Annotated in this window: 61 protein-coding genes, 2 rRNA genes and 1 pseudogene (1 of these 64 running past the window's edge); 15 read left to right on the top strand and 49 right to left on the bottom strand. The window is 34.8% G+C overall.

Features of this window, described 5'->3' with window-relative positions:
- A protein-coding gene (locus CL818_RS03755; RefSeq protein ID WP_286971663.1) for a S8 family serine peptidase crosses the window boundary here: on the top strand, window positions 1–1,747 show its 3' portion. The gene continues 1,049 nt to the left of window position 1, outside the view; only the last 1,747 of its 2,796 coding nucleotides appear in the window; the start codon falls outside the window, past its left edge; it ends in the stop codon at window positions 1,745–1,747.
- 3 nt (window positions 1,748–1,750) lie between these two features.
- Window positions 1,751–2,482 carry a T9SS type A sorting domain-containing protein gene (locus CL818_RS03750; RefSeq protein ID WP_013186934.1) on the top strand — a complete coding sequence of 244 codons (732 nt, stop codon included), beginning with the start codon at window positions 1,751–1,753 and terminating at the stop codon, window positions 2,480–2,482.
- Window positions 2,483–2,576: 94 nt separating this feature from the next.
- Here CL818_RS03750 and eno read toward each other — a convergent pair whose 3' ends face one another.
- The 34 genes and pseudogenes from eno to rpsL form a co-directional block, all read right to left on the bottom strand.
- Window positions 2,577–3,863, bottom strand: a complete 1,287-nt coding sequence (eno, locus tag CL818_RS03745) for a phosphopyruvate hydratase (RefSeq protein WP_013186933.1) — start codon at window positions 3,861–3,863, stop codon at window positions 2,577–2,579.
- A gap of 89 nt (window positions 3,864–3,952) precedes the next feature.
- Window positions 3,953–5,074, bottom strand: coding sequence for a glutamine-hydrolyzing carbamoyl-phosphate synthase small subunit (gene carA / locus CL818_RS03740; protein ID WP_272973401.1), 1,122 nt, complete (start codon window positions 5,072–5,074; stop codon window positions 3,953–3,955).
- A gap of 137 nt (window positions 5,075–5,211) precedes the next feature.
- Window positions 5,212–5,682, bottom strand: a complete 471-nt coding sequence (gene rplQ / locus CL818_RS03735) for a 50S ribosomal protein L17 (RefSeq protein WP_013186931.1) — start codon at window positions 5,680–5,682, stop codon at window positions 5,212–5,214.
- Between the two features lie 65 nt (window positions 5,683–5,747).
- Window positions 5,748–6,740 (bottom strand): DNA-directed RNA polymerase subunit alpha, encoded by a 993-nt coding sequence (locus tag CL818_RS03730; RefSeq protein WP_041240931.1) that lies wholly within the window; start codon window positions 6,738–6,740, stop codon window positions 5,748–5,750.
- A gap of 95 nt (window positions 6,741–6,835) precedes the next feature.
- Window positions 6,836–7,441 carry a 30S ribosomal protein S4 gene (gene rpsD / locus CL818_RS03725; protein ID WP_013186929.1) on the bottom strand — a complete coding sequence of 202 codons (606 nt, stop codon included), beginning with the start codon at window positions 7,439–7,441 and terminating at the stop codon, window positions 6,836–6,838.
- 85 nt (window positions 7,442–7,526) lie between these two features.
- Window positions 7,527–7,940 (bottom strand): 30S ribosomal protein S11, encoded by a 414-nt coding sequence (rpsK, locus tag CL818_RS03720; protein ID WP_013186928.1) that lies wholly within the window; start codon window positions 7,938–7,940, stop codon window positions 7,527–7,529.
- A gap of 9 nt (window positions 7,941–7,949) precedes the next feature.
- Window positions 7,950–8,324 (bottom strand): 30S ribosomal protein S13, encoded by a 375-nt coding sequence (rpsM, locus tag CL818_RS03715; RefSeq protein WP_013186927.1) that lies wholly within the window; start codon window positions 8,322–8,324, stop codon window positions 7,950–7,952.
- Window positions 8,325–8,326: 2 nt separating this feature from the next.
- Complete coding sequence (gene ykgO / locus CL818_RS03710) at window positions 8,327–8,443, bottom strand: type B 50S ribosomal protein L36 (RefSeq protein WP_010519235.1); 117 nt, start codon at window positions 8,441–8,443, stop codon at window positions 8,327–8,329.
- A 9-nt stretch (window positions 8,444–8,452) separates the two neighbouring features.
- The gene (infA, locus tag CL818_RS03705; RefSeq protein ID WP_013186926.1) at window positions 8,453–8,668 is read right to left on the bottom strand and encodes a translation initiation factor IF-1; all 216 of its coding nucleotides are present in this window, start codon (window positions 8,666–8,668) and stop codon (window positions 8,453–8,455) included.
- Window positions 8,669–8,671: 3 nt separating this feature from the next.
- Window positions 8,672–10,015: a preprotein translocase subunit SecY gene (secY, locus tag CL818_RS03700; protein WP_272973399.1), complete on the bottom strand. Its 1,344-nt coding sequence runs from the start codon at window positions 10,013–10,015 to the stop codon at window positions 8,672–8,674.
- A gap of 12 nt (window positions 10,016–10,027) precedes the next feature.
- Window positions 10,028–10,480 carry a 50S ribosomal protein L15 gene (rplO, locus tag CL818_RS03695; RefSeq protein ID WP_272973398.1) on the bottom strand — a complete coding sequence of 151 codons (453 nt, stop codon included), beginning with the start codon at window positions 10,478–10,480 and terminating at the stop codon, window positions 10,028–10,030.
- A gap of 10 nt (window positions 10,481–10,490) precedes the next feature.
- Window positions 10,491–10,670, bottom strand: coding sequence for a 50S ribosomal protein L30 (gene rpmD / locus CL818_RS03690; RefSeq protein ID WP_013186923.1), 180 nt, complete (start codon window positions 10,668–10,670; stop codon window positions 10,491–10,493).
- A gap of 12 nt (window positions 10,671–10,682) precedes the next feature.
- On the bottom strand, window positions 10,683–11,207 hold the full coding sequence (gene rpsE, locus CL818_RS03685) for a 30S ribosomal protein S5 (protein ID WP_013186922.1): 525 nt from the start codon (window positions 11,205–11,207) through the stop codon (window positions 10,683–10,685).
- A 3-nt stretch (window positions 11,208–11,210) separates the two neighbouring features.
- Entirely contained in the window at window positions 11,211–11,564 is a 354-nt protein-coding gene (gene rplR / locus CL818_RS03680; protein WP_013186921.1) for a 50S ribosomal protein L18, read from the bottom strand.
- A gap of 12 nt (window positions 11,565–11,576) precedes the next feature.
- A complete protein-coding gene (gene rplF / locus CL818_RS03675; RefSeq protein WP_286971620.1) occupies window positions 11,577–12,119 on the bottom strand; it encodes a 50S ribosomal protein L6 in 543 nt (180 codons plus the stop codon).
- Window positions 12,120–12,148: 29 nt separating this feature from the next.
- Window positions 12,149–12,547 (bottom strand): 30S ribosomal protein S8, encoded by a 399-nt coding sequence (gene rpsH / locus CL818_RS03670; protein ID WP_286971617.1) that lies wholly within the window; start codon window positions 12,545–12,547, stop codon window positions 12,149–12,151.
- Window positions 12,548–12,624: 77 nt separating this feature from the next.
- Entirely contained in the window at window positions 12,625–12,894 is a 270-nt protein-coding gene (gene rpsN / locus CL818_RS03665; RefSeq protein WP_013186918.1) for a 30S ribosomal protein S14, read from the bottom strand.
- A gap of 2 nt (window positions 12,895–12,896) precedes the next feature.
- The gene (gene rplE / locus CL818_RS03660) at window positions 12,897–13,448 is read right to left on the bottom strand and encodes a 50S ribosomal protein L5 (protein ID WP_286971612.1); all 552 of its coding nucleotides are present in this window, start codon (window positions 13,446–13,448) and stop codon (window positions 12,897–12,899) included.
- A 2-nt stretch (window positions 13,449–13,450) separates the two neighbouring features.
- Window positions 13,451–13,765 carry a 50S ribosomal protein L24 gene (gene rplX, locus CL818_RS03655; RefSeq protein WP_013186916.1) on the bottom strand — a complete coding sequence of 105 codons (315 nt, stop codon included), beginning with the start codon at window positions 13,763–13,765 and terminating at the stop codon, window positions 13,451–13,453.
- A gap of 12 nt (window positions 13,766–13,777) precedes the next feature.
- The gene (gene rplN / locus CL818_RS03650) at window positions 13,778–14,146 is read right to left on the bottom strand and encodes a 50S ribosomal protein L14 (protein ID WP_013186915.1); all 369 of its coding nucleotides are present in this window, start codon (window positions 14,144–14,146) and stop codon (window positions 13,778–13,780) included.
- Window positions 14,146–14,403, bottom strand: coding sequence for a 30S ribosomal protein S17 (rpsQ, locus tag CL818_RS03645; RefSeq protein ID WP_041241134.1), 258 nt, complete (start codon window positions 14,401–14,403; stop codon window positions 14,146–14,148). Before rpsQ ends, rplN begins: the two co-directional genes overlap by 1 nt.
- A gap of 11 nt (window positions 14,404–14,414) precedes the next feature.
- Window positions 14,415–14,609 (bottom strand): 50S ribosomal protein L29, encoded by a 195-nt coding sequence (gene rpmC, locus CL818_RS03640; protein WP_041241133.1) that lies wholly within the window; start codon window positions 14,607–14,609, stop codon window positions 14,415–14,417.
- A 12-nt stretch (window positions 14,610–14,621) separates the two neighbouring features.
- Window positions 14,622–15,047 carry a 50S ribosomal protein L16 gene (rplP, locus tag CL818_RS03635; protein ID WP_286971601.1) on the bottom strand — a complete coding sequence of 142 codons (426 nt, stop codon included), beginning with the start codon at window positions 15,045–15,047 and terminating at the stop codon, window positions 14,622–14,624.
- 20 nt (window positions 15,048–15,067) lie between these two features.
- Complete coding sequence (gene rpsC / locus CL818_RS03630; protein WP_286971598.1) at window positions 15,068–15,778, bottom strand: 30S ribosomal protein S3; 711 nt, start codon at window positions 15,776–15,778, stop codon at window positions 15,068–15,070.
- A gap of 8 nt (window positions 15,779–15,786) precedes the next feature.
- Window positions 15,787–16,195 (bottom strand): annotated as a pseudogene (gene rplV, locus CL818_RS03625) (50S ribosomal protein L22).
- Between the two features lie 6 nt (window positions 16,196–16,201).
- Window positions 16,202–16,480: a 30S ribosomal protein S19 gene (rpsS, locus tag CL818_RS03620; RefSeq protein WP_013186909.1), complete on the bottom strand. Its 279-nt coding sequence runs from the start codon at window positions 16,478–16,480 to the stop codon at window positions 16,202–16,204.
- Window positions 16,481–16,483: 3 nt separating this feature from the next.
- Complete coding sequence (gene rplB / locus CL818_RS03615; RefSeq protein ID WP_013186908.1) at window positions 16,484–17,323, bottom strand: 50S ribosomal protein L2; 840 nt, start codon at window positions 17,321–17,323, stop codon at window positions 16,484–16,486.
- Between the two features lie 9 nt (window positions 17,324–17,332).
- Window positions 17,333–17,623 (bottom strand): 50S ribosomal protein L23, encoded by a 291-nt coding sequence (gene rplW, locus CL818_RS03610; RefSeq protein WP_013186907.1) that lies wholly within the window; start codon window positions 17,621–17,623, stop codon window positions 17,333–17,335.
- Between the two features lie 9 nt (window positions 17,624–17,632).
- On the bottom strand, window positions 17,633–18,259 hold the full coding sequence (gene rplD, locus CL818_RS03605) for a 50S ribosomal protein L4 (protein WP_013186906.1): 627 nt from the start codon (window positions 18,257–18,259) through the stop codon (window positions 17,633–17,635).
- Window positions 18,259–18,876 (bottom strand): 50S ribosomal protein L3, encoded by a 618-nt coding sequence (rplC, locus tag CL818_RS03600; protein ID WP_013186905.1) that lies wholly within the window; start codon window positions 18,874–18,876, stop codon window positions 18,259–18,261. Before rplC ends, rplD begins: the two co-directional genes overlap by 1 nt.
- 169 nt (window positions 18,877–19,045) lie before the next feature.
- Entirely contained in the window at window positions 19,046–19,351 is a 306-nt protein-coding gene (rpsJ, locus tag CL818_RS03595; RefSeq protein WP_010181931.1) for a 30S ribosomal protein S10, read from the bottom strand.
- An 11-nt stretch (window positions 19,352–19,362) separates the two neighbouring features.
- The gene (gene fusA / locus CL818_RS03590; RefSeq protein WP_013186904.1) at window positions 19,363–21,501 is read right to left on the bottom strand and encodes an elongation factor G; all 2,139 of its coding nucleotides are present in this window, start codon (window positions 21,499–21,501) and stop codon (window positions 19,363–19,365) included.
- Window positions 21,502–21,510: 9 nt separating this feature from the next.
- Window positions 21,511–21,987 (bottom strand): 30S ribosomal protein S7, encoded by a 477-nt coding sequence (rpsG, locus tag CL818_RS03585; RefSeq protein WP_013186903.1) that lies wholly within the window; start codon window positions 21,985–21,987, stop codon window positions 21,511–21,513.
- A 28-nt stretch (window positions 21,988–22,015) separates the two neighbouring features.
- Window positions 22,016–22,390 carry a 30S ribosomal protein S12 gene (rpsL, locus tag CL818_RS03580; RefSeq protein WP_006795815.1) on the bottom strand — a complete coding sequence of 125 codons (375 nt, stop codon included), beginning with the start codon at window positions 22,388–22,390 and terminating at the stop codon, window positions 22,016–22,018.
- A 289-nt stretch (window positions 22,391–22,679) separates the two neighbouring features.
- Between rpsL and CL818_RS03575 the strand changes: the two genes are divergently transcribed.
- The 8 genes from CL818_RS03575 to rlmB all read left to right on the top strand — a co-directional run bounded on the left by CL818_RS03575 (window position 22,680) and on the right by rlmB (window position 36,217).
- The gene (locus CL818_RS03575; RefSeq protein WP_272973397.1) at window positions 22,680–24,263 is read left to right on the top strand and encodes a BamA/TamA family outer membrane protein; all 1,584 of its coding nucleotides are present in this window, start codon (window positions 22,680–22,682) and stop codon (window positions 24,261–24,263) included.
- A gap of 107 nt (window positions 24,264–24,370) precedes the next feature.
- On the top strand, window positions 24,371–27,361 hold the full coding sequence (locus tag CL818_RS03570; protein WP_272973396.1) for a SusC/RagA family TonB-linked outer membrane protein: 2,991 nt from the start codon (window positions 24,371–24,373) through the stop codon (window positions 27,359–27,361).
- A 17-nt stretch (window positions 27,362–27,378) separates the two neighbouring features.
- Window positions 27,379–28,764 carry a RagB/SusD family nutrient uptake outer membrane protein gene (locus tag CL818_RS03565; protein ID WP_272973395.1) on the top strand — a complete coding sequence of 462 codons (1,386 nt, stop codon included), beginning with the start codon at window positions 27,379–27,381 and terminating at the stop codon, window positions 28,762–28,764.
- Window positions 28,765–28,966: 202 nt separating this feature from the next.
- The gene (locus tag CL818_RS03560; RefSeq protein WP_219359717.1) at window positions 28,967–32,044 is read left to right on the top strand and encodes a SusC/RagA family TonB-linked outer membrane protein; all 3,078 of its coding nucleotides are present in this window, start codon (window positions 28,967–28,969) and stop codon (window positions 32,042–32,044) included.
- Window positions 32,045–32,061: 17 nt separating this feature from the next.
- A complete protein-coding gene (locus tag CL818_RS03555) occupies window positions 32,062–33,564 on the top strand; it encodes a SusD/RagB family nutrient-binding outer membrane lipoprotein (RefSeq protein WP_272973394.1) in 1,503 nt (500 codons plus the stop codon).
- A gap of 16 nt (window positions 33,565–33,580) precedes the next feature.
- Window positions 33,581–34,450 carry a hypothetical protein gene (locus CL818_RS03550; protein WP_148232782.1) on the top strand — a complete coding sequence of 290 codons (870 nt, stop codon included), beginning with the start codon at window positions 33,581–33,583 and terminating at the stop codon, window positions 34,448–34,450.
- 18 nt (window positions 34,451–34,468) lie between these two features.
- Window positions 34,469–35,413 (top strand): hypothetical protein, encoded by a 945-nt coding sequence (locus CL818_RS03545; RefSeq protein ID WP_013186895.1) that lies wholly within the window; start codon window positions 34,469–34,471, stop codon window positions 35,411–35,413.
- A 66-nt stretch (window positions 35,414–35,479) separates the two neighbouring features.
- On the top strand, window positions 35,480–36,217 hold the full coding sequence (gene rlmB, locus CL818_RS03540) for a 23S rRNA (guanosine(2251)-2'-O)-methyltransferase RlmB (protein WP_286971549.1): 738 nt from the start codon (window positions 35,480–35,482) through the stop codon (window positions 36,215–36,217).
- Here the strand turns inward: rlmB and CL818_RS03535 are convergent, their stop codons facing one another.
- Window positions 36,218–36,949: a rhomboid family intramembrane serine protease gene (locus CL818_RS03535; RefSeq protein ID WP_272973393.1), complete on the bottom strand. Its 732-nt coding sequence runs from the start codon at window positions 36,947–36,949 to the stop codon at window positions 36,218–36,220.
- 73 nt (window positions 36,950–37,022) lie between these two features.
- On the opposite strand from CL818_RS03535, the gene CL818_RS03530 reads away from it, so the two are divergent.
- Complete coding sequence (locus CL818_RS03530; protein ID WP_013186892.1) at window positions 37,023–38,300, top strand: replication-associated recombination protein A; 1,278 nt, start codon at window positions 37,023–37,025, stop codon at window positions 38,298–38,300.
- Here the strand turns inward: CL818_RS03530 and CL818_RS03525 are convergent.
- From CL818_RS03525 to radC, 6 genes are read right to left on the bottom strand one after another with little or no spacing between them, the layout of a single operon-like run.
- Entirely contained in the window at window positions 38,294–39,127 is an 834-nt protein-coding gene (locus CL818_RS03525) for a hypothetical protein (protein WP_272973392.1), read from the bottom strand. The two genes, CL818_RS03530 and CL818_RS03525, sit on opposite strands and share 7 nt — an antisense overlap.
- Window positions 39,127–40,545: a DUF5723 family protein gene (locus tag CL818_RS03520; protein WP_286971546.1), complete on the bottom strand. Its 1,419-nt coding sequence runs from the start codon at window positions 40,543–40,545 to the stop codon at window positions 39,127–39,129. Before CL818_RS03520 ends, CL818_RS03525 begins: the two co-directional genes overlap by 1 nt.
- On the bottom strand, window positions 40,542–41,102 hold the full coding sequence (locus CL818_RS03515; RefSeq protein WP_272973390.1) for a hypothetical protein: 561 nt from the start codon (window positions 41,100–41,102) through the stop codon (window positions 40,542–40,544). The genes CL818_RS03520 and CL818_RS03515 overlap by 4 nt, the downstream gene beginning before the upstream one ends.
- A gap of 37 nt (window positions 41,103–41,139) precedes the next feature.
- Window positions 41,140–41,829, bottom strand: a complete 690-nt coding sequence (locus CL818_RS03510; protein WP_013186888.1) for a YjjG family noncanonical pyrimidine nucleotidase — start codon at window positions 41,827–41,829, stop codon at window positions 41,140–41,142.
- On the bottom strand, window positions 41,819–43,105 hold the full coding sequence (locus tag CL818_RS03505) for a polysaccharide deacetylase family protein (RefSeq protein WP_286971544.1): 1,287 nt from the start codon (window positions 43,103–43,105) through the stop codon (window positions 41,819–41,821). The genes CL818_RS03510 and CL818_RS03505 overlap by 11 nt, the downstream gene beginning before the upstream one ends.
- Before the next feature lie 6 nt (window positions 43,106–43,111).
- Window positions 43,112–43,807 (bottom strand): RadC family protein, encoded by a 696-nt coding sequence (radC, locus tag CL818_RS03500; RefSeq protein WP_272973388.1) that lies wholly within the window; start codon window positions 43,805–43,807, stop codon window positions 43,112–43,114.
- An 89-nt stretch (window positions 43,808–43,896) separates the two neighbouring features.
- Here radC and CL818_RS03495 point away from each other — a divergent pair, with 89 nt between their 5' ends.
- Window positions 43,897–44,508 carry an FMN-binding negative transcriptional regulator gene (locus tag CL818_RS03495; RefSeq protein ID WP_272973387.1) on the top strand — a complete coding sequence of 204 codons (612 nt, stop codon included), beginning with the start codon at window positions 43,897–43,899 and terminating at the stop codon, window positions 44,506–44,508.
- Between the two features lie 7 nt (window positions 44,509–44,515).
- On the opposite strand, the gene CL818_RS03490 is transcribed toward CL818_RS03495, so the two are convergent.
- From CL818_RS03490 to CL818_RS03465, 6 genes are all read right to left on the bottom strand, one after another.
- Window positions 44,516–45,868, bottom strand: coding sequence for a UDP-N-acetylmuramate--L-alanine ligase (locus tag CL818_RS03490; protein WP_013186883.1), 1,353 nt, complete (start codon window positions 45,866–45,868; stop codon window positions 44,516–44,518).
- A 140-nt stretch (window positions 45,869–46,008) separates the two neighbouring features.
- On the bottom strand, window positions 46,009–46,968 hold the full coding sequence (locus tag CL818_RS03485) for a tetratricopeptide repeat protein (protein WP_013186882.1): 960 nt from the start codon (window positions 46,966–46,968) through the stop codon (window positions 46,009–46,011).
- 50 nt (window positions 46,969–47,018) lie between these two features.
- A complete protein-coding gene (locus CL818_RS03480) occupies window positions 47,019–47,540 on the bottom strand; it encodes a DUF4136 domain-containing protein (RefSeq protein ID WP_272973386.1) in 522 nt (173 codons plus the stop codon).
- 47 nt (window positions 47,541–47,587) lie between these two features.
- The gene (locus CL818_RS13565) at window positions 47,588–48,445 is read right to left on the bottom strand and encodes a T9SS type A sorting domain-containing protein (protein WP_502692205.1); all 858 of its coding nucleotides are present in this window, start codon (window positions 48,443–48,445) and stop codon (window positions 47,588–47,590) included.
- 2,567 nt (window positions 48,446–51,012) lie between these two features.
- A complete protein-coding gene (obgE, locus tag CL818_RS03470) occupies window positions 51,013–52,014 on the bottom strand; it encodes a GTPase ObgE (protein ID WP_286971539.1) in 1,002 nt (333 codons plus the stop codon).
- 84 nt (window positions 52,015–52,098) lie between these two features.
- Window positions 52,099–53,202 carry an adenylate kinase gene (locus CL818_RS03465; protein WP_286971538.1) on the bottom strand — a complete coding sequence of 368 codons (1,104 nt, stop codon included), beginning with the start codon at window positions 53,200–53,202 and terminating at the stop codon, window positions 52,099–52,101.
- Window positions 53,203–53,294: 92 nt separating this feature from the next.
- Here CL818_RS03465 and CL818_RS03460 point away from each other — a divergent pair, with 92 nt between their 5' ends.
- The 3 genes from CL818_RS03460 to CL818_RS03450 all read left to right on the top strand — a co-directional run bounded on the left by CL818_RS03460 (window position 53,295) and on the right by CL818_RS03450 (window position 56,983).
- Window positions 53,295–54,452, top strand: a complete 1,158-nt coding sequence (locus CL818_RS03460) for a 5-(carboxyamino)imidazole ribonucleotide synthase (protein ID WP_286971536.1) — start codon at window positions 53,295–53,297, stop codon at window positions 54,450–54,452.
- A gap of 6 nt (window positions 54,453–54,458) precedes the next feature.
- Window positions 54,459–54,950 (top strand): 5-(carboxyamino)imidazole ribonucleotide mutase, encoded by a 492-nt coding sequence (gene purE, locus CL818_RS03455; RefSeq protein WP_286971534.1) that lies wholly within the window; start codon window positions 54,459–54,461, stop codon window positions 54,948–54,950.
- 8 nt (window positions 54,951–54,958) lie between these two features.
- Window positions 54,959–56,983: a M3 family metallopeptidase gene (locus CL818_RS03450; RefSeq protein WP_286971532.1), complete on the top strand. Its 2,025-nt coding sequence runs from the start codon at window positions 54,959–54,961 to the stop codon at window positions 56,981–56,983.
- A 99-nt stretch (window positions 56,984–57,082) separates the two neighbouring features.
- Here the strand turns inward: CL818_RS03450 and rrf are convergent.
- Window positions 57,083–57,192 (bottom strand): 5S ribosomal RNA (gene rrf, locus CL818_RS03445).
- A 116-nt stretch (window positions 57,193–57,308) separates the two neighbouring features.
- A 23S ribosomal RNA gene (locus CL818_RS03440) occupies window positions 57,309–57,671 on the bottom strand; the annotation flags it as partial.

The raw sequence follows: 57,671 nt of genomic DNA, 5'->3' as shown, positions 1-57,671 counted from the left end.
ATCCAACAATCAAACTGGATATACTGCAGGTATCGGTACGTCGTCATCAACGCCACTTGCTTCAGCACTGGCTGGATTAATTTTCTCCATTAATCCAAATTTCACAGCAACACAAGTTAAAGATATTATTGAATCTACGACAGATAACATATATGACATAGATTTAAATCAACCCTATATTGGCGAATTAGGAACAGGTCGCATCAATGCCTATGCTGCTGTTTTAAAAGCGCAATGTTTAACCAACCCTGAAAGCGGACTCGATCTTGCAATGCAAAATTCTCAACTCGACAATTTTGAAGAACCCGACACCTTAACAACACAACCATACCGAAGCAAGGATATATGGGTACGCAATCAAGATGATGGATTATTAGTAAAGGAGCATCAGAATCCTGAATATGACTCTAACAACCCCAATTACGTTTACGTAAGAGTAACCAATAGCAGTTGCGATAGCTCTACAGGATCAGATCCCTTAAAGCTCTATTGGGCTAAAGCCAACACAGCTTTATCTTGGCCAGACCATTGGGATGGCAGTTTAACAATGACAGATCCTATTACAGGAGAAGATATTCTTATGGGTGACCAGATTGGAACAGTTAACATTCCACCTTTAGATATTGGGCAGGAAGCCATATTGACTTTTGAATGGCTAGTGCCTAATCCCGAAGATTATGAAAATATCAACCCCAATCCCTGGCATTTTTGCCTTTTGGCTCGCATAGATACGCCTAACGACCCTATGACTACCCCTGAAAACGACAATATTGTCTTGAATGTGTGGAACAACAATAATATTGTATGGAAAAACACTACTGTTGTAGATGTCGTTGAAAATAGTTCTAATTATGGTGGTGTAGTCGCTGTGGGTAATTACAGTAATCAACAACAATCATTTGATCTCGTTTTTGTTAAAGATGCCAACGAAAAAGGGAAAGCTATTTATGAAGAAGCAGAAGTAGGTTTAGAAATGGACACCACCTTATATAATGCTTGGCAAGATGGTGGAAAAAGCCAATCGCAACTAAAATCTACCAAAGATGATTATAAGAAAATTCTCACCACCAACAATTCTAAACTAGGCAACATTATATTAGACGCTGGAGAAATTGGGACGTTATACGTTTCCTTCAACTTTTTTACTAACCAATCTACATCAAAGGATAAATTTGCATTAAGTGTTTTGCAACAGGATGCAACTACAGGTTCTCTTATTGGTGGTGAAGAATACATTATAAACAAAAAAACCAGCAGTAGTTTTAGGGCGAATGCCGGTGAAGATCAAGATATAAAAAAGGATGAGTTTATAGTACTTAGTGCTACACCCATAAATGAGGATGTCACTTTCAATTGGTATGACCAAAATAATACACTCCTCTATTCTGGTGAAAATGTATTGGTTAATCCCGAATTCACTTCAACCTATAAATTAGAAGTGATTTCAAACCTCAACGGATTTAAAGATTATGACCATGTAGACATTACTGTTAATCCTTTTTATCTCGAAAGTCTAATACCCAATCCTGCAAACAACCTAGTTACAGTGCAATATAAAGTCGATGAGGCAAGTTCTGCTTACCTATCAGTAGTTAATACTGCAACAGGACAACATCACAACTATATACTCGATACCACTCAAACCAGTAGACTTTTAGATATTTCTAATTTGAGTTCGGGGATTTACAGTATAATACTAGTGTGTGATGGCGAAATTCAAGACTCATTAAATCTTTCAAAACTATAAGTTATGAAAACCTTAATCATATTATTTTTTTTACTAACTACTTTATATTATGCTCAAGCCCAAGACTCGCAGCTTCTTGACAAAGAATGGACTTTAGATCATATAACACTCGATAATTTAAATTATTATCCTCCTTTTGAGAATGGTGAGGGTTCAGATTCTCAAATTGAATTTTATGATTCAGAAGTCAGTGAGTTAGTTGTTGTGTTTTGTTCATTTATAAGTGTCGTATATGAATTTTCTTCAACAAGCTCGGAATTCACAACGATAGGAAGCTGGGGAGGCTCTACTAATCAATGTTTTAATGAAGATAATCAAAATTATGAAGGTATGTACTACAATGATTTTTGGCTTACACATAACGATACCTCCAATAATACATTTTCTTATAACATTGTTACTGGAGATGATGGCACAATGATGCTCACTATCACCAACGAGAACGGCGATCAGGCCTTTTATAACAGTGCAGCACTTGGAGTTGAGGATAATGCAGGACAACAAATTACCATATTTCCTAATCCTGCGGAAGATGTGTTTCACATTATAAATGAGATGCCGTCTTCAATTTCTAGTTTGACTATATATAATATTAAAGGAAAACGGATCTTGCAAAAGGACAATATTTCCAAGAATGAAATAATAGATGTATCCTCATTACCATCAGGACTATATCTTGTAGATGTAAATAACACGGAAGGTCATCGTGAAGTTATAAAATTAGTAAAACGCTAAAGCCTTTCTTTAGCTAAAAAAAAGGCTTTCCTCATACTTACGGAAAGCCTTTTTCTATTGTGTCATTATAACACGCTCAATCGTCGTATTTGCACTAAATTTTAAACGCCAAGCGGCCTGGAAAATAAGCCGTATCACCCAATTCTTCTTCAATACGAAGTAATTGATTGTACTTAGCCATACGGTCACTACGAGATGCAGATCCTGTTTTAATTTGACCACAGTTTAGCGCTACAGCTAAGTCTGCAATAGTATTATCTTCTGTTTCTCCAGATCTATGAGACATTACACAAGTATAACCTGCATTCTGCGCCATATTGATTGCCGCAATAGTTTCAGACAATGTTCCTATTTGGTTTACTTTAATAAGAATTGAGTTGGCGATACCTTCTTTTATACCTCTAGAAAGTCTTTCAACATTAGTCACAAATAAATCGTCTCCTACTAATTGTACATTATCGCCTACTTTCTCAGTTAAAGATTTCCAACCATTCCAATCGTTTTCATCCATACCATCTTCAATAGAAATAATTGGATATTTTTTGGTAAGGTCTGCTAAATATTGAGCTTGTTCTTCTGAGGTTCTTGTAACTCCAGATTCGCCTTCAAATTTTTTATAATCGTATTTACCATCTACATAAAACTCTGCTGCCGCACAGTCTAATGCAATCATAATCTCATCACCAAAAGTGTACCCTGCATTTTCAACAGCTAGCTTAATACTGTCTAAAGCATCTTCTGTACCATCTAAAGTTGGCGCAAAACCTCCTTCATCTCCTACTGCCGTGCTTAAATTTCTTTCGTGAAGTACTTTTTTAAGGTTATGAAATATTTCAGAACCCATTTGCATTGCATGCGTAAAGTTTTTTGCTTTAACAGGCATTACCATAAATTCTTGAAAAGCAATTGGTGCATCACTATGTGAGCCGCCATTTATGATATTCATCATTGGTACTGGCAGTGTTTTAGCAGCTACGCCACCAACATATCTATACAATGGTAAGTTTAATTCATTTGCGGCAGCTTTTGCAACAGCCAATGATACTCCTAAAATAGCATTAGCTCCTAGCTTAGATTTGTTAGCTGTACCATCTATCTCACACATTTGTTTATCGATATATTCCTGCTCAAAAACAGAAACACCCATTAACTCTTGAGCAATGATTGAGTTTACGTTATCAACAGCTTTTTGCACGCCTTTACCCATATATGCTTTACCACCATCACGTAACTCTACCGCTTCGTGCTCTCCAGTTGAAGCTCCTGAAGGAACTGCTGCACGGCCAAGCACACCGTTTTCTGTAATAACATCTACCTCTACCGTTGGGTTTCCTCTTGAATCAAATATTTGTCTTGCTCTAATATCAATTATTATACTCATAATTTATAGGTTCTATTTTTCTGAAAATTACAGAAAAGGATCTTTAAAATAACTATTTTTTATAGGCTTTAACCTATAACGTTTTCGCCTTAAGCAGTTACTGGTTTTGAATTTTCTATTAATGTAATAAAATCATCAAACAAATATGTCGCGTCATTTGGACCTGGACTTGCTTCTGGATGGTATTGTACAGAAAAGCAGTTTTTAGATTTATGTTTTAAGCCTGCAATAGTATTATCATTGAGATGGCGATGAGTAACTTCGATATCTGGATGATTTTCTGCTTCCTCAATATTAATCGCGAACCCGTGGTTTTGAGATGTAATTTCTCCTTTACCAGTAGTAAGGTTTTTTATAGGGTGATTTATACCGCGGTGACCATTGTGCATCTTATATGTAGATACGCCTATTGCTAATCCTATAACTTGATGCCCTAAACAAATACCAAACAAAGGTTTGTTCTTTTCAATAATAGTCTTAGCTAATGTAATAGCATCTTTCAAAGGTTCTGGATCTCCAGGTCCATTAGATAAGAAATATCCGTCTGGATTAAATTTACCCATCTCCTCGTATGTAGAATTGTATGGAAAAACCTTAACGTAACAATCTCTTTTAGCTAAGTTTCTAAGTATGTTTTTCTTTACTCCAATGTCTAAAGCAGCGATTTTATATTTTGCATCTTTCTCTCCAATAAAATACGGCTCTTTAGTAGACACCTTAGATGCAAGCTCTAAACCAGCCATTGAAGGCACTTCTGCTAATTCTTTTTTAAGAGCGTCTATTTCATTTACACGTGTTGAAATTACAGCATTCATAGCGCCATTATCTCTTATGTATGCAACAAGTGCACGAGTGTCTACGTTCGAGATAGATAATAAGTTGTTTTCTTTTAAAAACTGCTCAAGAGACATATCACTACGTTGTCTTGAAAAATTATAACTAAAATTACGGCAAACTAAGCCAGCAATTTTAATATCGTCACTTTCTACATCATCAGAAAAAGTACCGTAGTTACCAATATGAGCGTTGGTAGTTACCATAATCTGACCAAAATAAGATGGGTCTGTAAAGATTTCTTGGTAACCAGTCATACCAGTATTAAAGCATACTTCACCAAAAGTGGTGCCTTCTACGTTTCCTACAGATTTACCATGAAAAATGGTGCCATCTGCCAATAAAATTAATGCGGGTTTATGATCTTGATATCTCATAGTATGTTATCATTAAAGTTTTGCAAAAATATAAAAACCAAATATTGTTTTGGGTTTGTTTTAAATATGAGTCAAAAAAAAAGGACAAGTTTTTCAACTTATCCTTTTTTCCTATATAACTAAGTGTCGAGTCATTATTACTCTTCTTCTTTGTTTGCTTTAGTTTCTGTTGCAGCTGCAGCAGTTTTGCTACCTCCACCACGACGACTTCTACGAGTTTTCTTTTCTGGTTTACCAGCAGTATAAAGCTCATTAAAGTCAACCAACTCAATCATTGCCATATCAGCGTTATCACCAAGTCTGTTTCCAAGCTTAATAATACGTGTATAACCACCTGGACGATCTCCTACTTTTGGTGCTACGTCTCTAAATAATTCAGTTACTGCATATTTATTACGCAATTTGCTAAATACTAGACGACGGCTGTGGGTAGTATCTTCCTTAGATTTTGTTACTAAAGGCTCTACAAACATTTTTAAAGCTTTAGCTTTAGCAACAGTTGTATTTATTCTTTTGTGCTCAATTAGGGAACAAGCCATATTAGCTAACATAGCTTTTCTATGCGCTGTTTTACGTCCTAAGTGATTTCCTTTTTTTCTGTGTCTCATGACAGGTTGTTTAAATCATCATCTTGCTGCAACTTATTTTTAAAGGAGCAAAATATGATGTATTACTAATCTTTATCTAATTTATATTTTGAAAGATCCATTCCAAAATTAAGTCCCTTGTTGTTTACAAGTTCTTCTAATTCTGTTAAAGACTTTTTACCGAAGTTTCTAAATTTCATTAAATCGTTCTTATTATAAGAAACTAAGTCTCCTAATGAATCTACTTCTGCAGCTTTAAGGCAATTAAGTGCACGTACAGAAAGATCCATATCTACTAACTTAGTCTTTAATAACTGACGCATATGTAAAGACTCTTCATCATAAGTTTCAGTTTGAGCAATCTCATCTGCCTCTAGGGTGATGCGCTCATCACTAAATAACATAAAGTGATGTATTAAAGTCTTAGCAGCTTCAGTTAAAGCATCTTTAGGATGTATTGAACCATCTGTTTGGATTTCAAAAACTAACTTTTCGTAATCTGTCTTTTGCTCAACACGGTAGTTTTCAATACTATATTTTACATTTTTTATAGGGGTAAAAATAGAATCTGTGAAAATTGTACCTATTGGTGCGTTACTTTTCTTGTTTTCTTCTGCTGGAACATATCCGCGACCTTTTTCTATAGTAATTTCTATATTAAGGTTCACTTTTTTGTCCATATTACAAATTACCATATCTGGATTCAATACTTGGAATCCTGAAATGAATTTCTGGAAATCACCAGCAGTTAACTGCTCTTGACCAGAAATATTCATAGTTACAGTTTCATTGTCTACTTCGTCAATTTGTCTTTTAAAACGTACTTGTTTTAAATTTAATATGATTTCAGTTACATCTTCAACAACACCTGAAATTGTAGAAAATTCATGATCTACACCTTCAACACGTACAGAAGAAATTGCGAAACCTTCTAAAGAAGATAATAATACACGTCTTAGTGCATTACCTACTGTTAAACCATAACCAGGCTCCAACGGACGAAATTCGAATTTACCTTCGAAATCGGTTGAATCAATCATGATTACTTTATCGGGCTTCTGAAAATTTAATATTGCCATTTTTGTGTCTTCGTTTTAATTGTTATTAGGTTGCGCGGTTTAAAAGTTTGAAGAATACTTAAAAACCCTTTGGCCCAATACCAATGGATTAAATATTATTTAGAGTATAATTCGACGATGAATTGCTCATTAATGTTCTCTGGAATCTGAACTCTTCCTGGTACACTTACGTAAGTACCTTCTTTCTTTTCGTTATTCCAAGTTATCCATTCGTAAACAGTAGAGTTGTTTGATAAAGATGATTGGATAGCATCTAAAGATTTAGATTTCTCTCTTACACCTACAACATCACCAGCTTTAAGTTGGTAAGAAGGAATATTTACTAACTCACCATTTACAGTTATATGTCTGTGTGATACTAATTGTCTAGCACCTGGACGAGAAGGAGAAATTCCCATACGGTAAACAACGTTATCTAGACGAGATTCACAAAGTTGTAACAACACCTCACCAGTAATACCTGTTGCAGCTGTTGCTTTCTTAAATAATCCTCTAAATTGACGCTCTAATATACCGTAAGTATATTTTGCTTTTTGCTTTTCTGCTAATTGTATAGCGTACTCAGATTTTTTGCCACGACGACGGTTATTACCGTGTTGACCTGGAGGATAATTTCTTTTTTCAAAAGATTTATCTTCTCCGAAAATAGCTTCGCCAAATTTACGAGCTATCTTAGTTTTTGGACCAGTATATCTTGCCATTTCTAAAGTTTGTGTAAAAGAGACTATGAATTAAGGTCTAAAGTTAATCCTTCGACAGTCTTAGGTCTTTTACTATTGATATTTATTAAACTCGACGTCTTTTTGGTGGACGACAACCATTGTGAGGCATTGGAGTAACATCAATAATTTCTGTTACTTCAATTCCTGCATTGTGAATAGAACGGATAGCAGATTCTCTACCATTTCCAGGACCTTTCACATATACTTTTACTTTACGTAAACCAGCTTCATGAGCAACACCACTTGCATCTTCTGCTGCTAATTGAGCAGCGTAAGGAGTGTTTTTCTTAGATCCTCTAAAGCCCATCTTACCTGCAGAAGACCAAGAGATTACATCACCTTTCTTATTGGTTAAAGAAACGATAATGTTGTTGAAAGATGCAGAGATATGTGCTTCTCCAAATGCTTCAACAGCAACTTTACGTTTTCTAGCTTTGGCTTTAGCTGCACCAGCTTTACCTTTTACTTGTTTTGCCATTACTACTTATTATTTAGTTGCCTTCTTCTTGTTAGCAACAGTTTTACGTTTTCCTTTACGAGTACGAGAGTTGTTCTTAGTACGCTGACCACGTAATGGTAAACCACTTCTGTGGCGAATACCACGATAACAACCAATATCCATTAAACGCTTAATGCTTAAAGACACTTCTGTACGTAATTCACCTTCAATAGTGAACTGACCTACCTGCTGACGAATTCTACTGATTTCCTCATCATTCCAGTCTGATACTTTTTTGTCTTCACTTACATTAGCATTCTTAAGAACTTCTTGGGCTCTACTTCTGCCAATTCCGAAGATATAGGTTAATGCTATAACTCCTCGCTTTTGTTTTGGTATATCAACACCTGCAATTCTTGCCATAATTATCCTTGTCTTTGTTTGAATCTAGGATTCTTTTTGTTAATCACGTACAATCTGCCTTTTCTGCGTACAATCTTGCAGTCGGCACTTCTCTTTTTAATGGATGCTCTAACTTTCATAATGAATGTTTAGTATCTATAAGTTATACGAGCCTTTGTTAAATCGTAAGGGCTCATTTCTAATTTTACTTTATCTCCTGGTAATAATTTTATGTAGTGCATACGCATCTTTCCAGATATATGAGCCGTTACCACATGCTCATTTTCTAACTCTACACGAAACATCGCGTTTGAAAGTGCTTCTATTATTGTTCCGTCTTGTTCTATCGGCGGTTGTTTTGCCATAATTTATGCTACTGCTTTTCTATTCTTACCTGTTTTCATTAACCCGTCATAATGCTTGTTCAACAAGTACGAGTTTATTTGCTGCATTGTATCTATTGCAACACCAACCATAATTAATAGTGATGTTCCTCCAAAGAACAATGCCCAACCTTGTTGAATACCTAATAATCCTCCTACAATTGCTGGAAAAATAGCAATTAGTGCAAGGAAAATAGATCCTGGAAGTGTAATTTGAGACATAATCTTGTCTAAATATTCAGAAGTTTCTGTTCCAGGTCTTATTCCTGGTATGAAACCTCCACTTCTCTTTAAATCATCTGCAATCTTATTAGTAGGTACTGTAATTGCGGTGTAAAAGTACGTAAATACAATGATTAATAACGCAAATACTAAATTATACCAAAATCCGAAGATATCACTAAATGCTGCTGCAACACCTTGAGACGTTTCAGACTCTGATAATCCTGCTACTGCTGCTGGTATAAACATAATTGCTTGAGCAAAAATGATAGGCATTACACCAGATGCATTTAATTTTAGTGGTATAAATTGGCGTGAACCAAAAACATCTTTTTCATATCCTCCAGATTGTGTTCTTCTAGCATATTGTACTTGAATTTGTCGTACAGCCATTACTAACATTACTGAAGCAAATATGATAAAGAACCAAATTACTAGCTCTATAAGGATCATTATTAGACCACCGTTAGATTGATTTACTCTAGACACCCATTCTTGTGCAAATGCTTGTGGTAGAGTAGCAATAATACCAACCATAATTAATAATGATATACCATTTCCTATACCCTTATCTGTAATTTTTTCACCTAGCCACATTGCAAATATTGTTCCTGTAACTAAGATAATAACAGATGTAAAGTAAAATTGGAATGTTAATCCTAATACAAAGGCTTCTGTTGGTACACCTAATGCTGGTAAACTTGCTAAATAACCTGGTGCTTGCACCAAACAAATTGCAATTGTTAACCATCTTGTAATTTGATTAATTTTACGTCTTCCGCTTTCTCCATCCTTTTGAAGCTTTTGTAAGTAAGGTATAGCAATACCCATTAACTGTACAACAATAGATGCTGAAATGTAAGGCATAATACCTAATGCAAAAATTGAAGCATTAGAAAATGCACCTCCAGTAAAAGCATCTAAAAGACCTCCAATACCGCCACCTGCAAAATTTCCAGAAAACTGACCAAGTTGATCAGCATCAATACCTGGTAAAACAACTTGAGCACCAAAACGGTAAACTAATAACAAACCAAGCGTTACAAGGATTCTGTTTTTAAGTTCCTCAATCTTCCAGATATTTTTTAAAGTTTGGATAAATTTCATAAGGTGTATATATTATAAGGTTGTAGCTTCTCCGCCAGCTTTTTCGATAGCATCTTTAGCTGTCTTCGTGAATTTGTGAACAGATATTTTTAATGCTGTTTTTAATTCACCACGACCCATAATTTTTACTAGATCTTTTCTATTTGCCAAACGGTTCTCAACAAGAACATCTAAAGTTACTTCATCTGTAATGCGACCTGCATCAACATACTCTTGAAGTGTATCTAGATTAATTCCTTTGTATTCCACTCGGTTTCTGTTTGTAAAACCAAACTTAGGAACACGACGCTGTAATGGCATTTGTCCACCTTCAAAACCAACTTTTTTAGAGTATCCTGAACGTGACTTTGCACCTTTATGACCACGAGTTGCAGTACCACCTTTACCGGTACCTTGACCACGACCTTTGCGCTTAGCTTTATTTTTAACTGACCCTTCTGCAGGTCTTAGTTTGTGTAATTCCATTTGTAATGTGTTATGCTTCTTCTACAGAAACTAAGTGAGACACTTTATTTACCATTCCAAGGATGTTTGGTGTATCCTCGTGCTCGACTACTTGACCTATTCTTCTAAGACCCAATGCTCTTAATGTAAGCTTTTGGTCTTTTGGTCTTTTAATGTCGCTTCTTACTTTGGTTACTTTAATCTTTCCCATTGTTCCTAAGAATTATCCGTTAAATACTTTGTCTAAAGAGACACCACGTTGTTTTGCAATTGTATCTGCACTACGTAATTGTAATAATGCATCAAAAGTTGCTTTTACCACGTTATGTGGGTTTGATGAACCTTGGTTCTTTGATAATACATCATGTACACCAACTGCTTCTAATACTGCACGTATTGCACCACCAGCAATTACTCCTGTACCGGTTGCTGCAGGCATAAGCAAGACTCTAGCTCCACCATATTTACCCTTTTGCTCGTGTGGTAGTGTTCCTTTATTAAGAGGAATACGTACTAAGTTTTTCTTTGCATCTTCTACTGCTTTAGAAATAGCTTCAGAAACCTCTTTAGATTTTCCTAAACCTTGTCCTACAACACCAGATTCATCTCCTACAACTACAATTGCAGAAAAACCGAATGCTCTACCACCTTTAGTAACTTTAGTTACACGTTGTACGCCTACTAAACGATCTTTTAACTCTAATCCGCTTGGTTTAACAAGCTCTACATTTTTATACTTCTGATACATAATTTAGAATTTAAGTCCGGCTTCGCGTGCACCGTCTGCTAATGATTTAACTCTACCGTGGTATAAGTAACCACCTCTATCAAATGCAACTGCTTCGATACCAGCTTTTGTAGCTTTCTCTGCAATTGCTTTTCCTACTGCAGCAGCAACCTCCATACCGGTGCCTTCTGCGTTAACTTCTTTATCTCTAGAAGAAGCTGAAGCTAAAGTAGTTTCATTTACATCATCGATAATTTGAGCGTAAATTTCTTTATTGCTTCTAAATACTGCTAATCTTGGACGGCTAGGTGTACCGCTTAAATTTTTGCGTATTCTTCTTCTAATTCTAAGTCTTCTTGTTTCTCTTGAAAATGCCATAATACTGAATAATTATGCAGACTTACCTGCTTTTCTTCTTATTTGTTCTCCTACAAACTTAATACCTTTTCCTTTATAAGGTTCTGGCTTACGGAACGCACGGATCTTAGCCGCAACTTGTCCTACTAATTGTTTGTCGAAAGATGTTAAAATCACTATTGGGTTTTTACCTTTCTCAGATACTGTCTCAACTTTAATTTCTGGAGCAAGGTCTAACACAATATTGTGAGAGAAACCAATTGCTAAATCAAGCTTTTGACCTTGGTTTGAGGCTCTATAACCTACACCAACCAATTCTAATTTTTTAGTGAACCCTTGTGATACACCTTCAACCATATTCTGAATTAAAGCACGATATAAACCGTGTTTAGATTTATGGTCTTTTAATTCTGAAGGACGCTCCAAGATAACTTCGTTATCCTCAACTTTTACATTGATATCCTTAATCTCTTGATGGAGCTCGCCTAACTTTCCTTTAANTGTAATTACGTTATCATTTAAGCTAACGGTTACGCCATCTGGNATCGTCACTGGACTGTTACCTATTCTTGACATTGTTTTACCTTTTAATTGGTATTATTAACTTAGTATACGTAGCAAAGTACTTCACCACCAACATTCTCCTTACGAGCTTGTTTGTCTGTCATTACACCATGAGATGTAGAGACAATAGCAACTCCTAATCCGTTAAGGATTCTAGGAACTTCTTGTGAACCTGCGTACTTACGTAAACCTGGTTTACTAATTCTTTGAATCTTTTTAATAACTGGTTCTTTAGTAACCTTNTCATATTTTAAAGCTATCTTAATACTACCTTGAGCAGTTGTATCTTCAAACTTATAACTAAGGATAAAACCTTGATCAAAAAGAATTTTTGTAATTTCTTTCTTAAGATTAGATGCAGGAATTTCTACAACACGATGGTTTGCAGCATTTGCATTTCTAATTCTTGTAAGGTAATCTGCGATTACGTCTGTATTCATCTGTATGAAATTGCGGTGATGGTTTTCTTAAATAGAACCTTCCACCAATTTATATAATTTTTCTGCTTTTGCAGGAATTACCAAGATGCTTTTTTAACACCTGGAATTAAACCTTTATTTGCCATTTCACGAAACATTACACGTGAAAGACCAAATTGTCTCATATAACCCTTAGGTCTTCCTGTAATTTTACAACGATTGTGTAAACGAACAGGTGAGGCATCTTTAGGTAATTTTTGTAATGCATCATAATCTCCAGCTTCTTTAAGAGCCTTGCGCTTTTCTGCATACTTTTCTACCATCTTTTCACGCTTTCTTTCGCGTGCTTTCATTGATTCTTTAGCCATAATTAATTCTTTTTAAAAGGTAAACCTAATTCTACTAACAATGATTTTGCTTCTTTGTCTGTATTTGCAGTTGTAACGAATGTAATATCCATACCTGCAATTTTATTTACCTTATCAATATCTATTTCTGGAAAAATAATCTGCTCNGTAACTCCTAAATTGTAGTTACCTCTACCATCAAAACCTGTAGCTTTAATTCCGTTAAAATCTCTAACACGTGGAAGTGCAGAAGTTATAAAACGGTCTAAAAATTCATACATACGCTCACCTCTCAACGTAACTTTAACACCAATAGGCATCCCCTTACGTAGTTTAAAGTTAGCGACATCCTTTTTAGATATAGTAGATACTGCTTTTTGACCAGTTATTGCAGTTAATTCATCAATNGCATGATCAATNAACTTNTTGTCAGCTACTGCTCCACCAACACCTCTACTTACAACTATCTTAGTAAGTTTTGGCACTTCCATGATATTGCCATAGCTAAACTCTTCCTTAAGAGCAGCGATAACGCGCTCATTATATTCTGTTTTTAGTCTCGGTACGTAACTCATAACTAAATAGTGTCGTTTGTGGTTTTTGCAAACCTTACTTTTTTACCATCTTCCATTCTATATCCTACACGTGTAGTTTTTCCATTACCGTCTATTAATGACAGATTAGAGATATGAATAGCTGCTTCTTTTTCTTTGATACCACCTTGAGGACTAGATGCACTAGGCTTCTCGTGTTTCTTTACAAGGTTAACACCTTCAACAATTGCTTTGTTTTTTTCAACAAGAACTTTCTGGATTTTTCCTTCCTGTCCTTTGCTTGCACCAGCAATTACTCTTACAGTGTCTCCTACTTTTATTTTCAACTTTGTTGCCATCTTTTGTTTCAATTACAGCACCTCTGGCGCTAGTGATACAATTTTCATGAACTGCTTATCACGAAGTTCTCTAGCAACAGGTCCAAAGACACGTGTTCCTCTCATCTCACCAGTAGGATTCAACAATACACATGCATTGTCATCAAAACGGATATATGAACCGTCTGGTCTACGAACTTCTTTCTTAGTACGTACAACTACTGCTGTAGAAACGGCACCTTTTTTAATTCCACCGTTTGGTGTTGCCTCTTTTACACTGACAACAATTTTATCTCCTACAGACGCATATCTGCGTTTGGTACCTCCCAATACACGGATAGTCAAAACTTCTTTTGCTCCTGTATTGTCTGCTACTCTTAATCTAGATTCTTGTTGTAACATTATTTAGCTCTTTCAATGATTTCTACTAATCTCCAACATTTCGATTTGCTCATTGGGCGAGTTTCCATAATTCTTACAGTATCACCTTCGTTGCAATCGTTTGTTTCGTCGTGCGCTACATACTTTTTCGTTTTTAAAACGAATTTTCCGTACATAGGGTGTTTTACTTTCTTAATTTCAGAAACCACTATAGATTTCTGCATCTTATTACTTGTAACAACACCAACACGCTCTTTTCTTAAATTTCTTTTTTCCATTTCCATCAGAATTAAGCGTTTAGTTCTCTTTTTGTTAACTCTGTTGCAATTCTTGCAATAGACTTTCTCATACTTCTTAACTGCATAGGGTTTTCCAGAGGAGAAAGGCTATGCGCCATTCTTAATTCTGAATATGCTTTCTTAGACTTTACAAGTTCTTCTTGTAGCTCTTCTGTTGAAGCTTCTCTTACTTGTGGTTGTTTCATAACGCTCATAACTTAGTCTTTATAATCGTAATCTCTAGAGACAATAAACTTTGTTCTTACTGGAAGTTTCTGTGCNGCAAGNCGTAATGCCTCTTTTGCTGTTTCCATATTAACACCACCAAGTTCAAACATGATTCTACCAGGTTTTACTACTGCTGCCCAATATTCAACTGCACCTTTACCTTTACCCATACGTACTTCAAGAGGTTTTTTAGTNATTGGCTTATCTGGGAATATCATAATCCAGATAGAACCTTCTCTTTTCATATAACGAGTAGCTGCAATACGTGCCGCCTCAATCTGTCTAGCTGTGATGAAGCTTGAGTCTAAAGACTTTAATCCAAATGTACCACTTGACAATCTGTGTCCTCTTTGGGCTAAGCCCTTCATACGACCCTTTTGCTGCTTGCGGTATTTTGTTCTTTTAGGCTGTAACATTGCTCTTTACTTTAAAATAATTATTTTCTACGACGAGATTTTCCTCTTTGACCACCAGATTTACCACCTTGCTTTTCAAGGCCTACTAATGGAGAAAGCTCTCTCTTTCCGTAAACTTCACCTTTCATGATCCATACTTTAATACCCAACTTACCATAAGTAGTTTGAGCTTCAACTAAAGCATAGTCAATATCGGCTCTAAAAGTAGATAAAGGAATACGTCCTTCTTTATAAGACTCTACACGTGCCATTTCAGCTCCGTTAAGACGTCCTGCAATCTGGATCTTAATACCTTCTGCATTCATTCGCATTGCAGCCGCAATAGCCATCTTGATTGCACGACGGTAAGAGATTCTGTTTTCAACTTGTCTAGCTACACTAGCTCCAACAAGATGAGCATCTAACTCAGGTCTTTTAATCTCAAAGATATTAATCTGTACTTCTTTACCAGTTAATTTCTTAAGCTCTTCTTTTAACTTGTCTACCTCTTGACCACCTTTACCGATAATAATACCAGGTCTAGCAGTAGTGATAGTAACGGTTACAAGTTTAAGCGTACGCTCAATAATTACTCTTGACACACTAGCTTTAGAAAGACGTGCATGGATGTACTTTCTAATCTTATCGTCTTCGGCAAGTTTATCACCGTAGTCATTTCCTCCGTACCAGTTGGATTCCCANCCTCTNANGATACCAAGNCNATTNCCGATTGGATTTGTTTTNTGTCCCATACTCTAACTTAGCTTTGTGTATTATTNTTNNCTCCNANNACCANNGTNACGTGGTTNGANCNNTTTCTNATTCTATGTGCNCGACCNTGTGGTGCNGGACGNAGNCTNTTNANCATTACTACCACCATCCACTCTAATCTCTTGTACAAATAACTCAGCCTCTTCTACACTAGCATCCTCATTCTTTGCTTGCCAATTTGAAATGGCAGAAAGTAATAATTTCTCTAATCTTCTTGAAGCTTCCTTACTGTTAAACTTCAAAATATATAGTGCTTGTTCTACATCTTTACCTCTAACTAAATCTGCAACGATTCTCATTTTACGAGGTGATGTAGGGCAGTTATTCAACTTTGCAATAGCTAAGCTTTTCTTAGCCTCTTTCATTTGCTCTGCTCTTTCTCTTTTACGAACTCCCATAGCCTATTATTTTTTTCCTTTATTTTTCGCACCTACGTGTCCTCTAAAAGAACGTGTTGGTGAAAATTCTCCAAGCTTATGACCTACCATATTCTCAGTAACATAAACAGGTATAAATTGCTTCCCATTATGTACTCCTATAGTTTGTCCTACAAAATCTGGAGTTATCATAGAGGCTCTAGACCAAGTCTTAATAACTGTCTTTTTACCGCTATCCACATTTTGAGCTACCTTTCTCTCTAATTTATAGTGAACGTAAGGTCCTTTTTTTAATGAACGTGCCATATCTTATTTTTTCTTTCTAGTTTTTCTGCGTTCAACGATAAATCTGTTACTCGCTTTCTTCTTGTAACGTGTCTTATAGCCTTTTGCAGGTATACCATTACGTGATCTTGGGTGTCCTCCAGAAGATTTACCTTCACCACCACCCATTGGGTGATCAACTGGGTTCATCACTACTGGACGAGTTCTTGGTCTTCTACCTAACCATCTTGAACGACCTGCTTTACCAGATACGATTAACTGATGATCAGAGTTAGATACCGCTCCTATTGTAGCTTTACAAACAGACAAAATCATTCTAACCTCTCCAGATGGCAACTTAACAGTTGCATACTTACCATCTCTTGCCATTAACTGAGCAAAAGTACCAGCACTACGAGCCATAACAGCTCCTTGACCAGGATGTAATTCTATACAAGAAATTACAGTACCTAAAGGAATTGAAGATAACGGCATAGAGTTTCCAATTTCTGGAGCCAAGAAATCTTGACTTGAAATCACCTCTTGCCCAACTTCTAGTCCGTTTTGTGCAATGATATATCTTTTCTCACCATCTGCATAACTCAACAAAGCAATAAATGCTGTTCTGTTAGGGTCATACTGAATAGATTCTACTGTACCAGCTTGATCAAACTTATTACGTTTAAAATCAATGATACGGTAACGTCTTTTTGCACCACCACCACGGTAACGCATGGTCATACGACCAGAATTGTTTCTACCACCAGATCTTTTTCTCGGAGCCAAAAGGCTTTTTTCCGGCTTATCAGTTGTCACGGCATCATTTCCGTTAACAACTCTAAAACGCTGTCCTGGTGTTATTGGTTTTAATTTTCTTACTGACATTTTTTAGTCTTAAAGATTGCTATATAAATCTATTGTATCTCCGTCTGCAACCTTAACTACTGCTTTTTTATAAGCTGAAGTTTTACCAGTCACGATACCAGTTTTGGTATATCGCGTTCTGCGGTCTGGACGTACATTTAAAGTTCTTACTTGGTCTACATTAACGCCATAAGTACTTTCAACAGCTTCCTTAATCTGGATTCTGTTTGCCGTCTTAGCAACCTCAAAAGTAAAGCTATTTTCTAGCTCACTTAAACGGGTCGCCTTTTCTGTAATAATTGGTTTTATCAAGATGCTCATGACGATTGTTTAACTTAAGTTTGACTCAATTTCTTCTAATGAACCTTCTAAAAGCACTAAACTTTGAGAATTCATTATTTTGTAAGTGTTTAATTCTGAAACAGTTACGACATTAGAGCCTTTAAAATTTCGCGAAGACAAATATACGTTTTTATTTGTATCTCCCAAGACTATCAGCGATTTATTGTTTTCTATCCCTAAATTAGTTAAGAAATCAATATAGTTTTTAGTCTTTGGAGCGTCAAATGAAAAGTTCTCAACAATTACAATTGCATTGTCTTGAGCTTTTTGTGATAACGCAGATCTACGCGCTAATTGCTTCTGTTTCTTATTTAATTTGAAACTGTAATTTCTTGGTCTTGGACCAAATATACGTCCACCACCTCTGAATACAGGAGATTTAATACTACCTGCACGTGCTGTACCAGTTCCTTTTTGTTTCTTGATTTTGCGTGTACTACCAGCGATTTCAGCACGTTCTTTAGCTTTATGCGTACCTTGACGCTTGTTAGCTAAGTGTTGCTTTACATCTAGGTAAACAGCATGTTCATTTGGCTCAATACCGAAAACAGCGTCAGAAAGAGTAACCTTTCTACCTATTTCTTTTCCTTTGATATCTAAAACTGCTATCTCCATTACTTCTGAATCGTTACATAAGAGTTCTTGTGTCCAGGAACAGCACCTTTAACTACTATAAGGTTTTTGTCTGCAACAACTTTAAGTACTCTTAAATTTTGAACTTTAACTTTCTCGTTACCCATTTGGCCAGCCATTTTCATACCCTTGAAAACTCTTGCAGGGTAAGAAGCCGCACCAATAGAACCAGGAGCTCTTAAACGGTTATGTTGACCGTGAGTTGCTTGACCAACACCACCAAAACCGTGACGCTTTACAACACCTTGAAATCCTTTACCTTTAGAGGTACCGGAAACATCAACGAACTCGCCTTCTTTAAACATTTCGACAGTTACACTGTCACCTAAATTGAAATCATCTTCAAATTTCTTGAATTCCGCGACTTTGTACTTAGGCGATGTTCCTGCTTTCTTAAAGTGGCCTACAGCCGCATTAGATGCACGTTTATCTGCCTTGTCATCGAAACCAAGTTGAAGAGCTTTGTACCCGTCAACCTCAGAGGTTCTGACTTGGGTAACGACACAAGGTCCAGCTTGAATGACAGTACAAGGAATATTCTTCCCGTTTTCGTCAAAAATGCTGGTCATGCCGATTTTCTTTCCTATTAACCCAGACATATTTATTAATTATAAATTACTATTACTTATTAATCTGAAGGACTTTCCTTCTAATAAAACAACAGGGTCAAAAAACTTCAACCCTGTTGATTTTTTTTGATTCCGTTTTTCCCTTGCTAACAAGCTTGGGACATGTTAAAGAGTTACTCAAACTCTTTTGACATAAAAGTTAAACTTTTATCTCTACTTCAACTCCACTAGGAAGCTCTAATTTCATAAGAGCATCAATAGTTTTAGATGAAGAGCTATAAATATCTAACAGTCTTTTATAAGAGCTTAACTGAAATTGCTCTCTAGACTTTTTATTTACGTGCGGTGAACGCAATACTGTAAATATTTTTTTATGTGTAGGTAAAGGAATTGGCCCTGTTACTACAGCTCCAGTACTTTTTACCGTTTTTACAATCTTCTCAGCTGATTTATCTACCAAGTTGTGATCGTAAGACTTTAATTTTATTCTGATTTTCTGACTCATTTTCCTTGATATTAGTCGTTTGCTGTTCCTTTAGTTGCTGCGATAACTTCTTCAGATATGTTTGAAGGTGTTTGATCGTAGTGAGAGAATTCCATAGTTGATGTAGCACGACCAGATGATAATGTTCTTAATGTAGTTACATAACCAAACATTTCAGATAATGGTACTGTTGCTTTTACAACTTTAGCTCCTGCTCTATCAGACATATCACTTACTTGACCACGACGACGGTTAAGGTCACCTACGATATCACCCATATTTTCTTCTGGAGTAATAACTTCAAGCTTCATAATTGGCTCAAGGATAACAGAACCTGCACCTTTAGACGCAGCTTTATAACCCATTTTTGCAGCCAACTCAAAAGAAAGTTGATCAGAATCCACAGGGTGGAAAGATCCATCTTTAAGTGTTACTTTTAAAGTATCCATTTGGAAACCAGCTAGTGGTCCAGACTTCATTGCTTCAGTAAATCCTTTTTGTACAGATGGTATGAATTCCTTAGGAATACGACCACCTTTAATTTGATCTACAAACTGTAAGCCTTCGCCTTCAAAATCTGAATCTACAGGACCCATTTCAAAAACAATGTCAGCAAATTTACCACGACCACCAGATTGCTTCTTATAAACCTCTCTGTGCTCGTTAGCTCTTGTAACAGCTTCTTTGTACTCTACCTGAGGCTGACCTTGACTTACTTCTACTTTAAATTCTCTTTTAAGACGATCTACAATAATATCTAGGTGTAACTCTCCCATTCCAGAAATAACAGTTTGACCTGAAGCCTCATCTGTTCTTACTTGGAATGTTGGATCCTCTTCAGCTAATTTAGCTAAAGCCATACCTAATTTATCAACATCTGCCTTAGTTTTAGGCTCAACCGCGATACCAATTACAGGATCTGGAAAGTCCATAGATTCTAAAACGATAGGCGCATCTTCTGCAGATAACGTATCACCTGTTTTAATATCTTTAAATCCTACAGCCGCTCCAATATCTCCAGCTTCGATAAAATCGATTGCGTTTTGCTTATTAGAGTGCATCTGATATATTCTAGAAATACGTTCTTTTTTACCAGAACGGTTATTCAATACATAAGAACCAGCATCTAAACGTCCTGAATAAGAACGGAAGAATGCTAAACGTCCTACGAAAGGATCTGTAGCAATCTTAAATGCTAAAGCAGCAAATGGCGCCTTAACATCTGGCTTACGAAGTTCTTCTTTTTCTGTATCTGGATTTACTCCTACAATACCTTCCTTATCTACTGGAGAAGGCAAGTAACGACATACACCATCTAACAAGAACTGTACACCTTTATTCTTAAATGCAGAACCACATATCATTGGTATGATAGCCATATCCATTACCGCTTCACGCAATGCTGCGTGAACCTCATCTTCTGTAATAGAGTCTTCATCTTCGAAGAATTTCTCCATTAACTCCTCATCATACTCAGCAACAGCTTCAATTAGCTCAGCTCTGTATTTTTTTACCTCTTCTTTCATATCCTCAGGAATCTCAATCTCATCGAAAGTAGCTCCTTGAGTTTCATCGTGCCATACAATTGCTTTGTTAGACACTAAATCTACAATACCTTTAAAGTCCATCTCTTCACCAATTGGCAATACAATTGGCACAGCGTTAGACTTTAACATATCACGAACTTGTTGACAAACTGCCAAGAAGTTAGATCCTTGACGGTCCATTTTATTAACAAACCCAATACGTGGTACTTTGTAGTTATCTGCTAATCTCCAGTTAGTTTCAGATTGTGGCTCTACACCATCAACTGCTGAAAAAAGGAACACCAAACCATCAAGAACTCTTAATGAACGGTTTACCTCTACTGTAAAGTCTACGTGACCTGGAGTATCAATAATATTAAAGTGATAAGGCTTTGTATCTGGAAGATCTTGCCCTTGATGTCTTGGAAAATTCCAAGTACATGTTGTAGCAGCAGATGTAATGGTAATACCACGCTCCTGCTCTTGCTCCATCCAGTCCATTGTAGCAGCACCATCATGTACTTCTCCAATTTTATGACTTACACCTGTATAAAAAAGAACACGCTCTGTTGTTGTTGTTTTACCAGCATCAATATGAGCAGCAATTCCTATATTTCTTGTATATTTTAAATCTCTTTGTGCCATTTTGGTTTTTTAGAATCTAAAGTGAGAGAATGCTTTGTTTGCTTCCGCCATTTTGTGAGTGTCTGTTCGCTTTTTAACGGCAGCACCTTCTTCTTTTGCAGCTGCAAGAATTTCTGCAGCAAGCTTATTGGCCATAGATTTTTCATTACGCTTACGAGCGAAAGATATTAACCACTTCATTGCAGTTGACACCTTACGGTCTGGACGTATTTGCATTGGTATCTGAAATGTAGCACCACCAACACGACGACTTCTCACTTCTACGTGAGGCATCACATTTGATAACGCTTCTTTCCATACTTCTAAAGCAGATTTTTCGTCATCCTGCTTTTTTTCCTCTACTACCTCCATTGCGTCGTAGAAAATCTTAAACGCTACAGATTTTTTACCATCCCACATCATCATGTTAACGAAACGAGTCACTAACTGATCATTAAATTTTGGATCTGGTAAAAGAGGTCTCTTTTTTGCCTGTCTTTTTCTCATGTCTTCTCTTTAAAAAAAGTTTTTTGTTTTACTTCTTTGGGCGTTTTGCACCATACTTAGATCGACGTTGCGTTCTTCCTGCGACACCTGCGGTATCTAAGGCTCCACGAACAATGTGGTATCTAACTCCTGGCAAATCTTTTACCCTTCCACCTCTTACCAATACTATCGAGTGCTCTTGAAGATTGTGACCCTCACCTGGAATGTATGCGTTTACTTCCTTACCATTAGTCAAACGTACACGCGCTACTTTACGCATTGCAGAGTTTGGTTTCTTTGGTGTAGTTGTGTAAACACGCGTACATACTCCACGTCTCTGAGGACACGAATCTAAAGCAGCCGATTTACTCTTCTTGGTAATTTTGGCTCTTCCTTTTCGTACTAATTGTGAAATTGTTGGCATATTATTCTATACACTAATTATTAAAAATAAAATATCCCTATTTTTAGGGTTGGCAAATGTAGTACTATTTTTCAGTAAATCAAACGATAAGACATTAATTTTCTTCAGCAGTTTTAAAAAGCTTTCACAACTCGCATAAATTACCTTATAATAACGTTATTTATATTCAGAAAATAAATCAGCATTGAAGAGAATAGTTTTTATTGTCCTTAATTTATACCTACTAAATTTTAGTAATGTTTTTTCACAAGATCTAAAACTTCAAATTAAAGTTGAGGATACTTTAAATTTGAAACATTTAGACAACTCATTAGCACTAAAAAGATTCAAAAACTTTTCAAGGCTTTCTTCATCATTTGACTCTATTTTCAACAATCTTCAAAATAAAGGATTTATAAATCTGAAGGCAACCCCTATACAAAAGGTTAACGACAGTATTTTTGAAAGCACTTTAAACTTAGGAAAACAGGTAGATTCAATATTTATTGATATTCCACAATCCACATTCACCCTGAAACAACTAAAATCTGTAGACCCAAATGCCAAAGAGTCAAGAATAAAAATACCTATAAGCAAAACGCAAAGCATACTAAACTATCTAAATAATTTACAAGCAAACTCTGAATCTCCATTTAGCTCACTAAGCTTAAAAAACATAAAAATTAACAAAACATCACTTTATGCAGATTTAAGTTTAGAAAGTACTAAACAAAGAACTATTGATAAGATAATTATAAATGGTTATGAAAAATTTCCTAATTCATTTATAAGGTATGGCGCAAGACTAAAAATTAAACAACCTTTTAATAGAGAAACATTAAAGCGAAAATCTAAACAGTTAGACAATTTAAGTTTTGCGACCACTAAAAAAGATCCTGAAATTCTATTCACTAAAGATTCCACAAGTGTCTATTTATACATAGAGAAGAAAAAATCTAATTCATTTGATGGCTTTTTAGGCTTTTCAAATAATGCAGAAACCGGCAATCTTGAATTTAATGGGTACCTAGATTTAAATCTTACTAATAATTTAGATTTTGGAGAATCTCTTAATCTAACCTATAAGTCTGACGGAAGAGAACAAGTTCAATTTAAATCTGGCATTAACCTTCCATATTTATTCAAGACACCAGTGGGTTTATTGCTAGACCTTGAAATATTTAAGAGAGATTCTACGTTTGTTACTGTTGACCAAAATGCGCGACTAAATTATCAAATCACCAACAACTCTAATATTTATTTAGGCTACAAAGGAACAACATCCAGCAACCTTGAAGAGGAACCAATTGCAGGCACCACCATTGTAGACTACACTTCTAACTACGTAGATTTTGGAGGTAAAACAGAACAACTTTCGTCCAACAAGCTATTCCCGACTACATTTCACGTTAGCCTAAACAGTTTAGTGGGGAAAAGATCTACCGAATTGCTAGAGGACACCCAAGTTAGAGGCTCTATTAATTCTCAATACAATTATCAACTTAGTGACAGAAGTTATTTGTTTGCAAAAAACTACGCTTCAATACTATTAACAGAAAACTACATAACAAATGAACTGTTTAGGTTTGGAGGCATTCAATCAATTAGAGGATTTGAAGAAAATAGTATAGATGCATCTCTTTTAAATTCATTTCAGTCTGAATTTCGCTATATCTTATCTCCAAATCTTTATACGCACTCTGTGTTAGATTATGCATATTATGAAAATGATGTGTTAGGCATAAAGCAGCAACTCGTGAGTATTGGTTTTGGTTTAGGGCTTTATACCAATTCGGGTTTATTAAAAGTTGTTTTTGCCAATGGAAAAACAAGCGATCAGTCATTTAAATTCGACAACACGAAAGTACACCTAAGCTTTTTTACAAAATTTTAACCAACAAATGTTAAAATATGTTAAAAGCGAATAATAGTGTTCATAAACATTGCAATTATTAGGTTTATTGCTGAGTTTCGTGCCGGCTAATTCAAATAAATTATAAGATGAAAACAAAGTTTAGTGGAATTTTAACGCTAATCCTAGCGTTTGTCGTGCAATTTTCTTTTGCACAGGACAAAACCGTAACAGGTGTGGTTACAGATAATTCTGGCTTACCACTACCAGGTGTTACAATTATTGTAAAAGGGACCTCTAATGGAACCCAAACCGATTTTGATGGAAATTATTCTATCAACGCAAGCGAAACAAGTACTTTAGTGTACTCTTTTATTGGTTTTAAAACACAAGAACAGCTTGTAGGAAGCAAAACCAACATTAACGTTACCCTTGCAGAAAGCACAGCAGAGCTAGACGAAGTAGTAGTTGTAGCATTTGGACAACAAAATAAGCGTAAGCTTATACAAAGTGTTTCTGTGGTAGACGAAGAGGCTTTAAGAGACATTCCCGCAAATTCTCCTCAAGAATTGATTCAAGGTCAGGCAGCTGGTGTACAAGTAGTACAATCTTCTGGTGTTCTTGGAGCTGCTCCAACAATTAAAATTCGTGGTGTTGCATCAGTTTCATCTGGAGCTAGACCTTTATTTGTTGTAGATGGTGTACCATTAAATGACACAGACCTTACATCAAACCAAGGTGCGAACCAAGGACTTAACCCTTTAGCAAACATAAACCCTAATGATATTGCATCTATCTCAGTACTAAAAGATGCTTCGGCAACTGCTGTATACGGATCAAGAGGATCTAATGGTGTTGTATTAATTACAACTAAGACTGGTAAGAAAGGGCAAGATACTAGAGTAACATTAAATATGAATACTGCTTTCAGCGAATCTACAGACACATTTGATATGATGACTGCAGACGAGTTTAGACAATATGCAGTTGATGCAGGTTACTTCTCAGGAGTGACTTCTCCAGACGACTTACCTCAAGGTGATTTTGATTGGGTAGATGGTGTTACAAGAACTGGAATCTCTAAAAATATAGATGCCTCTGTAAGTGGTGGTAGTGAAAAAACTTCATTCTTTATTAGTACAAACTTTAAAAATGAAGAAGGATTTATTATTGGAAACGGACTTAAAAGAACTGCTGGTCGTATAAACATTAACCACGAAGCTAATGATTGGTTGGATGTAGGTGCAAACATTGGTGTAAGTTTAAACGAATTTGACAGAGTAGGTGCAGAGAACAGCACGTTTGCTCCACTTACATCTGCTTATTTAATAAGACCTTGGGTTGAACCAAGAGATGAAAATGGACAGTTTGTAAACACTGGTTTTATTGCAAACACAATAGCAATTGAATCTTTAGACATCAACAAATCTGATCAATCAAGATTAACAGGTAACTTTTTCGCAACTGCCGGAATTACAGATTACTTAAGTTTTACTTCAAAATTTGGTGTAGATAGAGTTTTAATTGAGGAGCAGCAACGTTCTTTTGAGATTAACACTCCTGGTGGATTCGCTTCAAATAGTTACGCTCAAGACAATAGAGTACTATTAACTAACTCTTTAAACTTTGACAAAACGTTTAATGACGTACACTCTGTAGGAGCTGTAGTAGGTATATCTTATGAAGAAAACAAAATTAGAACATCTACAGTAGCTGGTACAGGCTTTGTTAGTGATGCAAGTATAAACGTAGTTTCTGCTGCAGAAAAAACAACTACTACATCTGGTGCAACAGAAAACAGATTAGTAGGTTATTTTGGTAGAGTAAACTATGCTTACGACAACAAATATGTATTAGAAGGGTCTTTAAGAAGAGATGGATCTTCTCGATTTGGAGCTAATGAGCAGTTTGGTACATTCTACTCAGTAGCCGGTGGATGGAACATCTCTGAAGAAGCATTTTTAGAAGATGTTGATTGGTTAAACAACCTAAAGCTTAGAGCAAGTTATGGTACAACAGGTAATGACAGAATTGGTAACTTTAGCTCTTTAGCATTATACCAAGGTGGTGTAATTGGTCAATATAATGGTTCTGCTGGTTTAGCACCAGATTCACCTGGAAACCCAGATTTAAGATGGGAAGAGTCTAAATCTTACGACTTAGGTTTTGCAACATCTTTGTTTAACAATAGAATATCTTTAACTGTTGATTACTACAACAAAGTAACATCAGACCTTATATTAAACGTACCATTATCAGTTGCTGCTTTCCCAGGACAAAATTCAAGACCAGAAAACATTGGTGAGATTGAAAACACTGGATTTGATATCAGCTTAACTACTGATAACGTTAGAAATGACAACTTTACATGGACAACTAGTATAAATGTTGGTATTAATGAAAATAAAGTTAATTCATTACCAGGTGCTGCAGTAGATGACCAAGGCAGAGAATTTGTTGCTGGATCTGCATCTCAAAGAGCAATTGTAGGTGAGTCTGTAAACACATTTTATTTAATAAGATATGTTGGTGTTAACCCACAAACTGGAGATGCTGAATGGTTAGATAGAGATGGGAACGTTACAACTACACCAACTGCAAGTGATAGAGTTGTTGTAGGAGATGCAAACCCAGATTTTGTTGGTGGTATTACAAATACCTTTAGATACAAAAACTTCGATCTTAACTTATTAGCAAACTTTAGTGTTGGTAATGATATTTATATTGACGGTTTAAGGTTTACTGATAATGCAGCTTCAGGAAGTTTCAACAACAGAAGAGCGTTATTAGACGTTTGGCAACAACCAGGTGACAATGCATATGTACCTGCTTTTGACAGCCCAACATTCTCTACATTCGATCAGAGATCAACATTACAGTTAAGAGATGGTTCTTATTTTAGAATGAAAAATGTAACTCTAGGATACTCTATCCCAGAAACATTTATGGAAAAAATTGGTTTAGTAAAAAGCGTGAGACTTTATGCAACAGCTACTAACCTATTTACTATAAAAGCAGACAACTTAGAAGGTATTGATCCTGAAGTTACAGACACAAGCTCTGCTTTAGGACAAGGTGAAACATTTTTTACACCACCTCAGTCTAAGTCATTCTTATTCGGAGCAACACTAACATTTTAATTGAAAAAAGAAAAGACATGAAAACATATAAATATTTATTTATTCTAATCACAGCTTTAGCATTTACAAGCTGCGAAGATGAATTGAATGTACTTCCTGAAGATGACCAGTCTACAGAACAAGTATTTTCAAGTGAAGCAGGTGCTCAAGGAGCATTAGTTGGTGTATACAGTTTTGCACAACAAGACGATGTTCTTAATGGTACATCTACATTAGCTACAGAGTGGCAAGCAGATAATGTTGATTTTGTAGGCTCATTCCCAACATTTAACGACATAAGAACATACGAAACACAAGCAGACAACACTTCAATATTTGCCATTTATGATGACAACTATGAGGTTATTGGTGCAGCAAACAACGTAATTGCATTCGTTCCTACAATCGAAGATGAAAACTTCACAGAAGAAGAACGTGCTCAAGTGATTGCTGAAGCTAAATTTATGCGTGCTTTAGTATACTTTAAATTAGTTAATTTATTTGGTCAGCCATTACAAGTTGGTGGCGGAACTACATTAGCTGTTCCTTTAGTTACTGAACCATTCTCAATTTCTGGAGAAGCAAATCCTCCAAGAAATACAGTTAATGACATACACGCACAAATTGAGCAGGATTTAACAGAAGCTATACCGTCATTAACAAATGCAGACAACTCAAGAGCTACTACTGGTGCTGCGCAATTGTTATTAGCGCGTCTTTATTTATACCAAGAGCGTTTTGGCGAAGCAGCAACTTTAGCAAATGATGCTATTAGTAACGATGAGTTTGTATTAGCTACAAATTATACATTCTACAATACGCAATCAACTGAGTTCTTTTTCACACTAGTTAACACACCTGCAGATGGTCAAGATAGTGGCCAAGGTTTTTCAGGGTTAACAAATCCGGCTCCAGCTGGTCGTGGTGATGCTCCTTTTAGTGATAATTTAATTGAAGCATACCAAGAAGAAGCTGGTGATTTAAGATTCACATTAACTCAAACAGGTACATCTGCTTCAGGTGAAGACAGATTATTTACAAGTAAATTTCCTGATGGGAACACAAACTCAGATAATGCACCTGTATTAAGAGTTACTGAAGCTTATTTAACAAGAGCTGAAGCAAACTTTAGAAACGGAAGTACTATTGGTGCTGCTCCACTTGATGATATCAATGACTTAAGAGACAGAGCAAATTTACCACCACTAGGTGCTTTAACACTAGACCAGATCTTAAATGAAAGACGTAAAGAATTAGCATTTGAAGGACAACGTAGAATGGATCTTTTAAGAAACGGTTTAAACTTGAGACGTCCAGGCATGCCTAATGAAGCTGAGTCTGCACCAGGTCAAAACAAGACTATTTTACCTATTCCAGCAAGAGAAGTTGACTTAAGCGGATTAGAGCAAAATCCAGGTTATTAACAAAACCTTTTTAAAGTAAAATTAACGCCACCTTAAAAGGGTGGCGTTTTTTATTACACAAAATTCATTGAAACCACTTATAAACTGAAAGATTGGTAAAGCTTAATCTAAATTTTAAAAAATTAATATTTTCCTAATATATATTGCATATTTAAGTTTTTATTAGCACTTTTGGCGTTGGCTAATTCAAATAAATTATAAAATGAGAACAAAATTTAGTGGAATTTTAACGCTATTCTTAGCGTTTATGGTGCAAATGACCTTTGCACAATCAAAGACGATTACCGGTACGGTAACCGATGGTAGCGGCTTACCGCTTCCAGGTGTAAACGTCATTATTCAAGGTACTTCAAATGGTACTCAAACAGACTTTGATGGTAATTATTCTATCTCAGCGTCTACAGGAGACATTTTAGTATTTTCTTACATTGGTTTTACTACACAAAATCAAACTGTAGGAGCAAGTAACACAGTTAATGTTAAACTTGAAGCTGGTGAGGAACTGGACGAAGTTGTTGTAACTGCCTTAGGTATTAAGCGTAAGCAGGATGAGATTACAACTGCTAACCAGGTTGTGAAGAGTGAAGAACTTACTCAAGCACAAAACCCTAACGTTGCTCAAGGTCTTGCTGGTAAAGTATCTGGTCTTCAGATTAATACTACAAACAGTGGTGTAAACCAAAATGTACGTATTAACTTGAGAGGTAACAGATCTTTAACTGGTGACAACCAAGCTTTAATTGTAATTGATGGTGTAATTTCTTCATCTCAAGTACTTACTGCTTTAGATCCTAACATTATCGAGGATATTAACATTATTAAAGGTGCAAACGGTGCTGCACTTTACGGTTCTAGAGGTTCTAACGGTGTATTTATCGTTACAACTAAAAAAGGATCTGGTGGAGACAAGCTTACTGTAGCAGTAAACTCTGCAACTTCTTTTGAAGAAATCGCTTACATCCCACAACGTCAGACTAGATATGGTCAAGGTTGGAATGGAGAGCACGTAAACTACGAGAATGGTGGTTGGGGACCAGAATTTGATGGTTCATTACAACCAGTTGGTCTTCCTCAAGAAGATGGTTCTTACAGATTTTTCCCTTATGTATCTTTAGGGGATAACATTAGTGAATTTTTCCAAACAGGACGTACATTCCAAAACACTGTATCTTTAAGTGCTGGTAACTTAGAAGATGGTTATGTATTCTTATCTGCTAACAAGACAGACACAGAATTCGTAATTGCAGATGACGTTTCAGAAAGAAACACATTCAACTTTAAAGGTGGTAAGAAAATTGGAAACTGGACATTAGAAGGTAATGCTACTTATTTAACTAGCAAAACTACACAGTCAACAGGTACTCTTTACTTAGAGTTACTTCAAACTGCAACTAACATTCCAGTACAGGAATTTTCTGAGCCTAATAACGCTACACACTGGACATCTTACTACAGATCTCCATATTGGATTAGAGATAACGAAAGAACAACAGACAGATACGATATCTTTAGTGGTATTGCTAACGTAAGCTACCAATTTAACGATCATATTAGTATTGGTTACAACGCTAACATCAGAACTCGTCAAAGAAGTGGTTTAAGCTACGTAAACGGTGATGTTGATACTGTTAATGTTGGTGGTGGAGATTACACTACTATCTCTAGCTTTGATACTTATGCAGATACACAGAGAAACTATTACGGTGATTTAATCATTAACTTTAATGATTATAACATTACTGATGATATTACTTTTAGTGCTAACATCGGTCAGAACTTACAGGATAACTTATTTACTCAATCTACAAATGGTGGAGATAACTTAACAATTCCTGGTTTCTACAATGTAGATAACATTACTGGAACACCAAGAGTATCTAACACTATATTAAGATCTCGTCGTATGGGTCTTTTTGCAAACTTAGATTTTGGATATAAAGATTTCTTATTCTTAAACGTTACAGGTCGTAATGACTACGTATCTACATTAGATAAAGAGAACAATTCATTCTTTTACCCAAGTGCTGGTATATCTTTCATTCCTACTAAAGCATTCCCAAGCTTAAAAGGTGATGTATTAAACTTTGCTAAGATTGCAGTTAGTGCTGTAAAAGTTGGTAACGACGGTAGTATTGGAGCTTATGAAACAGTACCTGTTTTCGAACAAGCTGCTAACTATCCTTACGGAACGTTAAACTCTTTCAGACAAGATAGAACTATTACAGACCCATTATTAGAGCCTGAATTTGTAACGTCTTATGAAGGTAACTTAAACTTAGGTTTCTTTAAAGATAGATTAACTTTTGACGGTTCTTACTATTTCTCTAAAAACACAAACCAAATTGCTAATACATCTACGTCTTCAGCATCTGGTATTAGTTCTTCGAGAATTAACATTGGTGAGACTGAAACAAGAGGTTTTGAAATTGACTTAGGATTTACACCTATCAAAACTGAAAACTTCCGTTGGGATGCTAGAATTTCTTATTCTACAAACGAGACAAAAGTTATCAAGATTAGTGATGATACAGATGAGATTGCATTACAATCTTTCCCAAACAATGCTAACCCAGTTGGTGTATTTGCTGTTGTTGGAGAAACATTCCCTACTATTAAAGGAACATCTTACTTAAGAGACCCTCAAGGTAGAGTATTGATTGATCCTACTACTGGTACTCCTAGAGTATCTTCAGATCTTACTAACTTAGGTACTTCAAACCCTGATTATATCATTGGTTTAAATACTTCTTTTGAATATAAAGGTTTCCGTTTAGCAGGTGTATTTGATTACAGAACTGGTCACCAATTCTGGTCAGGTGCTAAATCTTGGTTATCTTGGTCTGGTCACTTAATCGAAAGTGCTGAAAACGGACGTGGTGGATTTATCTACCCTAACTCTGCTATTGAAACTTCTCCAGGTGTATTCGAAGAAAACACTAACGTAATTACAGGTGGGACAACGTATTCTAACTACTTAAACTACTTCTCTAACGATTACTACACAGTAACTGAGAACTTTGTTTTAGATGCGACAGCTTTCAAAGTAAGAGAACTTTCATTAACTTATACTTTACCACAAGATTATTTAGCTAAAACACCACTTACTGCTGTAACTGTAGGTGTAAATGCTAGAAATCCATTTACTGTGTTACCAAAAGAAAACAGAGGTTACAACGACCCTGAAACTTCTAACACAACTGGTAACGGTCAAGGTTTAGCGGCTATCAACCAATACCCAGTAACAAGATCTTACGGTCTTAACCTTAACATTAAGTTTTAAACATATATCATAATAACATGAAAAAAATAATTTATTTATTTACATTAATCTTAGCCGTTGGAACATTCCAATCGTGTGAAGATTACTTGGACATCAATGATCCATTAAACGATCCTATTGAATCTCAGGTAACACCAGACTTAATATTAGCTGGCGCTATGACAGGTTCATTCCCATCTCAATCTAATAACATGAACCGTTTAGGTAATGTTATGATGAACAACTGGGCTGGTAACATTAACGCCTTTACAGGTGGTTTTAATGAAGAGTACCAATTAATTATTACAAGTACTTTCTATAACTTTATCTGGGATGGTATCTACTTAAACGTTGCTAATTTCCAAGCAATGATTGATGCAGATTTCGAAAACTACGAAAATCACAAAGCTATTGCTAAGATTATGAAATCTTACTACATGCAATATGTTGTTGACCTTTACGGTGATGCTCCTTATACTGAAGCTTTCCAAGGTGGTGATAACCCAACTCCTACTTATGATGATGACATGGAAATTTACCGTGCATTAATTACAGAAGTTGATGAAGCATTAGCATTAATAGACAATAATACTGACCTTACAAACCCTGTAGGTTCTGAAGATGTTGTTTACAATGGTAATATGACAAACTGGGTAACTTTTGCAAATACTCTTAAGTTACGTATCTTAATGAGACAATCTACATTAGCTGAAACTGATGGAGAAACTGCTTCTTATTTAGCAACACAGTTCCAAGCATTACAAGATGCTTCTTTCATCACAACTACAGCTGCAATTAATCCAGGTTATGCTAACGATACAGGAAGACAAAATCCTTTCTATGCTACTTACGGATTTAACGTAGATGGTTCTCAAACAACTTCTAACCGTTTTATCGTTGCTTCTCTTTATGCTGAGCAATATTTAGATGGTACATTAACTGGTATTCTTGATCCAAGAATTAACGAGTTATATACTCCGGTTGATGGTGAAGTACAAGGTGTACAACAAGGTGTTGATAGTAATGATCCTAGTGTTCCAGACGAAATTTCTCCACTTGGTGAAGGTCTTTTAGTTGATGCTAGTCAAGATGGTGTATTATTTTCTGCAGCAGAAAGCTTTTTCTTACAGTCTGAAGCTGTATTTAGAGGATATATCGCAGGAGATGCTAAAGGTTTATTCCAAGACGGTATCAGAAGTTCTTTTGACCAATTAGGAATAGGAGCTCAAGCAGAAGCATACATTACTAACAGTGATGGAGTTGATGAAATTGGTTGGGATGGTAGTGCTAACAAAATTGAAGCTATCATGACTCAAAAGTGGATTGCTACTAACGGAATTAATGCTATTGAATCTTTCATAGATATGAATAGAACTAACTTCCCACAAGTACCTTTAGCAATCAACGCGCAACGTGATAAAAAACCAACGCGTTTATTATACCCATCATCTGAATCTATCGCAAATGCTGCTAATAAGCCAGCACAGGAAACTGATGATGCTTTTAATACGTATATATTTTGGGATTCAACACAGAATTAATTAAAAAAAAAGCAATATGAAAAATTTAAAATTTTTAGCCCTTACAGTGTTCTGCTCAACGATGTTTACATCTTGTTTAGTAGATGATACTGATGAGACTTTAGAAGCAGTAGCTAACACTCCATACACAATTGGATTTAGCCAACAAGTAGCAAACGAAAGTTATTTTGAGGATATAGGACCTATTGAAGCTGGTTACAACGTAGTTGTAATCGGTGGTCAAGATGGTAGTGATCCTTCACAGGACATTACAGTATCTTACACTGTAAACACTGAATTATCTTCTGCAACAGAAGGTGTCGAGTTTGACTTTGTAGATAACAGCGGTTCTTTAACAATTCCAGCTGGTAGTGATTTTGGAAGATTTAATTTATTAATTAACACTGGTGGTCTTAATGAGACAATGCCAACAAGATTAGTTTTAGATCTTACTGCTGCAGATTCTACTGGAGCTCCTGCTGTAGTTGCAGCTAGTAATAGCAGAATTGCAATTACGTTTGTTGGTTGTAACTCTCAATTAGCTCAGGAGGATAATAACTTCACAGACTATTTTGTACAGTTAACTAGAGAAGATGGTGGTAGCTACAATGGTAACGAAGTAATTGAGTGGATTGCTCCAAACCAATTCCTTACTGAAAGTACTGGATTTTGGGGTGTAAACACTATTGCTCCAGATACATCAATGAACTTTGAAGTTATTTGTGGTGAAGTATTTGTACCTAACCAAGGTCTTGCTCAAGGATTTTACAGTAACGAAGTTTACGGTGTTAACTTAGATGGTCCTGATGGATTAGTTGACTTAGAAACATTAAACTTTGACATGTCTTACATCATTACTTTTGGATCAGGTCCATTAAGACACGATGTAACTTATACAAGACTATAACAAAACATAACATAAAACATGAAAAATACATTTAAGAATATATTATTACTTTCAGCTTTATCTATTTTTGCTGTAGGTTGTATGGATGACGATCAAAGTTATCCAGATCCAAACAAACCAGAAGTTAATGTAGTAAACCAGAGCATCACAATTGATGAAGCTGGAGATGCTGCAATCATTAACCTTACTGTTAGTCGTGCAATTGGAGATCCAATTGATTTAGTACTAACTCCAGTAAGTGGTGATGCTGTTGTTGCAGATTATAACGTATCAGGAAACGGAACGTTCAACTCACCAGATGATGGTGTTGGAGCAACTCCATCTTTTGATATTGTAATTCCTGCTGGACAAACTTCTCACGAGATTCCAGTAAGTGCTATTATCGATTTAGATACTAATGCTAGCGAATCTGTTGTTTTTGAATTAAGAAGTACAGGAAGTGGTCAAAGTTTTGTAAACCCATCTACTTCTACTATTACTGTTAACATCAACAACGCAGCTAACACTAGTTTTGGTGCATTACTTGAATGGGAAGGTGATGTTACTTACAGTTTCTTAAACGCAGATAATGAAGAAGAATCTTTAACTGAAGGATTATGTGATCACGTAGATTTCGATTTATTCCTTAATCCAGTTGGTTATGTTGCAGGTTCTGCAGCTTGTCCAGAAGTTAACTATGCTTTTGGTGAATTAGCTGATGGTGATTACCAAGTATTTGTAGATCTATATGATGTAGCGCCAGGTGAAACTCCTCTTGCTCCATTTGCTATTCCTTTCAAGTTAACTTTAGGAAAAGTAGGTGTAATCTCTACAACTTTAGAGTACAATGTATATACTTCAGATAGCCCAACTAGTGCTCCTGCTGGATTAAACGATGGTTTATTCTTAGCTGCTACAATAAACGTAGCTGGCGGAAATTATACTATTGCTGATGCAGAAGGTACCGTAGTTGCTGCTGAGTAATTACACTCATTTTTATAATACTAAAACACCTCTTTTTAAGAGGTGTTTTTTTTATCTTTATACCCTATGACAGAAGACACTAAAATATACGGATTAAGAGCAATTATTGAAGCTATTGAAGCCGGTAAGGATATTGAAAAGGTATACCTTCAAAAAGAATTAGAAGGAGATCTTTTTAAGGAGTTAGAATCACTAATAAAATCTAAAAGAATAAGCAGTTCTTATGTTCCTGAAATTAAAATTGAAAAGTTAAGTAAAGGAAGGAACCATCAAGGTGCTGTAGCTAAAGTGGCACCTATATCATTTCAGGATTTTGAAATAACTATAAATAGAATAATAAAGGATATTGAGTCTCCAATCTTTTTAATGTTAGATCAAATATCAGATACTCGTAATTTTGGTGCAATTGTAAGAACCGCAGAATGCACTGGTGTTTCTGCTATTATAATTCCTAAAACAGGCTCTGCTCCTATCACTGCAGATGCAGTAAAAACATCGGCAGGAGCTATTTTTAATATTCCTATATGTAAAGTAGATCATATTAAAGATGCAATCTATTATTTACAAAGTTGTGATGTGAAGATTGTAGCTGCTACTGAAAAGACAGACAATACAATTTACGATGTACCTTTAACAGGTTCTCATGCTTTAATAATGGGTAGTGAAGGTCGTGGTATAAATCCTTCAGTTTTAAAGATAGTAGATTACAAAGCTAAACTACCACTATTGGGTAAAATTGAATCTCTAAATGTATCTGTTGCTACTAGTGCATTTCTTTATGAAGCTATAAGACAAAGACAGTAATTAACTGTCTTTTTTGTTTTCTATATAATGGTACTCAATATCTAAGTCTTCATCTTCTGTTTCTGTTTTTTCAACAAAATTCCCAGACTCATCAAAATGTGACATAAACTCATCTTCTTCTTCATTGTAATCTGCCTTTTCCCAAATAAACTTTTCCTTTTTTAAAGACACTCCTTTAAAGATTAAAGCTCCAAAAATTCCAGTTAATAATCCAGATAAGTGACCCTCCCAAGAAACATTTTCTGCTACTGCATTAGGTAAAGTACCCCATATTAAACTTCCGTAAATAAAGATTACAACTAATGACAGAGCAATTAATCTGTAATGTTTAGACCAAATACCCTTAAAAAACAAGAAACTACTCAGAAAGTAAATAACACCACTAGCACCAATGTGATTAGATGGTCTTGCTATTAGCCAAGTTATAAGTCCCGTAATTAGTAATCCAAAAATCATAATTTTTATAGCCTTGGACCTATAAAAATAAAACAATGCTGTACCTAATATTAAAATGGGTAACGTATTATGCCATAAGTGACTTAGATCACTATGTATAAATGGTGAGAATATTATACCTCTTAATCCCTTTAATGTTTGTGGCTGAACTCCAAAATTATTGAAATTATAATTAAATCTAATTTCAAACCAAAACACCACCCACATTAGTAGCACAAAACTTAATGGAACAAGAATTGTATATAGTGAAAAAGTAAGTTGGCCGTTTCTATTCATAAGGTTACACTAGCAAAAGTATTACCAATTTAAACATTCTGTAATAATGTCACGAATACTTACTTTTGCGTTTATGAATACACCTTTAGCAGAACGGTTAAGACCAAAATCTTTAGATTCTTATATTAGCCAAAAGCATTTAGTAGGACAAGACGGCTCTTTATCTAAACAAATTAAAGCAGGCGTTTTACCCTCATTAATTTTTTGGGGTCCACCAGGCGTCGGAAAGACAACATTAGCTAATATTATAGCTAATGAAAGTGATCGTCCTTTTTATAGCTTAAGTGCAATAAATAGTGGTGTAAAAGATGTTAGGGAAGTTATTGAAAAAGCTAAAAAGAGTGATGGCTTGTTTAGTAGTAAGAACCCTTTATTATTTATAGATGAGATTCATAGATTTAGTAAATCTCAACAAGATTCTCTTTTAGGCGCTGTAGAAAAGGGTTGGGTAACATTAATAGGAGCAACTACAGAAAACCCTAGTTTCGAGGTTATACCTGCACTATTATCTAGATGTCAGGTTTATGTCTTAAAGCCTTTCAGTAAAGAGGATCTATTACAATTAATTAATAAAGCTATAATTGAAGATCCCTATATTTCTAAAAAGAACATAGAACTAAAAGAAACAGAAGCATTATTAAGACTTAGTGGCGGCGATGCTAGAAAGCTACTTAATATATTTGAACTTCTAGTTAATACCTCAGCATCAGAAAAGGTTGTAATTACAAATGATTTTGTTTTAAAAAATGTGCAGCAAAATACTGTTCTGTATGATAAAACAGGAGAACAACATTACGACATAATTTCAGCCTTTATTAAATCTATTAGAGGAAGTGATCCTAATGCAGCTGTATATTGGCTTGCGAGAATGGTTGAAGGCGGCGAAGATGTAAAATTTATTGCAAGACGTCTTATAATTTTAGCATCTGAGGATATTGGTAATGCAAACCCTACAGCATTGGTAATTGCTAATAATACATTTCAAGCTGTTACTACAATCGGTTATCCTGAAGCCCGCATAATACTAAGCCAATGTGTTATTTATTTAGCAACTTCTGCTAAAAGTAATGCGAGTTATATGGCTATTAAGAAAGCGCAAAGTTTAATAAAACAAACTGGAAACTTACCTGTGCCATTAGAGCTTAGGAATGCGCCCACACAACTTATGAAAGAACTTGGCTATTCTAAGTCCTATAAATATGCACATGACTATGAAGGTAATTTTGTTCAAGCTAATTTTTTACCTGAGGAATTAAAAGGCACAGTACTATTTAAGCCTGGCAATAATGCAAGAGAGTCTGGGATTAAAGAGTTCTTAAAACAACGTTGGTCTTCACATTATAGCTATTGAAGCTCATAACTAAGAGATACCAAAACATTGTCTGAATCTAAATATTCAATATTTAGGTTACCATTTATTGAAAAATATGCGATACCCTTAGTATTCTTATCTTTTAAATAATGAAACACATTGTCCTGGCCACTAATTAATAAACTAGCAATTATTTTGTTGTTTAAATTTGAAGCTCTTAATTCAAAACCACCATCTGTCTTTATTAAGCTTACAATAGAATCTCCTCGTTTATATTTGGTAACTCCAAGAGGCTTTACAACTTCAATTTTTTCTTCTGCAATCGTACTTTCTGCTTTATTCGCTATAGGTTCATTTACATCTATATCTTGCTTAGCTGCAATCTCCTTATCTGTAAACTTTGGTGTGGAATCTTTGTTAGAGTTTGAAGTTTTTTCTTCGTTATAAGAATAATTTAAGGTTTCTAAGCTTTTAAAAGCTTCTCTTGTAGAGATTATATAAGCTTGTCCCTTACGCTTATCCTTACTTGTTCCTTCGTCTGTAATATATACAAGGTCTCCATTACAATCCAGCAGCTCTATACTAACTTTTGTTACAAATAATCCAGAATTACCTATAGCGTTAGCATACAATGCCAAACATCTATCTTCAGCAAGATCTGTAGGATAATTATCACCTTCCATGATAGTATTAAAACCGTGTTTCTCAAATAAAAATTTTGAAAGTGAATTTAGTTGGTATTGGTCCTGCTCTTGTGAGAATTCATAAGATTTAGGAACCACTACATACTTATAATCATTTATAGAAGTTTGTGCAATTAATGTCATGCTAAGAAACACGAACATAAAGCTTAAGATATATTTCATCACTCTTTAGTTATAATAAATTGAAAACCTAATTGTAAAGATAAGGCGTTTGCTTTGGCAAGATTTCTATAACTCAATAAATTATCTGCAGCTATGTAAAAATTAAACGTCTTACCAGTTACCGCAATTAAAGCTCCTATATTAGTGTATGAAAAGGCGTCTATAGTATAGGTAAGCTTACCTCTTAAACCATTTGTAATACGTTTGTCATAATACAGAGTAGCAGCTCCAGAAAAAGCTCTTGGCCGTTTTACAGCATATAACTGAAGACCGACATTGTTATCATAAAGCTCATCTCCTGTAGCATAACAGTTACAAGCTCTATAAGTATTACTAAAGCCATAGTTAAGTCCTGCATTTAATTTTACTGGTCTTAATGTTGTATAATTAGTTGTTAATGTATCAATTGGTACTGCAGCTTCAATAGCATCACTAAGTTGTTGATAATATGGAGGTGCAGGATCATTGTTATTTTCAGGAAACTCTAGCTCTATACCATCAAGTTCATAACTTCCTGAAGCTCTATAAGTCTCTACATTTTTTGTGTGAGAAATAAAACCCAAATCAAGAACACTTGCAGATAAAGACCACGCATCGTTAAGAGTATAGGTTAAGCCTAAGTCTACGCCAAGTCCTAGATTTCCTCCAAAAAAATAACGTCCAGCTAATACACCAAAAACATCTTTTGGCGTACTTCCTTCTGGTAAATTATTTAATTCTGAATACCCAGATGTTTGTATTTTTACATTTGCATTTAGTAATGAGTGCTTGTAAAAATTAGGACCGTTTGGGGTTTCTTCTGTAATAAATGTTCCTTTATTATCTGTGCTTCTAAAATCTACAAGACTTGAATAAATCTTAAAACGACCTCCCAATCTCAAGTCTTTAGAAACTTTTTTATTGACCCCAAAATGCCAAACAGCTACCGCTTCACCTTGTGCTTTAATTTCGTTAAATGAAAAGGGTTTGCCAATATTACTTCCTGCATTACCTTGGTAACCCAATAATGCAAAGTTTTTAGGCAAGTAAGAAATAGCATCTACCTCTTGATATAGACCACCAGAAAAATAATAGTTTTTATTGTTTTGCCAGCCAAAGGATAGTATTTCAAATTGCTGGTTAACCTCAACAAAATCGTTTGTTGAAATTCTATTTAATACGTTTAAAATTCTTTGGTTTATTGAAACTACTTGAGAGTCTTCAAAAATATCGAAAGCATTAATGCCTGTTGAACCAAAATTTACATGAATTTGAGAGAAAAAGGGAATCCCTATATGTTTATTAAAAGTAATATTACTTCCTGGATTAAGCATTAAAGTTTGCGGTAAACCATCTACGCCATATAGTAATTGCTTATTCTGAGCAGTTAAAAAACTACTTAATACACATAAACAAAGTAGGATTACACATTTTTTCATCCGCCAGTACTTTCTCCTCCAACTTCTAAAGTAAAATCTGCTTTAGATCTTAAGCTTAAATCACCTTGAATTGGCATACCATTATCTATCAACTCAATTTCAACCTGTAATTTAATAGATTGCCTTATGCTGTCTAACATGTTTACTGGTACTTGCTCTATATGTATAGTTTGCTCTACAGTGCCATCTGGGCTTCCGTTTATCACAAAATTAATTGGATATTTTTCTTCATCTGCTTCAGACAAAAACGTAAGCGTGGTATTGAAGTCTTGGGAAAAGGTGTTATTGTATTCAATATAAAGCTCTAACGCCACTAAATTTTCTTGAATAAAGCCATCATCTAGAAAATCTAATCTAGTTACATCTGTTACGTAACCATTATTTACTGGGTTTGTAAAATCTAGATCATCTACCTCAAAAAAGACTAGAGAGATAGTATTGTTTTGGTAAAATGTAAATGCTTCTCCTTGTTCAAAATCTACATCATCTACACAAGATGAGAGGTTAAAACAAAGACATAACATTACCAAAACTATGATGTAACGGGACTTTAGCATAGTTTAACAAGATATATGTTTAATAAAACTTTCCTAATTAAAGAAACGTTATAATACTTAAAAGATTGTCTACTTTAATCTGAGTATCAGGCACATTATCGTTATGCACGTCATAGTAAATAGATGTTATACCTAGGTTATTTGCGCCCAAGATATCTGCTTCATAACTATCACCAATCATTATACTATTATTTACAGTAGCGTTTGCCTGCTCAAGTGCATATTCAAAAATCTTTGGGTCTGGCTTCTTTACACCTACCATTTCACTAGTGACAATCACATCAAAATAATCGTTTATTTTACTGTTATGCATTTTCTTTTGCTGTACCTCATTAAAACCATTTGTGATTATATGCAATTTATAATTTGGTTTTAAATAGTTTAAAAGTTCAAACGTACCTTCAAAAAGATGGTTAAATGATGAAAGATGCTCTATATAATCATTAGATAATTTATAAATAAGGGTGTCATTTATAGTGTAACCTAATTTATCAAACGTTTTTTTTAATCTACCATACCTTAATTCTTCTTTAGAAACTTGGTTGGTTCTGTACAATCTCCAATATTCAAAATTAATTGGACTGTAAACATTTATAAAATCATTAAATGATAGGTTTACTTTATTTGAATTGAAAATATGCTGAAATGTAAGTGCAGAGTTTTTTTCAAAATCCCAAAGGGTATGATCTAAATCGAAAAAAATATGCTTTTTATCTTTAAGTTTCATTAAGTTGAATTATTAAATCAAGATAAGCATTTGCTGTGGTTTGCGTTGAAAAATCTATATTATTAAACACCAAGTTCATTTCTCCTTCTAGCCTATTAATTGCAGATTTAACTTGTAGCAATTTTTCTGAAACTTCTTTGAAATTTTCTGGACTTACACATAAACTATTAAACACATAAGGATGAAGCCTTACTGGTGTAACACGCTCTAAATTTATATCATAAAACAGGAATGGAGAACACGTATTTGCTCTAAAACCAACATACTCTGGATATCCCATTGAAAACGTATGAGGAATTTCTAAATCTGCAATATGGTTTTGAGTTTCCGGTAAGTTCATAGGATACTTTGCATTAAGCATAGATTTAAGTGGCCTATTCATAATATTTTCCAAGCGTTTCTTTTCTTTTCTAAGCACAGATTTTTCGATAGTAGAGTTATGTCCAGATAACAATCCGACCTCATTATAATCTGCCATAGATTTTATAAGGGAATGAAAGTTTTTTCTGTTGTGGTTTACATTTCTATCCTTAGCAGAAAAGTCACTAAGCTGAAACATATATTTAAACTTGACATTATGTTTTTTAGAAAAATCTACTAGCTTCTCAAACACATCATAATCATCTTTCTTTAAAAACAAGAGGGTTCTCAACCTATTAAAAACTGAGCCTAGCCTAAGAGTCGCTAAATCTCTCAAACCTCCTACAACAGACCTCATTATGCCTTTTCGCTTGTATTTGTATGCTTCTTCTACAGCAACAATTGTACTAAGCTTAAATAATTTATTTTTAAATGTTATTGTATTAAAGCGTTCTTTTAGTACAGACCTAAAACGTTCGACCCAAAAATCAACTACAGGTTGATGAATAAAATTAGATTTATAAGCTAAACTTTCTGTAGCAGGAAAACGGCCTTCACTATCTTTTACATGTGGTGAGTATTCTTCATAACGGCTTAATAAATAGAATGATGCTGCAAAAATATCATACGGCAATGCACTCTTGTCTGTAACCTTAAAAAACCCGACTGTGCTGCCCCATTCTTGTACTGTAGGCTCTATATCACTAAAACCTTGTTCAAATAATAAGGGTACGTTTTGAAAAAACAATTCATTTCCTAAGGGTTGTCTTCCGTAAGACATTTTAGGACCATCATGACCAATAAAATCTTCTATTTTTGATGTAAACTTTACCTCTACTCCAAGCATATGGGTACAGATATGCTTAAATGTATAAACTATTCTTGGCGTTTGTTTTTTGGTGAAGACTAATAACATTGCGAACTATAAGATACCATTGTCGGCAAAGCTAAAATACGCCTTTTGGGTTACAATTACGTGGTCTAATACTTTAATGTCTAGACTCTGTCCTGCAAGTTTCAATTTCTCAGTAAGTTGCTTATCTGCTTGGCTTGCTTTTAAAGTGCCACTAGGATGGTTATGAACTAAAATTATTGCAACTGCACCTACTTGTAAGACCATTTTAAATAACAGCCTAACATCTACCAAAGTACCCGTAATTCCTCCTTTGCTTAATTGCGTTTGTTGAATTACTTTATTGCTATTATTTAAGTATACAACCCAAAACTCTTCGTGCTCTAAATCTCCTATTATAGGTTGCATAAGCTCAAAGACAGAGGCGCTTGATGTTATAACCTTACGCTCCAAAGCAGCTTCAGAACGTCTTCTTCGTCCTAGCTCCATAGCCGCTACAATTGATATTGCTTTTGCTTCACCAATGCCTTTATAACTTGTTAAGGTTTCTACAGATTGCTTACCTAACTCGTTTAAGTTATTATGAAAGTCTGCAAGTATACGTTTGCTTAACTCTACAGCACTTTCCTGTCTGTTTCCTGAGCCAATAAGTATTGCAATAAGTTCTGCATCACTTAATGCTGTTTTTCCTTTTAGGAGTAGTTTTTCTCTAGGGCGATCATCTAAGGCCCAAGTGGTAATAGGAAATGAAGATTTTCCTTCCATAATTAAAATTGGTTGTTTTAAAGATATGAAATTTATGAATGACTACATTTACACTAGTTTTACCTAAACAGTTATAGTTTTAATTAATTATGAGTTATCCACCTAAGCATTATCAGGAAACTAATTTTAAACACATTATTTCTACTATTAAAGCCTACCCTTTAGCTACTGTGATTTCTGTAAAAGACGCCAAGGTTTTAGTGACGCATTTACCACTAACCTACAAGGAAACCAAACAAGGTGCTGGCAAATTAATTGGTCATATAGACAAAGCAAATCCGCAAACCTCATTACTATCTAATGGCAATCCTTGTACAATCATTTTTAATGGCCCAGATTCATATATTTCACCAAGTATTTTTGAAAGCAAACAATTACCTACATGGAATTACATTAAAATACATATTGAAGGTAGTGTAAGTAAAATTGAAAATGCTAATGAGGTAAAGGAATCAATAGTAAATATGACTGCTCAACTAGAAGGTTTGGAACAAAAGTTTGTTTTAGACAAAAACGATGTAAGAATGGAGCGTTTAATAGATTTTATTGAAGGTTTTGAAGTAGACATTACTTCTTGGGAAGGCAAATTTAAAATAAGCCAAGATAAACCTAACGCTGAACAAATGCTTGCTAAAAGTGCTTTAGAAAACTCTGAACCAACACACAAACTAAATTACATTAACTCAATTTTTGACAGTTAACTGTACTCTATATTACAGACTTTAGCTCATTAAAATCTAAACCACCATAATTACCACTACTCATTAATAGTAGTACACTATCCTTAAAGTCTTGTGCATATAAATACGTTTTAAAATCTGCTGGATTTGTAAAAATTACCAAGTCATCTCTTTTAAAAGCTTCATTAATCTGCTCTGCCTTCACCTCATCTAGCTGCTTAATTTGAACAGCATCTGGTGAGTAAAACACAATAGCTTTGTCTGCAGCATCTAAAGCTCCTTCATATTGGTCTAAAAATTCAGCATTTAAACTACTGTAGGTGTGCAACTCTAAACAAGCTACTAATTTGCGGTCTGGATATTGATTTTTTACAGCTTTTGTGGTTGCACTTACTTTACTAGGACTATGGGCGTAATCTTTATATACAACGGCATTATTATTTTCTGTAATTTTCTCAAGACGTTTAGATGCACCTTTAAAAGTTGATATTGCTTCATAGAATTCGTCTTCGTCTACGCCCATATGTTGGCATATCCATTTGGCACCTGCTAAATTATTAAGGTTATGAGCCCCAAATATTTCAATTGGCATAGGGCCTTCAGGAGTTTCTAATAATGTTTTACCATTCTCCACAGAGTAAGCTGCTGTTGTATACGCATGTTTGCGAGTTGGAGCTGTAGCCTCTTCTGCAACTTGCTTTACAGTTGGATCTTCTTCGTTGTATACTAAAATACCACCTCGAGACATTGAATCTGCAAAGATTTTAAATTGCTCTACGTAGTTTTCAAATGTTGGAAAAACATTTATATGATCCCAAGCAATACCGCTAAGTAATGCTATGTTGGGTTTGTATAAGTGAAATTTTGGTCGTCTGTCTATAGGTGAAGATAAATACTCGTCTCCTTCTAACACGATAAAATCATTTTCTTCTGTTAAGTGCACCATAGTATCAAAGCCTTCTAATTGCGCACCAACCATATAATCTACCTCTTTATCATGGTAGTTCATAACATGCAAGATCATAGCTGTTATGGTAGTTTTACCGTGTGAGCCACCAATAACTACACGTGTTTTTTGTTTAGATTGTTCGTAAAGAAATTCTGGGTAGGAGTAAATTTTAAGTCCTAATTCTTTTGCTTTCAATAATTCTGGATTGTCTGCTTTTGCGTGCATTCCTAATATTACAGCATCTAAAGAATTGGTTATACGTTCTGGGAACCACCCAAATGTTTCTGGCAGTAAATTATGCTTACTTAATCTAGATTTTGAAGGCTCGAAAATAGTATCGTCACTTCCTGTAACCTTATATCCTTTATGGTGTAATGCTAAGGCTAAATTGTGCATAGCACTTCCTCCTATTGCAATAAAGTGAATATTCATAATTTACAATTTGTTATATGATGATGTAAAAATAAAAAATGCAAGAGGGATTGAGCGCGTGTTTAAACTCTTTTTGCATTTGTTTGCAAAAAAGTGAGTAGCGAAAGCCCGACGCCATTTATAAATGGCGGCTTGCCCAACTACATATCTAGAATTAGTGAGCGTTCTTGTAGTGCTTCTTTAAAGTCTGAACGATCTTTTAAGGCTTCCTGAATCCAATATGAGGCTTTGCTCCTATTACCCATATGCCTATACATTTGTGCTTTTCGTAAATACGCCCAGTCTAATGGTACGCCATCTTTTATGGAGTGATTTTGTATATATCTGTCTGCATACACCAAACCAGTTTGTGGCTTAATATTATATTGGGCGCAAATTTTTGCAATTTGGTAATTAAGTTGATTCCTGTCATATTTTTTCAAGCTGTCTTCCAATGTATTTACAGCTTTTTCTGGCTCATTGTTTTCCTCGTAAAGTTTAGTTAGTTTCTCATACGTGTGAGGAGAGCCACCAATCTCTATAGCTTTTTTATAGTGTACTTCTGCATCTTTAGGTCTGTTACTGTATTCTGCTATATATCCTCTAGACAAGTGCCCATCTACAGGACTAATCTTATAAAGCTGCTCTGCATACTCCTGAGATTTAGACTCGCTTCCACCTAATATGCCTGGCAACTGTATATAAAGTTCAACCAAAGCCCATCTTACTTCTATATGGTTAGGGTCCAGTTTAGCTGCTTCATTTAAGTGGTACTTAATATCATCTATATAAAACACAGCTTTAACTTTATTCATCTCAAGACATTTAAGTCCTAGTGAACCTCCATATTTAAAGTGATAATTGGCATTTTTTGGAGACGCGTCTAAAAGCTCTTTATAATAATCTAAAGCGGTGTCCCAATCTTTAGAGTGACCAGCAATATCACCAAGGTATTCCTTTGTTTGTTTGTGATTTGGATTTTCCTTGAGATAAGCCTGAAAGTAAGATTTAGCTGTATTATAGTTCTCTTTGTTAAATGATTGCAGTCCTTTTTCATAATTAGATTGCGCAACACCATTTAGCGAGAAGCAAAGTATGATTGCTAAAATTATATATCTCATAGGTTTCTTAACGTAAATTGGGGATAAGTATTTTAAATAACTAATACAGATTATTCTTTAGGTGGATAGCTTTTAAGCATTTTTGAAATTAATTTCTTAAAGTAATTTAACCTGTACTCTGGAGAGGTGTTTAAATTAAACTTTTGTTCTGAAACTGCTTGCCAAATAAGATTATCTGAAGACTCATCTATAATATCCAGCGTAAGTTTAAGAAAGTTAACTCTACTCTTACCTAACGGAATGCCACCAGAAACGCCAACGCCTACATTACCGCCACCACCAAAACCAATACCAATTGTGTTTGGGTTTACATCTTCATACTGTAAAGTATATACATTTATATAAAGATCTGGAAATCTTGATTTAGTAATTCCTTTTTCCTTTAAAGCATCATCTAAAGCACTATATAATCGCTTTTCATCTAACTGGCTCAAGTTTGTTTGTATGTCTGGAAAAATATTATACGTCGTAAAGGTTGAAAAATTTGCTTCACTATCATAATCTACAATCGGTTTAGGACCACCGCAAGACATTACTAATAGTGCAACAAAAAGTAAACTTAAACCTCTCATAGTTTTTAATTTTTAGTAAATGTATTCAAAAATTAAACCAAGATTGTTTAATCTTTTATTATTCGTTTTATAAATTTTCCTTGCTGGGTTGTAACTGTCACAAAGTAAATACCTTTAGTTAGAGAAGTTAAATTAATAGAGGTGTTCTTTGATGTTAATAAACGTTGCCCCGTTAACGTTGTTACTACTATTGATGTGACTGTATTACCTGAAACAGTTTCTACATTTAAATACGAATTTACTGGATTAGGATAAATCAATATATTTTCGGGCATACTAGTTTCTGGGACACTAAGTGGCGCCACTACCTCTGTAGTTACAGTGTTGGTGATGATTGGCTCATTAAAATCGAAAAAGATATTTGCAGTATTTTCTACAGACTCTCCAATTGTAAGGCTTGCTACTGGCTTTATTCTAAATGCAACATACCCGTTACTACCTTCTGAGTCATCTTGTTCTGCAGGAAGAAATATATCTTCAAAAATAAATTTTACAATGTTTCCATCTTCTACCTCTAATCTGTACTCATGACTAGAAGCTACTGCTTTTAAAGTTCCCCATTGTAAATTATTAGATAATGTATCTGTTACTGTTATATTTACAGCACTTGCTGTACCTGTATTTTGGAAACGAACCAGGTAATCTAAATAATTAGGCACTTCTGCTTCTAAAATACTTTCACCTTGTGTTACTTGCTTGTCATTTGGATCAAAAGAATTTACTACTATTTGCTCGAAAACCTGACTATTATCTTCTGGAATAGCATCATTTGAGTTTGGAGATATTGTTACTGTATAGCTTAGGATATCGTCTCCATTAACTGTTGGTGGCTGAAAAATGTCTGTAGTAAACACAATAGAGCCACTTTGAAATGGCTGCAAGTTGCTAAAACTCCAAGTTACCATATTACTAGTTACTGAAGTCTCTTGAGGTGTACTACTAAGGTAATTCATCTTAGTATCTTCAAACATTAAAGTTATAGTGGGATTTAAAACTGTAGTTCCGTTATTCTCAAAATTGATTAAATAATCTGTTTCAAAACCTGGTCGTGCTTCTTCTAATGGAAAAATTGAAACTGCTAGGTCGTCATAAGAACTTGAAGATGTTAGGCAGAAATCTGCAGTTACCTCTGTTTCAGATTCTGTGAATAAAACAGTTTGACTTGCAGGAGAAAACGAAACATCACTTGGTAAAGATTGTTCATTTATATATACCGTATATTCATTATCAGATAATAATAACACATAGTTACCATTACTATCTGTAAGTGTTGATAGTATTCCGTTTGAATTTTCTACACTAACAAGTATGCCTTCTGATGGTGTGTTTCCTGTACTACAGCCATTGTTATCTATATCGAAAGAAATAGTTCCTGTAAGAGAGTTAACAACACCTATACAGCCTTGTTCAATTTCTTGTAATGAATTACAACCTGTTGCGTTATTGGCAATATTAAAATTTGTATTTCCTGCTGCAATGGCCAGACAAAAGCTCTCTATACTACAATTAGACAACGCGGCATTATCTATAATTTGCACATTTCCTACTACAGTTGCATTTTCCAAGCTATTAATATTAAATAATAAAGGGTTTCTTTCAATACTAATAGAACTAACTTGAGTTGTAGTTTCTAACCCATTTAAGTTTGTGATATTAGGATTATCTTCAATAGCTATGCTAGATGTTACAGCTATTGAACCTTGCGTTAATGGTTGTTGTACATTAGGACTAAGTGTAAGCCTTAATGCTGCAACCTGTATATCACCAACACCATTTAAATTAACCATTGTCTCGTTAAGACCTACGGTAAGTGACTCAACATATTGAAGGCTAGTTAAACCATTCAAGTTGGGTAACATATCGTTAGTATTTATAATAAAGGAATTTTGAACGCTCTCTAAATTTTGCAACCCATTTAGTGATGTTATACCATTTCCGCTAAGACCGATAAATGAGGTTGAAACAATATTCTCTAATCCAGTTAGATCTGTTAACAGAGCATTGTCCACTATTTCAATTTCTTGCATCCCTTCAAGTTCACTTGTTAATGCTATTGAAGACATTGATGGATTATCTGTAACAGCTAACTCTTGAATAGTAGTGCTACCCAAACCATCTAAGTTAATCAAATCCTCATTAAACTCTACAACTAATGTCATTACACTCTGTAAATTGGTAAGGCCTGTAAGGTTAGGTAATATAATATTAGAAGCTATAGTTAAAAACCCTGTTACCTCAGTTAAATTTTCTAAGCCCACTAAAGAAGAAATAGTATTGCTACTAATTGAGACATTACTTAAGCTTGTTGTTGTTTCAAGTCCTTGTAAGTTATTTAGGTCGTCGTTTAACAAAACCTGCAAGCTTTCTGTCACCTGTAATGTATTTGTTGTCGCAATTTGCTGTAGTACAGGATTATTGCTTATAAGGACAAAAGACAAGGTAGCATCAGGCAATCCATTAAGGTTAGTTAGGCTACTATTATTATTAACTTCTAAACTTTCTATAATTCCTAAATTATCTAAACCTGTAAAGTTTGTAATATTTGGAGATTGTATAATTCTGAAAAAATCACTTATCTCCACAAGATTATTTAATCCAGTAAATGATGTTATGGCGTTGTTTGAAAGGCGAAGATCTTGAAGGTGAGTTGTCTCTTCTAAGCCAGTAAAATTATCCAAGGAAGTATTATTATTCACTTCTAAATTTACAGTAACATTTATGCTCGTCGTTGTAGAAATTTCAGACATAGCAACATTAGAGCTTATACCTAAATTATCAACAGTAAGCATTCCAACTCCATTTAAATTTTGAAGATTATTATTTTGGTTTACACTTAATCCGCGAGCTAAGGTTAAGCCTCCAAGACCAGATAAGTTTAATAGAGCGTCATTGTCATTAATTGCTGCAGAAAATGTTACAGTTGTGAGATTATCTAATCCTGAAAGAGAAGTTATAGGGTTATTACTAATCTCTAAAACTTGTAACATTGTTGTTCCTTCAAAACCTTCTAAACTAACTAATGAGGGATTATCAAGAATTCTTAGTTGAGAGGTGACTTCAATTTGACTAGTAGAAATGCTTTGTAAAGATTCATTTTGAGTAATAGTAAGATTCTCTACAGTTATATTTCCTAAACCGTTTAAGTTTAAAAGATCATCATTTTCTATAACTAGTAAGTCTTGAACAGTAGTTAATGAAGAAAGTGGCGAAAGGTCTGTAATTTGATCTGTAGATACTGCAGTTGTCCCTATTCTTAAATCAATAAGTGTGGTACAGTTTGGAAAGTTGGCGCCAAAATCATCGACATCGGCTTGTGTTCTTAAATCTGCAAAATTTCCTGTAGGACATTGTGCATAAAATATTGATGTAAAAAGAAGACTAATTAAAAGTAGNANTTGTTTCATATGCTAAGTTAATTAGCATACAAAATACAAACTCAAATGTTAAAAAAACCTTAATTTAATACAACAAGTTAATTATTAAGCATTTGCCACAGCTTGTCTTTAAGTTGTTGTAGCCCTTGTTGCGCAACAGATGAAATAAATAAATAAGGAACGTTATTAAATTTACCCTTAATTGAAGCGTCTAACTCTCCTTTTAACTCTTCATCTAACATATCGCTTTTAGATATTGCAATAAGCTTGTCTTTATCTAACAGTTCTGGGTTGTAACGGCGTAGCTCATCTAACAATACCTGATACTGCTCAACAATATCTGGAGCNTCTGCAGGTATTAAAAATAATAGGGTTGAGTTNCGTTCTATATGTCTTAAAAAGCGATGCCCTAAACCTTTTCCTTCTGCAGCACCTTCAATNATTCCAGGAATGTCTGCCATTACAAAGGTCTGGTAATCTCGGTACTCTACAATACCCAAANTTGGCTTTAANGTTGTAAACTCATAATTGGCAATCTTAGGTTTTGCAGCAGTAATTACAGACAATAATGTAGACTTTCCTGCATTNGGAAAACCTACCAAACCAACATCTGCTAGTATTTTAAGCTCAACAGTAACATCTATTTCTTCNCCTTCTAAACCAGGTTGTGCGTANCTAGGAGTTTGATTTACACTGTTTTTAAAGTGTGTGTTNCCACGGCCGCCTAAACCTCCTTTTGCAATNATTATTTCTTGGCCATCATTAATGACTTCATGAAGAATTTCTTCTGTTTCTTTATCTCTTATAACCGTACCTAGTGGCACGTCTATATATTGATCTTCACCATCTGCGCCAGACATTTCTTGTTTTCTACCATGTTCTCCATGGCCAGCACTAATGTGTCTTTTAAACTTAAGGTGGTATAATGTCCAAAGGTTTTTATTTCCTTTAATAATNACNTGACCACCACGACCACCATCACCACCATCTGGGCCTCCTTTTTCTATATACTTTTCTCTGCGCATGTGTGCAGATCCTTGTCCGCCTTTACCAGATTTAAGGTGCAGCTTTACATAGTCAACAAAATTTCCTTCAGTCATTGGGTGATAGTTTATAGTGATGAATATTTAATATAAGAAGTAAACTTCATCATACCATATTCGAAATAAAAAATTCGATATTTTTTAAAGCTTATCTATAGCTTTACTTAGTCTTTCTGTAATTTCATTAATACTACCTACACCATTTATACCATGGTATTTATCNTTCTTTTGGTAGTANTCTTTTAAAATTGCAGTTTCATTATAATACACTTTAATTCGGTTTCGTATAACATCCTCNTTGGCATCATCTTTTCTGCCTGAAGTTTTACCNCGTTCTAATAGGCGCTGTACTAAAACTTCATCTTCTACCTCTAAAGCAATCATAGCATCTATTTGCGAGTCTTTTTCATCCATTAATTTAGAAAGAGCTTCTGCCTGTGCTTCTGTTCTTGGAAAACCATCAAAAATAAAACCGTTTGCGTCTGCATTTTTATCTACTTCGGCATTAAGCATTTTAATAGTAACTTCATCTGGAACTAGGTGTCCTTTATCCATATAAGATTTAGCAAGTGTTCCTAATTCTGTGGCATTTTTAATATTATAGCGAAACACATCTCCTGTAGATATGTGTACAAGGTTATATTTTTCCTTTAATACTTCTGCTTGAGTTCCTTTTCCTGCGCCTGGAGGGCCAAATAGAACGATGTTAGTCATTTTTGTTGGTTTATGTTTATATATATCTTTTAGGTTTCTGCCTAGACCTTTATAATCTAAACCGTATCCTACAATAAATGTATTATCTATNTCTAAGCCTACATAATCTAATTTGTAATGCTTACCGTATGCAGATGGTTTATAACAAAGAGTTGCTATTTTTATAATTTCTGCACCTTCATTATCAAGAATCTGCATAATAGCTTCAATCGTATTNCCAGAATCTACAATATCCTCAACTACTACAACTGTNCGTCCTTTAAGAGAAGGCTCTGCNCCCATTACTGTTGTGATCTCGCCCTGTTGCATTCCTTCNTAAGACGCTACCTTTATAAAGCTTAATTCACACTCATAATTAAAGCGTTTTATTATTTCTGCAGAAAACAAAAATGCGCCATTTAATACTGTTAAGAATACAGGTCGTTTATCCTTTAGCTCATCATTTAATTTTACNGCAATNCCATTGATAGCGTGATTAATAGCATCATTGCCTATAAATTTCTCAAACTGTTTGTCGTGTAATTTTACCATAGAGACGGCAAAGATAATGATTACGGCTTTTACCTCATATTCATTCGGCTATTCCTTTAGAAAGAATTATTTTTACGCAAGACATTTAAGCTATGAACAACTACTTTTCTTCAGATTTTACTATAGGTATTCTTGGCGGAGGCCAGCTAGGTAAAATGTTATTATACGAAACACGTAAATACGATATTAGGACNCATGTACTAGATCCTAATCCTCAAGCTCCTTGTAAAATTTCATGTAATAAATTTACAGAAGGTAGTTTAATGGATTATGACACAGTTTATAACTTTGGAAAACAAGTTGATGTCTTAACTTTTGAAATAGAAGCTGTTAATNTTGAAGCGTTAGAAGCATTAGAAAAAGAAGGNAAAACAGTATATCCTTCTGCTCAAACACTTAGAAAAATACAGAACAAGGGTGTACAAAAAGAGTTTTACGAATCTAATGGTATACCTACAGCTCAATTTAAACGCTATGAAACCAAACAACTCTTAACTGAAGCTATAGTTAGAAAAGAACATAGTTTTCCTTTTGTATGGAAAAGTTGTGAAGGCGGTTATGATGGTAAAGGTGTGAGCGTTATTAGAGATGATGAAGATCTTATACCGTTACCCGAGGTTTCTTGTATAGCAGAGGAAATGATTCCNTTTAAAAATGAACTTGCAGTAATTGTTGTAAGAAATCCTAAAGGTGATGTTAAAACATATCCCGTAGTGGAAATGGAATTTCATCCTGAAGCTAACCAAGTAGAATATGTTATATGTCCTGCAAGGATAGAAAAAANTATTGCNGACAAAGCTAGANCTGTGGCTAAAAAAGTCTCTGAGTCTTTTGAGCACGTAGGTATTTTAGCTGTAGAGTTATTCCAGACACATAACGATGAGATACTAGTAAATGAAGTAGCGCCAAGACCACATAACTCAGGNCATTTTAGCATAGAAGGTAGCTTCACAAATCAATTTGAACAACACTTAAGAGCTATCTTAAATTTAACTTTNGGAAGNACAAAAAGTAAAGTTGGGAGTGTTATGGTAAACCTTGTTGGTGAGGAAGGCTATACTGGCCAAGTGTATTACGAAAATATTGAGAACATCATGAGTTTAAATGGTGTAACGCCACATATATATGGTAAACGTGAAACACGACCATTTAGAAAAATGGGACACGTTACTATTATAGATGAGGACATAAATGAAGCAAGACGAGTTGCTGAAAAAGTAAAACAAAAAATTAAAGTTATTTCTAAATAAGTCATTATGCCAAAAGTTGGAATTATCATGGGAAGTACTAGCGATATGCCAGTTATGCAAGACGCTATAGATATTTTAAGGGAATTTAATATAGATATTGAAGTTGATATTGTTTCTGCTCACAGAACACCAGAAAAATTATTTGATTACAGTAAGAATGCTCACAATCGGGGCATAAATGTAATTATAGCTGGTGCTGGTGGTGCAGCACATTTACCAGGAATGGTTGCTTCACTTTCACCTTTACCTGTTATTGGTGTTCCTGTAAAATCAAGCAATTCAATTGATGGTTGGGATTCTGTTCTTTCTATTTTACAAATGCCTGGAGGCGTACCTGTAGCAACAGTAGCTCTCAACGGAGCTAAAAATGCAGGAATACTTGCCGCTCAAATTATAGGTAGTAGTAATNCTGAAATACTTGAAACAATTATTGACTATAAAGAAAGTTTGAAACAAAAGGTAATTGATGGCGCAAAATCCATAAGTACTAATAAGTAAACTAATATATGACACAAGACAAAAATCCTTTATTAGAACAATTTGACGAAGCTCCTTTTTCTCGTATAAAAGATAAACACTTTAAGCCAGCAATAGAAGCACTAGTTAAAGAAACAAAAGCAGAAATTGATGCAATTACTTCCAATAAGGATGAACCAACTTTCAAAAATACTATAGAAGCTTTAGAGTTTAGCGGAATGCAACTTGATAGAGTTACTAGTATCTTCTTTAATTTAAATTCTGCAGAAACATCTGAGAATCTTCAAAAAATAGCTCAAGAGATCTCTCCACTATTATCGGAATTTGGAAATGATATAACTTTAAACAAAGCATTATTTGAACGCGTTAAAGCTGTTTATAATAACAAATCGAAATTCAACTTAAGTGAAGAGCAAGAAATGTTATTAAATAAAAAATATAAAAGCTTTACACGTAATGGTGCAAACTTAAATGCTGAAGATCAAAAAAAGCTNAGAGAGATAGATAATGAACTCTCAAAATTAAAATTGAAATTTGGAGAAAATGTTTTAGCAGAAACTAACAACTTTCAATTACACATTACAGACTTAGAAAAATTAAAAGGTTTACCTGAATCTATTTTGAATGATGCTAAAGAATTAGCTAAATCACAAAANAAACNAGGCTATATATTTACTCTTCATTACCCAAGNTATGTTCCTTTTATGAAGTACGCTTCTAACAGGGAACTCAGAAAAGAAATGTCNTTAGCATATGGCTCTCGATGTTATAAAAACAATGAGTATAACAATGAGGTAAATGTTTTAAAAATTGTTTCTCTAAGATATAAAAGAGCAAAGTTATTAGGATACAAAACACATTCTGATTATGTATTAGAAGAACGAATGGCAAAAGATCCAGATACTGTTTATAACTTCTTAAATGATTTATTAGAAAAAGCTAAACCTGTCGCCATTAAACAATTCAAAGAATTAGAAGATTTTGCTAAAAAATTAGATGATATAGATCAGCTTCAAAAATGGGACGGTGCATATTATACAGAAAAATTAAAAAAACAGAGCTTCAGTTTAGATGATGAAGAACTCAAACCATATTTCAAACTTGAAAATGTAATTAGTGGAGTTTTTAAAATTTCAGAAAAACTATTTAATCTAACATTTGAAGAAGTATTTAATATTGAAAAATATCACGAAGATGTAAAAACGTTTAAGGTTTATGAAGAAGGTAAGTTCAAAGCACTNTTTTATGCTGACTTCCATCCTAGATCAGGCAAGCGACCAGGTGCTTGGATGACCTCTTTTAAGTCTCAATATATTAAAGATGGAATTAATCACAGNCCTCATATTTCTAATGTTTGTAATTTCTCAAAACCATCTAAGGACAAACCTTCATTATTAACCTTTAATGAAGTAACAACACTATTTCATGAATTTGGTCATGCTCTTCATGGAATATTAGCAGACACAATTTATCCAAGTTTATCAGGGACGTCAGTATCTTGGGATTTCGTAGAACTACCTAGCCAATTATTAGAAAATTGGTGTTATGAAAAAGAAGCACTAGAATTATTTGCGTTTCATTATAAAACTGGAGAAATTATACCCACAAGGTTTATTAACAAGATTAAAGAATTAAATAAATTTCAAGAAGGGGTTCAGACCTTAAGACAAATTAGTTTTGGTATTTTAGATATGGATTGGCATAATATTAATCCAAATAAAATAAAACTTATTAGTGAGCAAGAGTTTAATTCTTTTAAAACAACAAAACTATACCCTGNAACAACTGATAACTTAATGAGTACTTCTTTTGCNCATATTTTTCAAGGAGGTTATTCCTCTGGCTATTACAGTTATAAATGGGCTGAAGTATTAGANGCAGATACATTTGATTATTTTNAAACNAAAGGAATATTTAATCCTGATTTATCTTTTAGTTTTAAAGAAAATATACTTTCAAAAGGAGGNANNGTATCTCCNGAAATTCTTTATNAAAAATTNAGAGGTAAAAACCCNTCAAATAAAGGCTTAATTGAAAGNGCAGGATTAAATTAAATGATATTATNAANAAAGACCGAAGAAAAATCTTNGGTCTTTTTTTCATAATAANCATAAACAAAAAAACTCCCCTACCAATAAAGGAAGGGGAGTCAAGAAAGGCGGCGACCTACTCTCCCACTGGATAGCAGTACCATCGGCGCTGGCGGGCTTAACCGTCCTGTTCGGGATGGGAAGGGGTGCGCCCCGCCGCCACAGCCACCTCGTGCTGTTTGTTCCTTCGACCTTCACAATGGAAGGCATCAGGACATATCAATATCTTGACATATTCGGAATTCACGTAATATTGATGATTAGAAAAGAGTTCAAGAGAACGCTTTGTTGGCGCAAGCCGTACAGGCTATTAGTACCACTCGGCTGAGACATCACTGCCTTTACACCTATGGCCTATCAACGTGGTCGTCTCCCACGGCCTTTAAAAAGAAACCTCATCTTGTGGCGGGTTTCGCGCTTATATGCCTTCAGCGCTTATCCCATCCGGACGTAGCTACCCTGCAATGCTCCTAGCGGAACAACAGGTACACCAGCGGTCCGTCCAACCCGGTCCTCTCGTACTAGGGTCAGGGCCACTCAAGTTTCTTGCGCCCACTGTAGATAGAGACCGAACTGTCTCACGACGTTCTGAACCCAGCTCGCGTAGCGTTTTAATTGGCGAACAGCCAAACCCTTGGGACCTTCTCCAGCC

Source organism: Croceibacter sp. (assembly GCF_002716225.1).
Lineage (GTDB): Bacteria > Bacteroidota > Bacteroidia > Flavobacteriales > Flavobacteriaceae > Croceibacter > Croceibacter atlanticus.
The sequence above is the reverse complement of the archived record's forward strand: the minus strand, read 5'-3'. Positions and strand labels throughout refer to the sequence as shown.

What these genes read in the sequence shown, in the direction of transcription:
- rplN (WP_013186915.1), bottom strand. Translation starts at nt 14,146, where the DNA reads ATGTTACAACAAGAATCTAGATTAAGAGTAGCAGACAATACAGGAGCA.
- CL818_RS03570 (WP_272973396.1), top strand. Translation starts at nt 24,371, where the DNA reads ATGAAAACAAAGTTTAGTGGAATTTTAACGCTAATCCTAGCGTTTGTC.
- CL818_RS03505 (WP_286971544.1), bottom strand. Translation starts at nt 43,105, where the DNA reads ATGTTATTAGTCTTCACCAAAAAACAAACGCCAAGAATAGTTTATACA.
- carA (WP_272973401.1), bottom strand. Translation starts at nt 5,074, where the DNA reads ATGAGATATCAAGATCATAAACCCGCATTAATTTTATTGGCAGATGGC.
- CL818_RS03555 (WP_272973394.1), top strand. Translation starts at nt 32,062, where the DNA reads ATGAAAAAAATAATTTATTTATTTACATTAATCTTAGCCGTTGGAACA.
- CL818_RS03565 (WP_272973395.1), top strand. Translation starts at nt 27,379, where the DNA reads ATGAAAACATATAAATATTTATTTATTCTAATCACAGCTTTAGCATTT.
- CL818_RS03530 (WP_013186892.1), top strand. Translation starts at nt 37,023, where the DNA reads ATGAATACACCTTTAGCAGAACGGTTAAGACCAAAATCTTTAGATTCT.
- eno (WP_013186933.1), bottom strand. Translation starts at nt 3,863, where the DNA reads ATGAGTATAATAATTGATATTAGAGCAAGACAAATATTTGATTCAAGA.
- rpsE (WP_013186922.1), bottom strand. Translation starts at nt 11,207, where the DNA reads ATGTATCAGAAGTATAAAAATGTAGAGCTTGTTAAACCAAGCGGATTA.
- rplX (WP_013186916.1), bottom strand. Translation starts at nt 13,765, where the DNA reads ATGGCAACAAAGTTGAAAATAAAAGTAGGAGACACTGTAAGAGTAATT.
- CL818_RS03730 (WP_041240931.1), bottom strand. Translation starts at nt 6,740, where the DNA reads ATGGCAATATTAAATTTTCAGAAGCCCGATAAAGTAATCATGATTGAT.
- CL818_RS03560 (WP_219359717.1), top strand. Translation starts at nt 28,967, where the DNA reads ATGAGAACAAAATTTAGTGGAATTTTAACGCTATTCTTAGCGTTTATG.
- rplB (WP_013186908.1), bottom strand. Translation starts at nt 17,323, where the DNA reads ATGTCAGTAAGAAAATTAAAACCAATAACACCAGGACAGCGTTTTAGA.
- CL818_RS03480 (WP_272973386.1), bottom strand. Translation starts at nt 47,540, where the DNA reads ATGAGAGGTTTAAGTTTACTTTTTGTTGCACTATTAGTAATGTCTTGC.
- CL818_RS03495 (WP_272973387.1), top strand. Translation starts at nt 43,897, where the DNA reads ATGAGTTATCCACCTAAGCATTATCAGGAAACTAATTTTAAACACATT.
- rplO (WP_272973398.1), bottom strand. Translation starts at nt 10,480, where the DNA reads ATGGAATTACACAAACTAAGACCTGCAGAAGGGTCAGTTAAAAATAAA.
- CL818_RS03485 (WP_013186882.1), bottom strand. Translation starts at nt 46,968, where the DNA reads ATGAGATATATAATTTTAGCAATCATACTTTGCTTCTCGCTAAATGGT.
- rpsM (WP_013186927.1), bottom strand. Translation starts at nt 8,324, where the DNA reads ATGGCAAGAATTGCAGGTGTTGATATACCAAAACAAAAGCGAGGAGTT.
- rpsN (WP_013186918.1), bottom strand. Translation starts at nt 12,894, where the DNA reads ATGGCTAAAGAATCAATGAAAGCACGCGAAAGAAAGCGTGAAAAGATG.
- rpsJ (WP_010181931.1), bottom strand. Translation starts at nt 19,351, where the DNA reads ATGAGTCAGAAAATCAGAATAAAATTAAAGTCTTACGATCACAACTTG.
- rpsK (WP_013186928.1), bottom strand. Translation starts at nt 7,940, where the DNA reads ATGGCAAAACAAGTAAAAGGTAAAGCTGGTGCAGCTAAAGCCAAAGCT.
- radC (WP_272973388.1), bottom strand. Translation starts at nt 43,807, where the DNA reads ATGGAAGGAAAATCTTCATTTCCTATTACCACTTGGGCCTTAGATGAT.
- CL818_RS03525 (WP_272973392.1), bottom strand. Translation starts at nt 39,127, where the DNA reads ATGAAATATATCTTAAGCTTTATGTTCGTGTTTCTTAGCATGACATTA.
- rpsQ (WP_041241134.1), bottom strand. Translation starts at nt 14,403, where the DNA reads ATGGAAAAAAGAAATTTAAGAAAAGAGCGTGTTGGTGTTGTTACAAGT.
- CL818_RS03490 (WP_013186883.1), bottom strand. Translation starts at nt 45,868, where the DNA reads ATGAATATTCACTTTATTGCAATAGGAGGAAGTGCTATGCACAATTTA.
- CL818_RS03545 (WP_013186895.1), top strand. Translation starts at nt 34,469, where the DNA reads ATGAAAAATACATTTAAGAATATATTATTACTTTCAGCTTTATCTATT.
- rplC (WP_013186905.1), bottom strand. Translation starts at nt 18,876, where the DNA reads ATGTCTGGGTTAATAGGAAAGAAAATCGGCATGACCAGCATTTTTGAC.
- rpmD (WP_013186923.1), bottom strand. Translation starts at nt 10,670, where the DNA reads ATGGGAAAGATTAAAGTAACCAAAGTAAGAAGCGACATTAAAAGACCA.
- rplR (WP_013186921.1), bottom strand. Translation starts at nt 11,564, where the DNA reads ATGGCATTTTCAAGAGAAACAAGAAGACTTAGAATTAGAAGAAGAATA.
- rpsD (WP_013186929.1), bottom strand. Translation starts at nt 7,441, where the DNA reads ATGGCAAGATATACTGGTCCAAAAACTAAGATAGCTCGTAAATTTGGC.
- CL818_RS03515 (WP_272973390.1), bottom strand. Translation starts at nt 41,102, where the DNA reads ATGCTAAAGTCCCGTTACATCATAGTTTTGGTAATGTTATGTCTTTGT.
- infA (WP_013186926.1), bottom strand. Translation starts at nt 8,668, where the DNA reads ATGGCAAAACAACCGCCGATAGAACAAGACGGAACAATAATAGAAGCA.
- CL818_RS03750 (WP_013186934.1), top strand. Translation starts at nt 1,751, where the DNA reads ATGAAAACCTTAATCATATTATTTTTTTTACTAACTACTTTATATTAT.
- rpsS (WP_013186909.1), bottom strand. Translation starts at nt 16,480, where the DNA reads ATGGCACGTTCATTAAAAAAAGGACCTTACGTTCACTATAAATTAGAG.
- rpmC (WP_041241133.1), bottom strand. Translation starts at nt 14,609, where the DNA reads ATGAAACAACCACAAGTAAGAGAAGCTTCAACAGAAGAGCTACAAGAA.
- rplW (WP_013186907.1), bottom strand. Translation starts at nt 17,623, where the DNA reads ATGAGCATCTTGATAAAACCAATTATTACAGAAAAGGCGACCCGTTTA.
- CL818_RS13565 (WP_502692205.1), bottom strand. Translation starts at nt 48,445, where the DNA reads ATGGTAACTTGGAGTTTTAGCAACTTGCAGCCATTTCAAAGTGGCTCT.
- rplQ (WP_013186931.1), bottom strand. Translation starts at nt 5,682, where the DNA reads ATGAGACACAGAAAAAAAGGAAATCACTTAGGACGTAAAACAGCGCAT.
- CL818_RS03520 (WP_286971546.1), bottom strand. Translation starts at nt 40,545, where the DNA reads ATGAAAAAATGTGTAATCCTACTTTGTTTATGTGTATTAAGTAGTTTT.
- CL818_RS03550 (WP_148232782.1), top strand. Translation starts at nt 33,581, where the DNA reads ATGAAAAATTTAAAATTTTTAGCCCTTACAGTGTTCTGCTCAACGATG.
- rplD (WP_013186906.1), bottom strand. Translation starts at nt 18,259, where the DNA reads ATGGAGATAGCAGTTTTAGATATCAAAGGAAAAGAAATAGGTAGAAAG.
- CL818_RS03535 (WP_272973393.1), bottom strand. Translation starts at nt 36,949, where the DNA reads ATGAATAGAAACGGCCAACTTACTTTTTCACTATATACAATTCTTGTT.
- ykgO (WP_010519235.1), bottom strand. Translation starts at nt 8,443, where the DNA reads ATGAAAGTTAGAGCATCCATTAAAAAGAGAAGTGCCGACTGCAAGATT.
- secY (WP_272973399.1), bottom strand. Translation starts at nt 10,015, where the DNA reads ATGAAATTTATCCAAACTTTAAAAAATATCTGGAAGATTGAGGAACTT.
- rpsG (WP_013186903.1), bottom strand. Translation starts at nt 21,987, where the DNA reads ATGAGAAAAAGACAGGCAAAAAAGAGACCTCTTTTACCAGATCCAAAA.
- rpsL (WP_006795815.1), bottom strand. Translation starts at nt 22,390, where the DNA reads ATGCCAACAATTTCACAATTAGTACGAAAAGGAAGAGCCAAAATTACC.
- CL818_RS03510 (WP_013186888.1), bottom strand. Translation starts at nt 41,829, where the DNA reads ATGAAACTTAAAGATAAAAAGCATATTTTTTTCGATTTAGATCATACC.
- fusA (WP_013186904.1), bottom strand. Translation starts at nt 21,501, where the DNA reads ATGGCACAAAGAGATTTAAAATATACAAGAAATATAGGAATTGCTGCT.
- rlmB (WP_286971549.1), top strand. Translation starts at nt 35,480, where the DNA reads ATGACAGAAGACACTAAAATATACGGATTAAGAGCAATTATTGAAGCT.